The following is a 50230-nucleotide window of genomic DNA, read 5'->3' on the forward strand; positions in this document are numbered from 1 at the left end:
CTTCTTTGGTTTTCCAAGTACCTCGGGGGAGGCCCGAAGGGCCGGGGGCAGAGCCCCCCGCCCCGCCGCCCCATGCCTGACGGACAGTTGATGCCCACCCGCAGACAGATCTTCGAGACCCGCCAGCGCCGACGCGCCAACCTGATCGCCGCCGGATCGACCCTGGCGGTTGTCCTGGCCATCGTCGTGTTTGTTCCGATGGCTCCCGGCTGGGACCGGGTCCAACGCAGCTTTTTCAACGGCGAGGTCTTTGCCAAGACCTTTCCGGGCCTGCTCGAGGCCTTCCTCCTGGACATCGCGATCTTTGCCTGGTGCGCCCCTCTGATCGCGGCGCTGGGGCTGGCGGTGGCCATCGCGCGTGACCTGCGTACGCCCGCGCTCTACCCGGTGAAACTGGCCGCGATCCTCTACACGGATATCTTTCGCGGCCTGCCGGTGATCCTGGTCATCTACCTGATCGGCTTCGGCATTCCGGGACTGGGCCTGCCGCGCCCGTGGAACTCGCCCTATATCTGGGGGTCGCTGGCGCTGATCCTCGTCTATTCCGCCTATGTCGCCGAAGTCGTCCGGTCGGGCATCGAGTCGATCCACGAAAGCCAGCGCGCGGCGGCGCTGTCGCTGGGCCTGTCGCCGTCTGATGCGATGCGCTTCGTGATCCTGCCGCAGGCGATCCGACGCGTGGTGCCCGCCAATATGAACCTCTTCATCGCGCTGCAAAAGGACGTGGCCCTGCTCAGCTTCATCGGCCCGGTCGAGATCTTCCGCCAGGCCGGTGTCTACAAGTCGCTGCTGGCCAATTTCACGCCCTATGTCGGCGCCGCGCTGATCTTTCTGGCGATCACCATCCCCGCGACCCGCTACGCCGACCACCTCATGAACCGCCAGCGCAAGGCCCGTAGCTGATGCCGACACTTTCCCTGAAAAACGTCCGCAAGAGCTTTGGCGGCAACGAGGTCCTGCGCGGCATCGACCTGGACATCACCACTGGCCAGATGATCTGCCTCATCGGCGCATCCGGGTCCGGTAAATCCACGCTGCTGCGCTGCCTGAACCTGCTGGAACCGATCGACGACGGCACCATCACGCTGGACGGGACGGACATCTCCGAACCCGGCTTCGACCCACAGCCGGTGCGCCAGCGCATCGGCATGGTCTTCCAGAGCTACAACCTGTTCCCGCACATGACGGCGATGGACAACGCCATGCTGGCGCCGCGCCGCATCCACGGTCACAACCGGGCCGCACTGGAACCGCGTATCGCCGAGCTGTTCACCCGTTTTGGCCTGGGCGACCGGATGCAGCACTATCCCGACCAGTTGTCCGGCGGACAGCAACAGCGGGTCGCCATCGTGCGGGCGCTGGCGATGCGCCCCGAAATCATGCTGTTCGACGAGATCACATCGGCACTGGACCCCGAGCTGGTGGGCGAGGTTCTGGATGTTCTTAGGCAACTGCGGGCCGAAGGCATGACGATGGTCCTGGCCACGCATGAGATGGGTTTTGCGCGTGAACTTGCGGACACGGTCTGCTTTCTCGACCAGGGCCGCATCCTCGAATCCGGGCCGCCCTCGCAGGTCTTTGGCGCACCGCAAGAGACCCGCACGCGGGCCTTCCTGTCCCGCGTATTGTAGCCACCGGGCGCCCCACCCCCGCCTAGCCCCTCTCAAATACCGGAATTTGCCCGACTTTTTGCAGGGTCGGGTTTTCCTTCGTTGACGCAACGGCCCCTTCTGAACAAACTGAAATCATCTTGATGACAAACCTTTTTTCGAAGGATGGATACCGTGCGTACCGCCGCTGCAATGGCCACACTGATCACCTCGCTGGGACTGGCGGCCTTTTTGCCCGTTCAAACCCGGGCGCAGGAGTTCGTCGGTTTCGACCGGACGAGCTTTGGCAGTGTCGTTCTGCGCCGAAACCAGACGGCAGGCGGCGGCAGCGACATCAACCTCGAACTTGCCATCGGCGACTACAACAACGAGCCGATCCTGAACTATTCCCCCAACAGCGTCTTTTCCAAGATGGGGCTGGCCGTGGGCCGTCTGGACATCCTCACCGATACCGGCGTCTACCCCTGCACCGCCTTCATCGTCGACGACAAGCACATCCTGACCAATCATCACTGCGTGCCCGGCATCCTCGACAATGAACGGGCCGGCGCCACGCGGATCGACTCGATCCTTTTCGTGGCCGGCTATCGCCAGCCTGGCGTCGACGAAGGAACCCGCCGCTATACGGTCGTGCCGACGCCGGTCGAGACCTCCAAGGATCTCGATTACGCAGTGCTCGAGGTGATTGGCGATCCCTCGGCCGATTTCGGCACGCTGGATCTGGCCGCCGTCACCCCGCAGGACAACGATCCCTACTGGGTTATCGGCCACCCGATGGGAGAAGCCCAGCGCATCAGCCGCGAGAAGTGCCGCGCCAATGCGCCCGCCCTGTCGAACCGCCAGTTGCTGCACACCTGCGACACGCTGCCGGGCAACTCCGGCTCACCGGTGATCGACGCCTCGCTGCAAAAGGTCGTCGGCCTGCATCACGCCGGGTCGAACCGCGACGCGGTCAACTATGCCATCCCGATGGCCGACATCCTGGCCCAGTCCACGGTGCTCAAGGCCGCCGTCGTGCCCGGCGCCCCGGACCCCGTCACGCCACCGCCGGCCCCGGCGCCCGGCGAGGAGGGCAGCGGCCGGCCGCTGCCGCCGGAAGAGCTCGCCCCGGAACTGGCGCTGTGCGACGCGCTCTATGCCGAGGCCAAGGAATTCGACGAATGCTTTGCCTACGAGGCCTACCTGCAGGTCTGCGGCGACCACGGCTATTCGATCCTGGCCAAGTCCTATGTCGCGCGCCAATGCACCATTGCCGAGACACCCGAAGAACCGGTTCCCCCGGTGGTCGATACCCGCCCCGAAGAACCGCTGCTGTGGTGGTGCACTTCGCCCAACCTCAACACGACCGAGCGCACGATCTGCGGTGACCGGTACCTTGCCGGCCTCGACGAGGAAATGGAGCGCGCCTACAAGAACCCCGCGCGCCCGGTGAGTGCATCCGACCAGCAGAATTGGCGCATAAACACCCGCGATCGCTGCGGCGCAGACACGGATTGCATCTCGCGCGTGGTGATCGACCGTATCACCTTTCTCAAGACGCCGGAAAAGGTGGTGACGCCGCCGCCCAGCCGCACCTTCCCGATGTATGTCACCGGGACCGATCACCTGAACGTCCGTTCCGGGCCGGGCACGCAATACGGCGTCGTCAACCGGATCGACTTTGGCGACAAGGTGACCGTGCTGAACCAGAACGGCGGCTGGAACAACGTGCGCCTGTCGAACGGCCAGGACGGCTGGGTCTCCAACCGCTACCTGGCTTCGGACAAGCCGCGACAGCGCCCGGTGACGCAATGTACCGCCACCGTGGTGAACCTGAACCACTACAACAGTCACACCCGCAACAACGGGAGCGGCTTCCTGAACATCCGGACGCAAGCCAGTACCCGCGGCCGGATCATCTCCGAGACATATCTCGGCGACACCCTCAGGGTGCTGAACCAGAGCGGCAACTGGGCCCAGGTCCGCTGCCTCTCGGGACAGTGCCAGAACCCCCACCGGGGCAGAGGCGGAGTGACCGGCTGGGCCTCGAAGAAATACCTCTCGATCCGGTGCCAATAATTCGAATTCCACCCCAATCCCTCTTTGAACAGGAGAAGATGTTATGCAACCCAACGACCTGATGAAGGTGAGCGTCATCGCCCTGACGACCGCTTTCGGCCTGCCCGCACTGGCGCAGGACCAGACCAAGCTGGTCGACCCGGAGGAGCTGGATTACCAGTTGCCCGCCGATGCGACCGCCCAGGAAAAGGCAGCATACGCGGTTCTGGACAAGTACTGCGCCGACTGCCACCAGCAAGGCGCGCTCGGCGACGGGCTGACCACGCCGAAGGCGGGTTTCGGCCACGTCCTCGACCTGCGCCGCCTGTCCCATGACCCCAAGTTCGTGGCCGTGGGCGAACCGTCCAAGTCCAAGCTGTACCAGGTCATCACCGGCGGCGCGCCGGCGATGCCGGACAACTGCTGGGACCCCAGCTGCGTGCCGAACGAGGCAGAGCTGCAGCAACTGCAGGACTGGATCGTCGCTCTGGGCGACACCGCGCCCGAGCCGCGCACCTACATCTCGCTTGCGGACATGTACGCGATGGCCCATGCCGACATGCAGAGCCTGCCGACCAACCGTCGTGACCGCGTCCGCTATATTTCGATGCGGCCGATGTGGAACGACCCGGACGTCACCGACGAGAACTACACCGCCTACCTGGCGGCGACGGTCAAACTGCTGAACGCGCTGAGCTGGAACCCCAACGTCTACAAGTTCGAAAAGGTCGACGAGCACGGCATCCTGCTGCGAGTCTTCCTGCCCGATCTCGATTGGACGCATGAAACCTGGGGCTACATGGAAGCGCAGTACCCCTACGGCATGGAAAGCGACACCGACCCCTACCTGGGCTCGCTGCAGCACCTGGCCGGGACCAAGATCCCGGTCATCCGCGCCGACTGGTTCGCCGCGACCGCTTCGGTTTCGCCCATGTACTATGACATGCTGGGCCTGCCCGACACGGTGCATGGGCTGGAAAAGCTGCTGAACATCGACATGAAGAAGAACATCCTGAACGAGCAGGTCATCCGCGCCGGCTTTCAGGACTCGGGCGTTTCGACGCACAACCGCCTGATCGAACGTCACCCGATGGGCACCGGCTTTTTCTGGACCTCCTATGACTTTGCCGGGTCGGCCAAGCGTCAGAGCTTCTTCGAGTTCCCGCTGGGTCCGACAGAGGCCTACGGCCCCGATCTTGCCTTCCTCCACGATGGCGGCGAGTCGATCTTTACACTGCCCAACGGCTTCCATGCCTATTACCTCAACACCGCCGAAGGCGATCGTCTGAACGTCGGCCCGACCTCGATCGTGCGCGACACCGACTATCCCGACGGCACCGGCGAGGTGGTCAACGGCATCTCGTGCATCTCGTGCCACTCCAAGGGCATGCGGTTCAACGACGACACCGTGCGTGACGTCGCCCTGAACAACCTGTCCCTGTCGGCCTCGGCGCGTCAGACCATCGACGCAATCTATCCCGGCAAGGATGTTGTGAACGAGTACTTCCAGCGCGACATGGAAGCCTTCCTGGACACCCTGGCCAGCGCAGGCATCGAACCCGACACCAAGGCCGCAGGCCTGGAGCCGGTGCGCGGCCTCTTCGTCTACCACGTCGACTACTTCATCGACTTCGACCAGGCGGCCAACGAACTTGGCCTGACCTCGGACGCGCTGCGCAGCCGGATGGCCTTTGCCGGGCACGAGATGGCCAGCCTGCTGACCCGTCTCGACACCTCGCCGATTGCGCGCGACGAATGGACGGCGGCCTACCCGGTCCTGCTTGAAAAACTGACGGACTACTACCCGTACAAGACCGACCATGTCGTGACGGCGGACCTGTCCTACTCGGTCAAGCAGGTGGTCAAGGACACCGACTACGAGCCGCCGGCCAAGAAGGTGAAAGTGATCAAGGACGATGGCTATGTGGACACCAAGGTCGTCAAGAAAGACGCCGACTACACGCCCACGGACAAGGACTATGTCGTGACCGGCAAGGAACCGATCAAGACGCATGACGACGCCAAGAAATACGGCGACGACTATGATCCGGTCCAGCATTCGGCCGCAGCCCAGAGCCACCTGACCGTCTACACCGACAAGCCCACCTACAAGGTCGGTGACGAACTGCGGGTCTTCATCGAACCGCGCCACGACTGCCGCCTGACGCTGATCTCGATCGACGACGATCACGACAGCTGCGTGCTGTACCCCTTCCCGGGCCTCGATGACATCGTCATCCCGGGCGGCACCCAGTACGTCTTCCCGCCGAAGGGCGCTCTGCGCACCTCCGAACCGGGGCTGGAGACAATCCTGGCGATCTGCAACGGTGGCGACGCGGCCATCAAGAAGGCGACCCGCGATACCTCCAAGGTGTCCTGCGCAGCCGGTCACAAGACCGTCTCCAAGGATCACTACGAGGGCATCGTCAAGGAAACCCTCATTCTTGACCTCGACGCAGACGCCAAGGACAAGAAGCACACCGCAAGCGGCGTAGACTACCGCGCCGTGTCCAAGCACAACCCCGACGTGACCAAGGCCCAGATCTCGGTCGTGGTCCGCGATTACTGAGGAGACGAGAGCGATGCGAAAGCTTTTCCTTGGCGTCGCTCTCTGCCTTGGCCTGCCCCCTGCGGCAGGCCTTGCGCAGAGTGGCGAAATCTTCATCCCGGGCGACGATCCCCTGGTAGATATCAAACCGCAGCCGAAAAGCGCGATGGCCAATTGCCTGCTAAACCCCGACGCAGCGACCTGCGCCGGTGTGGATATCGACCCGGACGGGATCGCGCTGGAAAGCGCGGGACCGGGGGTGGAGTATGAAACGCTGGTGCTGGACCTGGACAACAACAAGGTCACTGTCAGCAAGGCCCCCCCTCCGCCCACACCGACCTACACCGACACGGCGAAACCCAAGCCCCAGGAGCCCGTGACGGCGCGCTACGACGAGCCGAAACCTTTGAACTACGACGCTCCTGAACCGCCCAAGACGGGCAAGGTCGTGATCCCGTCAGTCGCTATCACAATCGAATTCGATTATGACAGCGACAAGGTCCGGCAGGACCAGAGCGGCAAGATCAACACGCTGATCGCCGCACTGAACGATCCCGCGCTGCAGGGCACCTCTTATGCGGTCGTGGGCCACACCGATGCCGTTGGCTCGGCAGGCTACAACTGCGATCTCAGCCTGCGCCGCGCGGCCTCGGTGACGCGTATCCTGGAAGGGGCCTATGTGGGCGTGCCGCTCTACCCGGTCGGCTGGGGGGAATATGTCCTCAAGAACGAGGCCTACCCCGACGCGCCGGAAAACCGCCGCGTGACCTTCATGCGCCTGCCCAACACGCCCGGCGCCGTCCTGCAGACCGCAACCACGGTCTGCCAGTACTGACACCGCGGGCCCCGCCCGTCACCGGGCGGGGCCTATGTCCTAAACCGTTCTCCTGTCCCAGGTGGGCCGCAAATAGCACGGTTTGACACTTGCCTGACCCGGAATGGCACAGCTACCTTGTCATGGGCGCGCCGCCTCTGGGCATTACCTTCCGGGCAAGGACAGAATTTCGAATGGACTCCAATCACGACACGGGCGGGCCGCAGCGGGCCCCGCTGGCCAATTTCCTCACCTATCGCTTTGCCAGGGTGCAGTCCAAGCTCAACGCGCAGGCCTCGCGCATCCTGCGGGAACACTCGGGCGTGACCATCACCCAATGGCGCATCATCGCCGTGATCGGCGACGGAGGGCCCTGCACCTCGGCGCAGTTGTCGCGGATGACCGCGATGGACAAGGGTCTGATCAGCCGCAACGTCAAGTCTTTGAACGCCGAGGGCTACCTGAGCGTGACCCGCGACCAGACAGACAACCGCGCGCTGTACCTCGACCTGACGGAGAAGGGGCGCAAGGTTTTTGAGCGCACGATGCCCAGGATGCAGGCCCGCCAGAAGGCCCTGCGCGCCTACCTGGACAAAAGCCAGATCGATCTGCTGATGCAAACCTTCGACACGCTGGAAAAGGCCGCCGAGGACCCGAACGTCTGAACAAGCCTAGAGGGTCACCCGGCAACAGCCCCGCCGGGCACTGTCGGCGATGGCGTGGATCACACGTTCGAACACCAAGGCGTCCTGCATCGACGGATAGGCCTGCCCACCGTCGCGGATGGCCGTTAGCAGGTCCGCCGCCTCGATGGTCTTGAGGTCGCCAAAGCCCAGCTGATGCCCAGGCGCTGGCACAAAGGCGCCAAAGGGCGGATGTTCCGGGCCGGACAGGATCGTGCGGAATCCCTGTTCCGACTTGGGCCCCTCGTTCAGGTAGATCTGCAATTCGTTCATCCGCTCCTGTGCAAAGCAGATCATCCCCCTGGTGCCGTGGATCTCCCAATCGAGCTTGTTCTTGCGGCCCCAGGCCGACCGAGAACTGGAGATCGACCCATGCGCGCCATTGGCAAATCGCAAGAGGGCCGTCGCCGTATCCTCGTTCTCGACCGCACCCCGGCCCGATCCGTCGGGCAAGGGGCGCGTGTCGTGGATGATCTGCGTGTCGGCGACAAGGCTCTCGATCGGTCCGGCAAGGCCAACCACCATCGACACCAGGTGACAGCCCAGGTCGCCCAGCGTGCCAAGGCCCGCGTCCTGCAGCCGCGCACGCCAGGTCCAGGGCAGATCGGGGTCAGCCTGGTAATCTTCGTCCACCCAGCCGCGCACATGCACGACACGGCCGATACGCCCCTCCTCGATCAGCTTTTTCGCGTGCAGAAAGGCCGGGTTCCGGATGTAATTGTAGCCTACCATCGTGACGGCCCCGGCCTCATGCGCCGCCTGCGCCATCTCTTCGGCCTCGGCCAGGGTCAGCGCCATCGGCTTTTCGCACCAGACATGTTTGCCCGCCCTGAGCGCGGTGCAGGCCATTTCGTGATGCAGGTTGTTCGGCGTGGTGATTGAGACCACGTCGACCGCCGGATCGGTGACAAGCGCGCGCCAATCCCCTGTCGCGCGGGCAAAGCCGAACTGGTCCGCCATCTCTGCGGCTCGGTCCTGGGGCGTATCGCAGAGCATCTCCAGACGCACTTCGGGCAGGTCGCGCCCGAGAACCGCCCGCGCGGCGCCCCAGGCCAATGCATGGGTCTTGCCCATGAAGCCCGTCCCGATCAGCCCGATCCCCAATCCTGCCATGCTGCCCTCCCGTTTTGCACCTCAGCCCTAGCCGCGTGACGCGATTCTTCCCAGAGAGATTGCAACCGGGGGATTGGATTTCTTGCAAAAACCCTCATGATGCGCGCGCACAATTCATCAATCGTCAGGACATGACATGGCCAAACGTCCGACCATCACCGATCTGGCCCGCGAGGCGGGGGTCAGCGTCGCCACCGTTGACCGCGTGCTGAACGGGCGGGCCAAGGTGCGCGAGGAGACCGCTCGCCGCGTCTACGAGGCCGCCCAGCGCATCGGTTACCATGCCGCCGCGCTGATCGGGCAGCGGATGTTCGCGGACCTGCCGGAGGTGCGATTCGGCTTTGTCTTTCCCAAGGCGCGGCAGCCGTTCTGGCAGGACGTCGCGCGCGAGATGGAGGCGGCTGTGGCGCGGGCGCCGGGCATTCGCGGGTCGTTCGCGGTGGAATTCGCGCCTTCGCAAAGCCCCGGCGACATCGCGGGCTTGCTGACCGGCCTGGCCGACCGCTGCGATGCGCTGGCGGCCTCGGCGGTCAACCACGTCCAGATCACCGATACCGTTGCCCAGTTGCAGGCGCAGGGGGTGCCCTGTTTCGCCATGCTCAACGATTTCGCGCAGGGCGTGCGGCAGGGCTATATCGGGTTGAACAACATGAAGGCAGGCCGCATCGCTGCCCACATGATGTTCCGCACCGTGGGCAGCCCGGGCAAGCTGGCGGTCTTCGTCGGCGGCTACCGCTGGCACGGGCACGAGCTGCGCGAGACGGGTTTTCGAAGCTATTTCAGGGAGTTCGCGCCAGACTTCCGCATCCTCGACACGATGGTGAACCTGGAGACGCGGCAACTGACCTACGAAACCACGCTGGAACTGTTGCAGCGGCATCCGGATCTCAAAGGGCTGTACTGTTCGGGCGGCGGCATGGAGGGCGCGATTGCCGCCCTGCGCGAGGCGCGGGCGCCCGGCCAGGTGACGCTGATCCTGCACGAGCTGATCCCGGAATCGCGCGCCGCGCTGGCCGATCGTTATGCGGAGATGTCGATTGCCACGCCGCTGGAACAGCTCTGCAACGACACGGTGGCGCTGATGGTCGCCGCCGTTCAGCAGCAGGAAAGCCCCACCCCCGGACAGCATTTCCTACGCCCCGATCTGTACCTGCCCGAGTCGGTTTGACGATGTCGGCGCGGCCATCCGGCCATGTACGTTTTGTACAAAACGTACGGCGTTTTCTGCATTTTGTACAAAACCCTCAGACCGCCGGGCTCACCCGTCAGAATGCCCCGCCCCAGGTCGCAAGGACGCGTCGGACATACCGGTGCCTCCGGATCAAAACGGTCCAACACGACCTCGCCTGATACGCTTCATCTCATTTGGCAGAAAACCCTCTCGAAATACCTCTCATCTCCCCTCATGAATGAGAGGATTCGGATTGCGGGGAATTGACCGCGGGCCCCTCTCGGCTCAGGTTTGCGCCAACATGCGCCGCGCTGAGGAGAGCGGCGCGGATGTTTCGACGACCCGGAAAGGCGGATAGGCATGGGCAAGACCCTGGATGTGATCACCATTGGCCGGTCCTCGGTGGACCTCTATGGCGCGCAGATCGGCGGGCGGCTCGAAGATATGGCGAGCTTCAACAAGTATATCGGCGGCTCGCCCACCAATATCGCCGCCGGGACCGCGCGGCTGGGCCTGAAATCGGCTCTGATCACCCGCGTGGGCGATGAACACATGGGCCGGTTCATCACCGAGGAGCTGCGGAAAGAAGGCGTCGACACGCGCGGCGTCGTCACCGATCCTGAACGCCTGACCGCACTGGTGCTGCTGGGCATCCGCGACCAGGAACAGTTCCCGCTGATCTTCTACCGCGACAACTGCGCCGACATGGCACTGTGCGAGGATGACATAGACGAGGGGTTCATCACGCAGGCGCGGGCAGTCGTCGCCACGGGCACGCACCTGTCACATTCGCGCACCGAAGCGGCGGTGCTCAAGGCGCTGAACATCGCGCGCGGGAACGGGATGCAGACGGCGCTGGACATCGACTATCGCCCGAACCTCTGGGGGCTGTCCGGGCACGGTGACGGCGAAAACCGCTTTATCGCCTCGGACGCGGTCACGGCCAAGCTGCAAAGAACGCTGCATCTGTTCGACCTGATCGTCGGCACCGAGGAAGAGTTCCATATCGCCGGCGGCACCACGGACACGATCCAGGCGCTGCGCAATGTCCGCAAGGTGTCGGGCGCGACACTGGTCTGCAAGCGCGGCCCGATGGGCGCCGTCGCCTTCACCGGAGAGATCGCGGACACCCTGGACGAAGGGCAGAGTGGCCCGGGCTTTCCCATCGAGGTCTTCAACGTGCTGGGCGCCGGTGACGGTTTCATGTCCGGCCTGCTGAAAGGCTGGCTGACCGACCGGGACTGGCCCACCGCACTGACCTATGCCAACGCCTGCGGCGCCTTCGCCGTCTCGCGCCACGGCTGCACCCCCGCCTATCCCTCCTGGGCCGAGCTGGAGTTTTTCCTGCAGCGCGGGGTCAAGGAAAAGGCCCTGCGCAAGGACGCCGAGCTGGAACAGGTGCATTGGGCCACAAACCGCAAGGGCGACTGGTCGACCATGCGGGTCTTTGCCTTTGACCACCGGATGCAGATGGAAGCGCTGGACGGCGCCACGCCCGAGAAGATCGGTGCCTTCAAGGAATTGTGCCTGCAGGCCTGCAAGCAAGTGGCGGACGGGCGGCCCGGCTACGGCCTGCTGGTGGACAGCCGCCTGGGGCGCGATGCGCTTTACAAGGCTGCCGGAACGGGTCTGTGGATCGGGCGCCCGGTGGAATGGCCCGGATCGCGCCCGCTGACGCTGGAACCCGAGATCGGGCCGGATTTCGGCGGGCTGAACGAATGGCCGCTGGACCACGTCGTCAAGGTGCTGTGTTTTTACCACCCCGACGACACGCCCGAGATGCGCGCCGACCACGAAGCGACCGTGACCCGCCTGTTCCATGCCGCGCGGCGCAACCGGCTGGAATTCCTGCTGGAGGTGATCCCGTCGAAGGCCGGGCCGGTCGATGACGACACCACGGCAAAGGTGATCCGGCGGTTCTACGAATTGGGCGTCTATCCAGACTGGTGGAAGCTGGAACCGATGACCTCGGACGCGGCATGGCAAAAGACCGTGCAGGCAATCGAGGAGAACGATCCCAACACCCGTGGTATCGTGGTGTTGGGCCTTGGGGCCGGGGAGGCTGCGCTGAAGGAAAGTTTCGAGGTCGCGGCGCGTTTCCCGCTGGTCAAGGGCTTTGCCGTGGGCCGCACGATCTTTGCCGATGCGGCGCAGGCCTGGATGACGGGCGCCATGAGCGACGCGGACGCGGTGGCGCAGATGACGGACAATTTCGCACGCCTCTGCGGCCACTGGGATGCCGCACGCGGGGAGGACTGAGACATGACGACGATCCGACTGACCGCCGCGCAGGCGATGGTGCGCTATCTTTCGGCGCAGATGACCGAGGATGGTGAGAGGTTCCTGGCCGGGTGCTGGGGCATTTTCGGCCACGGCAATGTCGCCGGGCTGGGCGAGGCGCTGTACCAGGCGCAGGAAGAACTGCCCACCTTTCGCGGCCATAACGAACAGACGATGGCCCATAGCGCGATTGCCTTTGCCAAGCAGAGCGGGCGGCAGCGGGCGATGATGGTCACATCGTCGATCGGGCCGGGGGCGACCAACATGGTCACCGCCGCCGCGCTGGCGCATGTGAACCGCCTGCCGGTGCTGCTGGTGCCGGGCGACGTCTTTGCCAACCGCGCCCCGGACCCGGTGCTGCAACAGGTCGAGGATTTCGAGGACGGCACCGTGTCGGCGAACGACTGTTTCCGCCCGGTCTCGCGTTATTTCGACCGGATCACCCGGCCCGAACAGCTGCTGACGGCCCTGCCCCGCGCGATGGCCACGATGACGGACCCGGCGCAATGCGGGCCGGTCACGCTGGCCTTTTGCCAGGACGTGCAGGCCGAGGCCCATGACTATCCAACCAGCTTCTTCGAGCCGCGCGTCTGGTATCGCCGCCGCATCCGCCCCGATCACCACGAATTGCACCGGGTTGTTGAAAAGATCCGCGCGGCCAAGCGCCCTGTGATCGTCGCCGGGGGCGGTGTTCACTACGCCGATGCCTGCGGCGACCTGCAGGGCTTTGCCGAGGCGCATAACATCCCCGTGGTCGAGACGCAGGCGGGCAAGTCGGCGCTGGCCTGGGATCATCCGCTGAACCTTGGCCCCGTGGGCGTCACGGGGGCCACGTCGGCCAATGCCATCTGCGCCGAGGCGGATCTTGTGCTGGGCGTGGGCACCCGGTTCCAGGATTTCACCACCGGCTCCTGGACGGTGTTCAAGAACCCGGCGGCCACTCTGGTGAGCCTGAACGTCAACGCCTATGACGCGGTGAAACACGGCGCGCTGCCCTTGTTGTCGGACGCGAAGACCGGGTTGACGGAACTGGCGCTGGAGCTGACCTCCTACCGGGCCGAGGATGTCCCGGCGGAGCTGAAGCAGGACTGGTTTGCCGCCGTCGATCCGCTGACGGATGCGCCCGCCGATGGGAACGAATTGCCCACGGACCAGCAGGTGATCGGTGCGGTCCAGCGCGCCAGCGGGCCGGACACGGTGGTGATGTGCGCCGCCGGCACCATGCCGGGCGAACTGCACAAATTGTGGAAGGCCCCGCGCCCCGGCGCCTACCACATGGAATACGGGTTCTCCTGCATGGGCTACGAGATCGCCGGCGCAATGGGGATCAAGATGGCCCAGCCCGGGCGCGACGTGGTCTGCATGCTGGGCGACGGCAGCTACATGATGGCCAACTCCGAGCTGGCAACGGCGGTGGCGATGGGGATCAAGATCACCCTGGTCGTGACCGACAACCGCGGCTTCGGCTGCATCAACCGGCTGCAGATGGGCACCGGCGGGGCCGAGTTCAACAATCTTTTCGACCACTCCAGCGTGGCGCAGAGCAACATAGATTTCGCCGCCCATGCCGCCAGCATGGGGGCGGCGGCGGTCCATGTGCAGACCATCGCCGAACTGGAAGAGGCGCTGAAACGCGCCGCAGACGCAACCGGCCCCTTTGTCGTGGTAATCGACACCGACCCCTACCCCAGCACGCCGCATGGCGGACACTGGTGGGACGTGGCGGTGCCCGAGGTCTCGGCCCGCGAGGAAGTGACCAAGGCCCGCAAGGGCTATGAGGCACAGCTCAAGGAACGCATCTGACATGGGCCGTGACATCCGCCCCCTAGGAAAGGCATGCCAATGATCCGCTACGGCACCAACCCCATCGCCTGGGCCAATGACGACGACCAGACGCTTGGCGCCCATATCCCGACCGACCAGATCCTCTCCGAGGCCACCGAGATCGGGTTCGCCGGGATCGAGGGCGGGCACCGCTGGCCCGCCGATCCGCAGGCGCTCAAGGAGCTGCTGGGCCGTCACGGGCTGGTGCTGCCCTCGGCCTGGTACTCGCTCGAACTGTGCGCGCGCTCCGTCGAAGAGGAAAAACAGGCGATCCAGCCGCATCTGGACATACTGAAGGTGAACGGCTGTTCGGTCTGTATCGCCGCCGAATGTTCCAACACCGTGCATGGCTCGCAGGTAACGCCGGTGTCGCAACGCCCGCGGCTGTCAGCCGAGGAAATGGCCACCTATGGCGCCAGGCTGGAAGAGATCGCGCAGTTCACCGCCGAGCAGGGCCTGACGCTGGTCTATCACCACCACATGGGCACCATCGTCGAGAGCCCTGAGGACATCGACGCACTGATGGCCGCCACCGGCCCGGCCACGCATCTGCTGTTCGACACCGGGCATTGCTATTTCGGCGGCGGCGACCCGGCCGAAGTGCTGGCCCGCCACGCCCCCCGCGTGCGCCATTTCCACGCCAAGAACGTCCGCGACGACATCATGAACCAGGTCCGGGGCGAAGACCTGACCTTTCTCGAAGGTGTCCGCAGGGGCGTCTTTACCGTGCCCGGCGATGCCGAGGGCGCGATCGACTTTGCCCCCTGCCTGCAGATCCTGGCCGACACGGGCTACGAGGGCTGGCTGGTGATCGAGGCCGAACAGGACCCCGAGGTGCGCGACCCGGTGAAATACCAGACCCTTGGCCTGACCACGCTGCGGGACACCGCCCGCGCCACCGGGCTGGACAGGGGGTAGGCCATGTTCGACGTCCAGCACCCCTTCTTCATCCCGCTCTGGCGCCGCATCGTTGTGGTGGCCGCCTGTATCGGCTGGGCGCTGCTGGAACTCAGCTGGGGCAATCCCGGCTGGTCAATCCTGTTCGGCGCCATCGGGGCCTATTGCGCGCACCAGTTCTTTGTCGCCTTCGACATCGAGGCGATCCGGAAGAAGTACACCGACGAAGGAGGATCGTCATGAAAGACACGGCTTATTTCGACGTCACGTCCTGTGATCTTGCGGAGTTCGCCCGGCTGACCGGGCAAAGCCTCTCTGCCTCGGACCTGCGATTTGCCTCGGCGGTGGAACAGAACGTGCCGGTCTATGAGGTGGCCTCCCTGCAGGCGACGCTGGGCGATCCCGCCCACCGGGCCGAACTGCTGGCGGAATGGGGCTTTGTCCTGGGCCAGTCGACGGGTGTCCTGGCCCTGAAAGGCGCCTATGCGGATACCGCGCCCGTCGACGCGGCAACCGCCGTCTTCAACCGGATCATCGCCCGCGAAAGCGAGGCCGGACTGGGCGCGGGCGACCATTTTGCCAAGGCCGGGTCGAACGCCCGGATCTGGAATTCGCTGCAGAAACACTGTCTCGAGGATCCCGAGGGCTTTGCGCTCTACTACGGCAACCCGGCGATCGCGGCCGTCTGCGAGGCCTGGCTCGGCCCCTTCTACCAGATGACCGCGCAGGTGAACCTGGTCCGCCCCGGCGGACAAGCCCAATCAGCGCACCGCGACTATCACCTGGGCTTCCAGACCGCCGAGGTGGCGGCGCGGTTCCCGGCCCATGTGCATGACCTTTCGGCGGTGATGACCCTGCAAGGGGCGGTGGCCCATTGCGACATGCCCATTGAGAGCGGCCCGACCAAGCTGCTGCCTTTCTCGCAGCTGTTCCGCCCCGGCTACATGGCCTACCGGCGCGAGGATTTCCGCGAATTCTTCGAGGAGAACTACATCCAGTTGCCGCTGGCCAAGGGCGACGCGGTGTTTTTCAACCCGGCACTGTTCCACGCGGCGGGAGAGAACCGCAGCGCCGACATCGAACGCATGGCGAACCTGCTGCAGGTCTCCTCGGCCTTTGGCCGCGCGATGGAGACGGTGGACCGGACGGCCATGAGCCGCAGGCTGTACCCTGCGATCCAGGCGCTGCGCGCCGCCGGGCGCCTGGGGGACGAGGCGCTGGCCGCCGCCGTGGCCGCCGCCGCCGAGGGCTATTCCTTTCCCACCAACCTCGACAGCGACCCGCCGCTGGGCGGACTGGCCCCTGAAACCCAGAATGCCCTGTTCCACCGCGCCCTGTCCGAAGACCTCTCGCCCGAGGCATTCGCGCAGGCACTTGCGGACCAGGACGCGCGCCGCCACCCCTGACCCCGGGAAGGACAAGATGACCCAGCTGCTTCGCAAACCCGCCGGCACCACCGGCAAGGTCCACGAGATCACCGTGGACAAGGCCCGCACCTCCGAAAGCCCCGATTGGGGATACGTCGGGTTCGACCTCTGGCGGCTGCATGCCGACGACCGCGCCGAGGGCCGCACCGGCGACCGCGAGGTGATCCTGGTGCTGGTCGAGGGCAAGGCGCACATCAGCGGCGGCGGCCAGGATTTCGGCGAACTGGGCGCACGCATGAGCGTCTTTGACCGTATCCCGCCGCACGCGGTCTACCTGCCCGCCGGTGCGGACTGGACCGCGACGGCCACCACGGAGTGCACGCTTGCGGTCTGCTCGGCGCCCGCCAGCGCCGACTACCCGGCGGCGCAAATCGGCCCCGAGGGCATCGACCTGGTGGAACGCGGGCGTGGCACCAACACGCGCTACATCCACCCCATCGCGATGGAGGAACGGGATGTTGCCTCCTCGCTGCTGGTGACAGAGGTCTACACGCCGTCGGGCCACTGGTCCTCCTACCCGCCGCACCGCCACGACGAGGACAACTTCCCCGAGATGACCTATCTTGAGGAAACCTACTACCACCGGCTGAACCCGGCGCAGGGGTATGGCCACCAGCGGGTCTTTACCGAGGACAGATCGCTGGATGTCACGGTGTCGGTCAGCGATCACGACGTGATGCTGGTGCCCAGGGGCCATCACCCCTGCGGCGCGCCCTATGGCTACGAGATGTACTACCTCAACGTCATGGCCGGTCCGATGCGCAAGTGGCGGTTCCGGAACCATCCCGATCACGACTGGATCGCCCGGCGCGACGCCTGACGCGCCCGGTATCAGGGGTGTTTTGGGGTATTTGCACCAAGAAGAAACCAGGAGCGCGCGCCTGCTGTTTCTTCTTGGTGCAAATACCCCGGGGGTCAGAGGGGGCAGCGCCCCCTCGTCCGACGGCGCAGCCGGGCCCCGCATGTGGATTTGGGCGCAGGGCTGGGTCGCGCCGCCCGCGCTGCGTGTAGGGTGGGTTGTTCCAACCCACCCCGTCAGGGCAGGAGCTTGCCCGGGTTCAAGATTCCCTCCGGGTCCAGCGCCGTCTTGATCGCCCGCATCATGTCCAGCGCGACGGCATCCTTGCGCCGCGCCATCGAGGCCCGCTTGGCCAGGCCGATGCCGTGTTCGGCGGAAAACGACCCGCCAAGACCCAGGACCACGTCCTCCACCGCCTCCATCACCGCGTCCTTATGGCCCGCGTCGCCGATCCAGACCGGGTAGTGCACGTTGCCATCGCCCAGGTGAGAGACGACGACAGGCTGCGCCTCCGGGTCGATCTCGGCCAGCCGCGCGCCGGCCCGCTCCAGGAAGGTCTCGACCTTGTCCAGCGGCACAGAGATGTCGTTGTTGACCAGCGGGGCGTGCGAGAGCGAGACCTCCGCCGCCGCCTCGCGCAGGGCCCACATGGCCTCGCGCTGCGCGTCGCTTTGCGCAACCGCGGCGTCCAGCACCACCGCGCCCTCTTCGAGCATCTCGCCCAGGACCTCTTCGAGGTAGGCCGCGATCGGCACCTGCCCGTCGGGGCCCGGCTCGGCGTCGCGCGGGGCGGTGGCGCCCAGTTCGACAAGGATGGTCACGTCGTATTCCCCGTCGAGGACCGGCCGCGCCTCGGGGTGCATCGCTGCGTATTGCTGTATGTAGAAACGCGACATGAACTCGAAGGCCTCGACCGCGCCTCCGGTCACGTCCCTCAGGCGATTCAACACTTCCAGCGCGCCCGAGAGCGTCTCTGTCGCCACCATCGCGGTGGCAAAGGCGCGCGGCTTTGGCACCAGTTTCAATACCGCGCGGGTGATCACGCCCAGCGTGCCTTCCGATCCGATCAGCAGGTGGCGCAGGTCGTAGCCGGTGTTGTTCTTGTGCAGTTCCGACATCAGATCGACCACGCGGCCATCGGCCAGCACCGCCTCCAGCCCCAGCACCAGGTCACGCGTGTTGCCATAGCGCAGGACGTTGGACCCGCCCGCGTTGGTGGCGAGGATGCCGCCGATCCGGGCCGATCCCTTGGCGCCGAAAGTCATCGGGAAACTCAAACCCTCGGCCGCCGCGGCGGCGTGCAGGTCGCTGAGGATCACGCCCGCCTCGACCACGGCCAGCCGGGCCGGGGCGCGGATTTCCTCGATCCTCGTCATCCGGTCGAGCGAGAGCATCACGGCCCCGTCGCCCGAAGTGCCGCCGGCAAGCCCGGTGTGCCCCGAGACCGTCACCACCGGCACCCGTTCCGCATGAGCCGCGCGCAGGACGGCGGCGACCTCTGCGGTGCTGCGGGGGCGCGCCACGCAGAGCGGTGTCCAGCTGTATTGCCCGGTCCAGTCGCGCGACCAGGCGGCCATGTCCTCACCGGTCAGGACGCCGGATTCGTCCAGTTCGCCGCGCAGGTGATCCACGAGGCTCATTGCGGGACCTCGAATGTCAGCGAGGCCCAGAGGCTTTCCCATGCCGGATCCTTCTCTTCCTCGATCTCCAGTTCCCGCATGACCACGGCATCGACCAGGTAGAAATGCCCCGGCTTCACCTCGACCCGGGCGCGTCCCTCGTCGTCGGTGCGGTATAGACGGATCGTCACCGTGCCCTCGGGGTCCCGTTCGAACAGTTCCAATTGCACGTCCACGCGCGGTTCGCCCTGGTAGAGGACGCGCACCGGCAACCCGTCAGAGAGGTCGTCGGTGTAGGGGTTCGCCTCGGCCACGATCTCGGTCAACAGGCCCACTTCTCGGTCGGCGCCCGCACCATCGCCCAGCGCCACCAGGCTCTTGGCATGGCGGGAATAGCGTTCGCGCACCCGGTCCTGCCCCAGTCCGCGATCCAGGTGCCTGTCAAGCGCCCAGGCGAAATCCTTGTGCTCGACGAAGGTGACGAATTTTTCCCACTCGGTATAGGTCAGGCTGTAGTCGCGGGTGACATGCACGATGGTCGCCAGCCCCGTGCCCTCGGGCACCATGTTCAGCGCCGGCTTGTCGCCAAGCCGCCCCTCGACCGGTTCGACCCCTTCGGAGGTGACGATGTCGAAACGGGTGAAGTTTCGGGGGTTGTAGCTGTAGGTCGCGCCCTTCAGTTCCGTGCCGACGAGGGTCTGTGCCAGCACCGGCGCCTCGTCGGGGATCACGAAGCCCTCGGGCTCGATCCAGAATTCATGAGCCGACAGCGGCCCGGCCAGCAGGGCCAGGACCCAGGTCAATCGCAACATGCGGCGCTCCTTTATGCCTTTTGCGGCAATCTAGCGCCATGTCACCTCAACGCAACGGGATCAGGCCGCGCCGCGCAGCCTTGTTTCCATTTCTCCGGCCAATTCGGCCACGCGCTTGCGGAACCGCTTGTCCATGCCGCCACGGGCCAGCTTCATCGACTGCAAGAGAAGCCGGGCCGACAGGCTGCGCGCCGCCATGACCGTGGTGACATTGATCCGCGACCGCGAGGGCGACAGGGCCACCACATCCAGCGTCAGCGTCATGTCCAGCCCGCCTGACACGGTATCAAAGACCATCCGCTCTGGCGGCTGGTAGTCGGCCAGGGTGATGGCGGCCTCGCGCCGTTTGCCACGGAACCGGAAGGTCACGTCCCAGGCCATCCCGGCGCCCGGGCCGTCCCCGGTGCGTGTCACGTCAAGGCCGCGGCGCATGGCCTGGCGTTCGATGCTGTCGAAATCCGCCATCATGGCAAAGACCCGGTCCTGCGGGGCCTCGATATCTTCGCGTGCCGTGAGTTCCATCTGCCTGCTCTCGCCTCATCCTGTCCGGCTGTTTTCCGGCACCCTACCGCAACCTGCGCCTCAGTCCAGCCTATCCGCCATCCAGTTAAGCAACATGAAATGCGCGATGGCGCCCTTGCGGGCGGGCAACAGCCCCTCGCGCAGGCCCGCCGCCGCCTCGGCCACCTCTTCGCGCGTGACCCATATCGCGTCTTCCAGCTCGGCCGGGTCCACGGTGATCTCGTCGCTTGTCGCCTCGCCGTGACAGCCGAACATCAGCGAGGCGGGAAAAGCCCAGGGCTGGCTGGCCAGGTAGCGGACCGGGCCGACGCGGATGCCGGCCTCTTCCCAGACCTCGCGCCGCACGGCGGCCTCGATCGTCTCGCCCGGTTCGACGAAACCGGCGAGGCAGGAATACATCCCTTCGGGCCAGCCCGGCGAGCGGCCCAGCAAACAGCGGTTGCCCCGGGTGATGAGCATGATGACCACCGGGTCGGTGCGCGGGAAATGCTGCCCGCCGCAGGCCGGGCAGATGCGGGTCCAACCCGCCTGGTGCATCTCGGATTCGGCGCCGCAGCGCGAACAGAACCGGTGGCTTCCGTGCCAGCCGTGCACCGCCTTGGCGGTCGCCGCCAGTTCCGCGTCACGGGGCGTGAGACGCGTCATGATGCGGCGCAGCTCGGCAAAGCGGGCCTCGGGGCAACTGGGGTGGCTGTATTCGCTGGGATCGAGGAAACTCGCCTGCGCCTCGGCATCGAAATCCGGCGGGGTCCAGCCCGATATATCATGCGAAAAGACCGCCGCCCCCTCTTCGCGCCCCAGGAGGATGGGAGGGCCGCCCGCCTCCCCCAGGATCGGGTGGTCCAGAGGCAGGCGCACGGCCTCCATCATGCCCTCGCCCGCGACCAGCGGCTTGCCGCGCCAGATCGGGATCGTGCGCGCCCGCGCATCCTGCATCGCGGCGGCCAATGCGCCGATGTCGCCCCGGATCTCTGCCGCGCGATCCAGCCCCGATCCCCCGAATGTCACCTCTTCCGCGTGCCGCATCCCGTCCCCCGTTCCAGCGCCCCGCACATTTGCCCGCCCCGGACCGGGATGCAAACCCAAAGCCCGCGCGATTTCCCCAAGGTCAAGCCGCCACGGCGCCCGGGAATCGTGTTAGCGTCACATCACTGTTGGAATTTCCGGGTCAATACCATCACGCAGCCAAACTTTGGGGAAAACCATGTCACAGTCCTTTGATGCACGTCTCACGCGGCGCCAGTTCCTTGCCGGCACCACCGCCGGGGCCGCCCTGATCACCTTGCACCCCTATTCGGCCCATGCGGCGGCCAATCAGGCGCACCTGCGGATCATGGAAACGACGGACATTCACGTCCACGTCCATCCCTATGACTATTACGCCGACAAGCCGCGCGACACCGTGGGCCTGTCGCGCACCGCCTCGATCATCGAGGGCATCCGCGCCGAGGCGACCAACACGATGCTCCTGGACAACGGCGATTTCCTGCAGGGCAACCCGATGGGCGATTACATCGCCTATGAACGCGGCATGAAAGAGGGGGACATGCACCCGATCGTGACCGCGATGAACACGCTGGGATTCGACGCGGCCACCATCGGCAACCACGAGTTCAACTACGGCCTCGACTTCCTGATGAAATCAATGGCGGGCGCCGATTTCCCGGTTGTCCTGGCCAACATCGCCAAGACGACAGGCGCCACCGCGCGCGAGGACGAGACGCTGTTCAAGCCCTACGTCATCCTCGACCGGATGCTGACCGACGGTGCCGGCGACACGCATCCGATCAAGGTGGGCGTCATCGGCTTTACCCCGCCGCAAGTGATGAACTGGGACCGCAAGCACCTTGAGGGCAACGTAACCGCCCGAGACATCGTCGAGACGGCGAAATCCTACGTCCCCGAGATGCTGGAACAGGGGGCGGAAATCATCGTGGCCCTGTCGCATTCCGGGATCGGGTCGGCCGACCACAGCGACGGCATGGAAAACGCCTCTGTGCCGCTGGCCGGGGTCGAAGGCATCGATGCGGTGATGACCGGGCATTCGCACCTCGTCTTCCCCTCGCCCACCTATGCCGACTATGCCGCCGTCGACGCGGACAAGGGCACGATCCACGGCAAACCCGCCGTCATGGGGGGGTTCTGGGGCTCGCACATGGGGCTGATCGACCTGCTGCTGGAACGTGACGGCAATACCTGGCGCGTGGTCAACACCATGTCCGAGGCGCGCCCGATCTCGAAACGCAACGAGGACCGTTCGATCACCGCGCTGGTCGAGGATTACCAGCCGGTGATCGACGCCACGCAGGAAGACCACGAGGAAACCTTGGCCTATGTCCGCCGCGCGGTGGGCCAGACCTCGGCGCCCTTGCACAGCTATTTCGCGCTGGTCGCCGATGATCCCTCGGTCCAGATCGTCTCGATCGCGCAGAAATGGTACATCGAACAGATGATGCAGGGGACCGAGTATGAGGGCCTGCCGATCCTGTCCGCCGCCGCGCCATTCAAGGCCGGTGGTCGTGGCGGGCCGGACTATTACACCGACGTGGCGCCCGGCGCCGTTGCGATCAAGAACGTGGCCGACCTGTACCTTTATCCCAACACCGTGCGCGCGGTGAAGGTGACGGGCGCACAGGTCAAGGATTGGCTGGAACGCTCTGCGGGCATGTTCAACCAGGTCGATCCGGGCACGCAGGACGCACCGCTGCTGAACTCCTCTTTCCCGTCCTACAACTTTGACGTGATCGACGGGGTGACCTACCAGATCGACCTGTCTCAACCTTCGAAGTTCGGCCCAAAGGGCGAATTGGAAAACCCGGATGCCAACCGCATCGTGAACCTGATGTTCGAGGGCAAGCCCGTGACGGCGGACATGGAATTCGTCATCGCCACCAACAACTACCGCGCCTCGGGCGGCGGATCGTTCCCCGGCGCCAAGGGCGACACCATCATCTTCGAAGCGCCGGACACCAACCGCGACGTGATCGTGCGCTATATCGTCGAGCAGGGCACCATCAACCCGTCCGCCGATGCCAACTGGTCTTTCAAGCCGATGGAGGGCACCACCGTCCTGTTCGAGACCGGCCCCAAGGCGCGCGACTATGCCGAAGACGTCAAGGGCGTCACCATCGAGGACGCAGGCGAAGGCGCCGACGGTTTCGCGCTTTTCCGAATTTCGCTGTAAGACCGCGACACGAAACGTTGTGGCGGGCGGCTTTCGGGCCGCCCGTTTTCCGTCTAGGCCTTGGCCAAAATCTGCGAACCGGAAAACCGATGCCCTATGATGCCGTGATCTTCGACCTGGACGGAACGCTGGTCGACACCGAAAGCCTTGCCTTTGTCACCGGGCGCCGGGTGCTGGCCCGCCACGGCGCCGACCTGACAGAGGCGATCTTTCTGCAACTGGTCGGCACCGCCAACGACACCGGGCGCGCGATCCTCGAACGGCATTTCGGCGCGCTGGATTTCGACGCGATCCATGCCGACTGGCTGGAAGAGGACCGCCGCCAGACCGCGCAGGGCATCCCCCTGAAAGCCGGTGCGACCGACCTGCTGGACCAGCTTGCGGCGCGGGCGGTGCCCGTGGCCATCGCCACCTCGTCGCGTCGTGCCTCTGCCCTGCACAAGCTGGCGCAATCGGACCTGGCGCGGCGCTTTGACGTGGTCGTGACGCGCGATTGCGTGACCCGGCCCAAACCGGCGCCCGAGCCCTACCTGCTGGCCGCCAGCCGGCTGGGAGCAGAGCCGCGCCGCTGCCTTGTGTTCGAGGACAGCAACACCGGCGCCGAGGCCGGCTTTGCCGCCGGCATGACCGTCGTACAGGTGCCCGACCTCGTGCCGCCCTCTGGCGGGCATGCGCATCACCTGGCCGACGACCTGCTGCGGGGGGCGGCACTGGCGGGCCTCATCTGACGCGCTTGCGCAGGGGCCCGCGCTCGCCTACTCCATCAGGCATCGAGGTCAGACAATGGAATTGCCATGTATCGTTTTCTTCTCGGCATGATCGTCATGGCGCTGATCGGTGCCCTGGTCACCAAGCCCGGCCCCGAGGCCGCAGAGGCAGAGGTGCGCCGTCAGATCCAGCTGTCTGTTGCGAACGAAGGGCTCGACGGCAAGTCCGGCCTCGACGCGGCGGCCTTGCTGCTGTGCCGCGCCGACAATCGCGCCTGCACCGATCTGCTGATGTCCGGCATCGACCTGACCTACGAGGACCGCTACGTCTACGCCCGGATCGACCTGCGTGGCTACAAGATGACGGCCACCTGCTACGGTCTTTACACCCGGTTCTTCTGCCCCGGCGGGCTGATCCGCGAATAAGTCCGCAGGGGACCTTGTCGGCCATTGCACGCGGGACATAGGGCGCATAGCTCTGGCCGCAGAGGATGCAAACCCGATGAGGCCCGTGATGAGTTTTTCGTTTCCAACAGGCAGGACATGCGCGGCACTGACCGCGGCGGTCACGCTGACATTTGCCACCGCCGGCGCGGCTTTCGCCGGTGACCATGCCGCGGGCGTGCGGACACTTTCGGTGCCCTCGGCGGAACGCGGGACAGAGCTGGACGTCACGGTCTGGTATCCCGCGGCAAGCGGCGGCACCCCGGTGACACTGGGCGAAAACATCTTTTTCCAGGGCACCGCCGCCATGCAGGACGCCCCGGTTGCGCCCGGGCAACATCCGGTGATCGTTCTGTCGCATGGCGCGGGCCTGGGCGGGCGCCCCTCGGCGGCCAGTTGGCTGGCCACGCCGCTGGCAGAAGCAGGGTACATCGTCGCCGCCCCCACCCATCCCGGCAACACCGGGCCGGACCGCTCGGCGGAACAGACAATGAAGCTGTGGCAGCGGCCCGCAGACCTGTCGCGCGCACTGGACGCGCTGGAGATGGCGCCGGACCTGACGTCCCATGCCGACCCGGACAGGGTCGGCGCCCTGGGCCTGTCGATGGGCGGCAACAGCGCCCTTGGGCTGGCCGGTGCGCGGATCGACCCGGACCTGCTGGCGGGATACTGCGACGACGCGGACCGCAATCCCTCGCTTTGCAGTTGGGTCCGGATGAGCGGCGTGGACCTGCACGCGATGGACATGACCGTCGCGGGACGCGACAACTCGGACGATCGGATCGGATTTGTCATGGCGATCGACCCGGCCCCGGCGGATGTCTTTGCAGCGGAGAGCCTGGCAGAGGTGACGATGCCGGTCGCGCTGGTGAACCTGGGCCAGGAGGCCGGGATTTCCGCGACGATACGCGCCGCACCGCTGGCACAGGGCATTCCCGGGGCCGATTACACGGTGATCGAGGGCGCAACCCACGCCGCCATGTTCCCCGAATGCAAACCCAAGGCCGCCGAAATCGCGCGGGAAGAAGGGATCGAAGACCCGATCTGCCCCGATGGCACCGGGCGCCCCCGCGCCGACCTGCACGCGCAGATGATCGACATGGTCGCATCCGCCTTTGCCGAGGCTTTCGACACAGCGGAGTGAGGCCGTTACAGGCGGGCTTGGTAGAGCTTCACTTTCAGCCCGCCGAAACTCACCGGCGGGCCTGCGTCCAGGTTCAGGCCCGTGGCTTTGGCCAGCCCGCCGTCAGAGGTCACCATGCCCAGCCGCCAGCCCGCAAAGCGGTCCTGCAGGACGGCGCCAAGCGTGCCGTATAGCGCAAACAGCAGCTTACGGTTGCCGATCCGCGCGCCGTAGGGCGGGTTCACCATGACCAGCCCCGGCGGCCCCTCTGGCCGTTGCAGATCGCTGATCGCCGCGCGGGTGAAGGTGCAGAGATGCGCCACCCCGGCCCGTTCGGCATTGGCCTGGCTCATCCGGATCGCCCCGTCATCGCGGTCCGATCCATAGAAACGCGCGCCGACCTCGCTCCGCACCGGCTGCGGCGCTTCGGGCACCTCGACCGCCAGCCGGTCGAAGGCGTAGCTCCGCGCCCGCCCGGGTGCCAGCCCGGCGGCAATCTCTGCCGCCTCGATGACAAAGGTGCCGGACCCGCACATCGGGTCCACCACCGGCCCTGTCCCGTCATAGCCGCAGGCGCGAAGGAAAAGCGCCGCTAGCGTCTCGCGCATCGGGGCCTTGCCCACCTGCTGTTTGAGGCCCCGCCGGTGCAGCGGTTCGCCCGAGGTATCGACGGAAAACACCGCCATGTCGTCCTCGATCCGCAGCATGATGCGCACCGCCTCGTCCGAGGCTTCTTTCAGGACCGGCGCGCCCACCGTCTCGGCGATGGCGCCTTCGACGCGCTGCCGCGCCGCGCGGTCGTGGTAGATCCTGGAATTGCGGCAGGTCACTTCGACCCGCACCGGCACATCAGGGCGCAGCACGGCCGCCCAGTCCAGTTTCCGCGCCCGCTTGTCCAGCTGCGCAAGATGCATCGCCCGGAAACTGGCAAAGCGCGCCAGTACGCGCCCCGCGCCGCGCAGCTCGCGGTTGGCCCGCGCCACCTCAGCCCAGCCGCCCGCGAATGTCACGCCGCCCGGCACCTGCGCAGGCTGCGCGAAACCCGCCGCGCGCACCTCGTCCAGCAAGAGCGGTTCCAGCCCCGGCGGCACGCTTGCGAAAATCTCGAATATCTCGTCCATCCCGCCCTCATAAACGCCCCGCTCGGCAAACGGGAGAGTGCATCGCACCCCATTGCAAAATCCGCGCCGGCGTCTTAGATAGACGGTCGAGAGGTTGTGCGGGCAAGCGCCTCGCCAACCCGGTCAGGTCCGGAAGGAAGCAGCCGTAACGAGCCCCGCTTGGGTCGTTGCAATCTCTCACCTCAATCGGCCCGGTGCGCAAGCGCCGGGCCGTTGCCTTTCCGGCCCAACCGTTTGCAAACCGATCAGCCCGACCGGGCGTGCCGCACAAAGGGCACTGGCTCACGCTCTGCCTGCAGAGACCAGTTGCGTTGCCAGGATTCGAGAAAGGCGCCCCGCTGGACCGATTGCAGACGGGCCTCGGCCTCGTCCGGGGCCTCTCCCGCCTCGATCATCAGGCGCAGGGCCATCATGCCCGACCGGCCCTTGCCGTCACGGCTGTGCAGCATGACGCGCCCGCCGCCCAGCAGCGCCTTGCGAACCTGCGTGCTGACCTTTGGCCAGTCCTCTTCGACGGTGGCATTGGGCGCCTCGCCGCGCTTGATCGGCATGTGCACCCAGCGCGTGCCCTTGTCCTGTACGTCCTGGCCAAGGGTCTTGGCCCCAGCCTCCAGCATCTCGACATGGCTGACGAGGGAAATCACCATCGCCGGGCGCCAGCTGGACAGGTGTTCCAGATCGCCGCGATAGTCACCCCCGGTTCCGGGCAGCTGGGAAAAGGCAAGGATGCCGCCCCCCACGGGCAGGACATGCAGAACCACAGGCCCGGCGGTGCCGGCTGCTTTCTGCTCATCCTCGACCATGCAATGTCTCCCCAATCGGCAGCGACGGCGCCGGCGACCGCCCCCACGGCCGCGGATTTCCGCCAACGGGGATAATACACGCATGTCCAGACCGGCCTAGCGATTCGGGCCGCAGACAGTCCGCAATCCCCACCAGAGTCGGGCACTTGCGGCCAGTTTTTCACGTTGTGCGTTCAGAATGCCACGCAAAGGCCCGCGCCCGAAGGCGCGGACCGGCTCAGACCACCTGCCCGGGATGCGACTCGGCCCAGTCCTCGAGAAAGGCGCGAATGTCCTCTCGACCGGCAAAGCCGATCTCGCGACGAGGCAGGGCAACGCCGTGATGCAGGGCCCGTTCCAGGCATCCGATGTGATCCCGGCCGGCGCGATCGGGCGCGTTTTCGGCCCCGTGCAGGATCGTGCTCAACAGCGTGCCACCATAGCCGTTGACATGGGACAGGTCCGGCTTCAGCCGCAGGAAGAACCCCATGACCTCGGGCAGGCCTTCCCAGCCCGCCGCCTGCACGGGCGTCACGCCCATTCCGTCCGGCAGGTCCCAGGGCAGACCCAGCGCCACCAGCCTTTCCAGCACCGGCAACCTGTCCGGCAGGTGCAACGTCTCACGCAGGATGTTGGCATAGGCCGGGGCCAGGCGTGCCGGGTCGATGTACTCGCCCGGGCTGTCCTGCCCCTCGGCGGCGCGGGCCAGCAGGGCTTCCTCGCGGCTGAGCGGGGTCGCGGCACCGCGCGCCTCGATCGCCTCCGCGACAGCATGGTTGCCATGCACCCGGGCATAGGCATAGGCCGTGGCCCCCTGCCAGGTGCGCGCCGGGTCGGCGCCCGCCCCCAGCAGCAGGTCCACCATGCGCCGGTCACAGCCCCGCCGGGCCGCCTGGTGCAGGGCGGGCACCACCCAGGGCGCCTCTCCGCCGACCTCGTCCGGATTGAAGTCATCCGGCCGCGCACCGTGCGCCAGCAGCATCTCGACCGCCGCGTGATCGTGGAAATCCATCGCCCGGAGCAGCGCGTTGGTACCATGCGGATCGGCACCCGCCTCCAGCAGCATCCGCAGTCCTTCGTGATGGCCCAGTTCTGTGGCGTGGTAAAGCGACTCGTTGTCGTTGGGGTTGGCGCCGTGGTCCAGCAGCCAGCGGCCCAGCACCATGTTGTCCGCGTGGCCGATGGCACCGTAGAGGGCCGAGAGCAGGTGCTCCTCTCCCTCGGCGGCCGGGTAGCCATCATTCACGTCGGCCCCATGCGCCAGCAACAGGTCGGCCACCGCCAGCATGTCGCCCTCAAGCTCGGGGTGGGCCTTGAACCAGCGCGAAAAGGCCAGGTGCAGGATCGGCGTCCGAGGCCCGAGGGGCCGCGTGGCCAGGCCGGGATCGCGCGCCAGCGCGGCGGCCACCGCCTCGCGCCGGTAAAGCGCGCATTCCAGGCCAAAGACACCATCCGCCAGGTCCGGCGTATCGGCCAGAAGCGCCTCAACCGCAGGGGGCTGGCCGTGAAACAGCGCGATCTTCAGCCGTTGCAGTTTCGCGGCGCGGTCCAGCCCCGTGGTTTCGGCGGCGAGTTTCAGACGCGGCCAGCTGGGAAAACCGTTTTCCTGCGCAATGACGTGCAGGAAATCGGCCCGGCGCAGGGTGTCGGGTGCGCGCCGTGGCGGGTGCTGTTGCAGGCGCTGCAGGGCCCAGACCTCGTGCGCTATATAGGCACGGTGCAGGCGCTTGGCCTCAAGGCGCAGGGAATCGAGGGAAAGCTCGGTCATGATCGGGTTCCTCCGTCACTGCCCGCGATCCGCCATGTCGGGCCAGAGAAAACCGTATGATCGGTGGTCTTCCATATGGGCCGGCGCAGGTGCTTTCCGCGGATCAGGAGGCCCCCGGCAAGCGGCCCTGCCCCTGATGTGCCGCGTCGCCGCGCGGAAATCAAGCCTTGTCTGCGCGCTTGCCGTCAGAGGGCGGTGGACGGCCCGGCGCGCAGCGCTTACCTTGGCCGCAACACCAGACAGGACCCCCATGACCGACGCCCCCGCCTACCAGGTGCTCGCCCGCAAGTACCGCCCCGAGACCTTTGCCGATCTCGTCGGGCAGGACGCGATGGTGCGCACGCTGAAAAACGCCTTTGCCGCCGACCGGATCGCCCAGGCCTTCATCATGACCGGCATCCGCGGCACCGGGAAGACCACGACCGCGCGGATCATCGCCAAGGGCATGAACTGCATCGGCGAGGACGGCAACGGCGGGCCGACGACGGACCCCTGCGGCAAGTGCGAACACTGCGTCGCGATCATGGAAGGCCGCCACGTCGACATCCTCGAGATGGACGCCGCCAGCCGGACCGGCGTGAACGACATCCGCGAGATCATCGACAGCGTGCACTACCGGGCGGCCAGCGCACGCTACAAGATCTACATCATCGACGAGGTGCATATGCTGTCCAAGAGCGCGTTCAACGCGCTCTTGAAGACGCTGGAGGAACCGCCCAGCCATGTGAAATTCATCTTTGCCACGACAGAGATCCGGCAGGTGCCGGTCACGGTCCTGTCGCGCTGCCAGCGTTTCGACCTGCGCCGGATCGAGCCAGAGGACATGATCGGCCTCTTGCGCCGCATCGCCAAGGCCGAAGCGGCAGAGATCACCGACGAGGCGCTGGCGCTGATCACCCGCGCCGCCGAAGGGTCCGCGCGGGACGCGACCTCGCTGCTGGACCAGGCGATTTCGCATGGCGCCGGGGAAACCACAGCCGAACAGGTGCGCGCCATGCTGGGCCTGGCCGACCGGGGCCGGGTCATGGACCTGTTCGAGCGCATCATGCGCGGTGACGCGGCAGGCGCGCTCGAGGAACTGTCGGCGCAATATGCCGATGGTGCCGACCCGCTGGCGGTGCTGCGCGACCTGGCCGAGCTGACGCACTGGATTTCGGTGGTCAAGATCACGCCCGAGGCCGCGGACGATCCCACCGTGTCCCCCGACGAACGCGGGCGCGGGCAGGCCTTTGCCGATGGCCTGGGGATGCGGGCGCTGGCGCGGGCCTGGCAGATGCTGCTGAAGGCCATCGAGGAGGTCTCGAACGCGCCTTCGGCGATGATGGCCGCCGAGATGGCTGTGATCCGCCTGACCCATGTGGCCGAGGGCCCCTCGCCCGAGGAACTGATGCGCAAGCTGCAGGACAGCCCGCCGCCGCCCGCGCCGAACGGCGATCCCGGCGGCGCGCCTGCCGGCCCCTCCGGCGGCATGACCCACGCGCCACAGGCCCATGCGCCACGCGCCGGCGGCGGCGGTCATTCCGGCGGGACCGTCACGGCTCTTGCCACCGAGGCCGCCGAGGCGCTGGCCCGCTACCCCACCTTCGACCATGTGCTCGAGCTGATCCGCGCCAACCGCGACGTCAAGCTGCTGGTCGAGGTCGAGGGATCGGTGCGCCTTGCCGCCTATCAGCCGGGCCGGATCGAGTTCACCCCCACCGACGACGCCGCCCCCGACCTGGCGCAACGGCTGGGCGCGGCCTTGCAACGCTGGACCGGCAATCGCTGGGCGGTGATCCTGGTCAACGGCTGCGAGACACCCACGGTGGTCGAGAAACGCGACGCCGCCGAACTGGCGCTGAAGGCCAAGGCGCAGGAACACCCGCTTGTGCAGGCCGCGCTGGCCGCCTTTCCGAAAGCGACGATCACCCATATCCGAACCGCGCAGGAAGCCGCGACTGAGGCGCTGGAAGAGGCTCTGCCCGAGGTCGAGGACGAATGGGATCCTTTCGAGGAATAAGGCCGGTCACCAAGCGCCCGCTGCGGCGCCAATTCGCCGCTCACGCGGCCTGACCGCGCGCCTGCGGCTTGTTCATTGCCGCCGTGGCTGCGATATGTAGACCAAGCATCCTTCACACCGCGCCATCCGGTCGGCGGTCCATCTAATCGGGAGACAGAACATGCTGAAAGGTTTGGGCGGACTTGGCGACATGGCCAAGATGATGAAACAGGCGCAGGAAATGCAGGGCAAGATGGCCCAGATGCAGGAAGACCTGGCCAGCATGACCGTTACTGGCGAATCCGGCGCCGGGCTGGTCAAGGCGACCGCCACCGCCAAGGGCGAGCTGACGGGCCTTGAAATCGACCCCTCGATCTTTGTCCCGTCCGAAAAGGAAGTGGCCGAGGACCTGATCCTGGCCGCGATCAAGGACGCGCAGGCCCGCGCCAGCGAGCGCGCACAGTCCGAGATGCAGAAGCTGACCCAGGAAATGGGCCTGCCGGCCGACATGAAGCTGCCGTTCTGATCCATGCCGGGGCGGGGTCGGGATCTGCTGCGCGGCGGGATCGCCTGCCTTGGCCTGCTTGTCGCCGCGGCCCCGGTCGTGGCGCAGGACTGGGCCACGCGCGAGCTCTGCTTTCCGCCCCGGATCGAGATTCACGACGAGGTCTTTGCCCCCGAGGGCCGGGCGGAACTGGAGGCGCGCGCCGCCGCCATCCCCCATGCCACCGGGCGGTTCTGGCGCATCACGGCGCCGGATGGCGGCGTCTCCCATCTCTGGGGGACGATGCACAGCAGCCACCGCAGCGTGCTGGACCTGCCCGCCGCCGTGCGCGAGGCACTGGCCAGCGCCGACCGGCTGGGGCTGGAAATCGACCCGACCTTTCCGGACCGCGAAAGCCATGACGCCTACATGCGCGGCGACGATGTCTATCGCAGGGATGGATCGGTCACGGCCTACCGCGATCTAGAGTTGCCGGAGCGGTTCGAAGAACACCTTGTCACGCGCCTGCGTGCCCTCGGCTGGTCCCCCGACGCTCTGCCGGAACTGAAGCTGGGCACCCTTGCCGAACTGCTGCTTTACGATCCGTGCGAGGATTTCTCTGCCGGGGTCTTGCCCTCTCAGGACAGTTATCTGCAGACGCTCGCCCATATCGGGGGCATCCCCGTCCTGCCGCTGGAGGACAGCGACCGGCTGTCGGCCAAGCTGAACACCCCCGGAAACGAGGATCTGGCCCGCGCGATCATCGGCACCTACGCCGTCTACCTGATGCCCGGCGCCACCCCCGAGGCGCGCGCCACCGCGCTGGCGCTTTACCGGACCGGGCGGGTCGGGCTGATGATGGCCTGGGACGAGGCGCAGGTGACAGCAGCCTTGGGCAACGAGGGTCCCGCGCTTTATGCCCGGATGACCGAATACCTGGTGGATGAGCGCAACGAGGACTTCGTGAACGCCGCCCGCGACGCGCTGCGCGAAGGCGGCGTTTTCATCGGGGTCGGCAATTTCCACCTGCCCGGCGAAAACGGCATGATCGAACTGCTGCGCGCCGAGGGGTTTGACGTGACCCGTATCCCGCTGCCGGGCGAGGCCCCCTGACATGGCCCGTGACGCCAACCCGATCGAGCACCTGATCGACCTCATGGCCCGCTTGCCCGGGCTTGGCCCCCGCTCTGCCCGTCGCGCGGTCCTGCACCTGATCCGCAAGCGGGCGATCCTGCTGGCGCCGCTGGCCAAGGCAATGGCGGACGTGGCCGAACGCGCCCGCGAATGCCTGAACTGCGGCAATGTCGGCACTTCGGACATCTGTCCCATCTGCGCCGACGAAGGGCGCGCCAACGGGCTGCTCTGCGTGGTCGAGGAGGTCGCCGATCTCTGGGCAATGGAACGCGGCGGCACCTTCAAGGGGCGCTATCACGTCCTTGGCGGTACTCTGTCTGCGCTGGACGGCGTCGGACCAGAGGACCTGCGCATCCCGCAACTGCTGCAACGGATCGGGGCCGAGGGCGTGACAGAGGTGATCCTGGCGCTGAACGCCACCATCGACGGTCAGACCACCGCCCATTATATCGCCGACCAGCTGGAAGACCGGGGCGTCCAGCTCAGCTCGCTGGCGCAGGGCGTGCCCATCGGCGGCGAACTGGATTACCTCGACGATGGCACCATCACCGCCGCGCTGAACGCGCGCAAACGGCTGTGACCGAAACCCGGAGTTGCCCGTTTGCCGCACCGGCACGCGGGGCCGCCGGCTTCACGCCCCCGCACATGAAACTGTTACAATCGCGGCGTAGCCGCGCCGGACAGGAGGCCTTGGCCTCCGCGATTATCACCAAGTGACTCCAGGATTCTCCATGAACCGCGTTTCCCCCCTTGCCTTTGCCGCCGCGCTGATGGCCCTTCTGCCTGCGGGCGCCTTTGCCCAGTCGGCCTGCCTGCCCTCCGATCCCGCGGACGGCGACGACGTGATCTGCGCCGGCAGCGGCCTGGGGATCGAGGATGACGGCTTCGATGACGGCACCATCACCATCACACCGACCGGAGTGATCGACGGCGGCGACCGGGGGCTGCGGGTGGATGACGGCGTGACCATCGTCAACGACGGTTTCGTACGCGGGCCGGGAGATCACGGCATCCAGGGCGACAACGATGTCCTTGTCACCAACAACGGCACGGTGATCGGTGTCGGTGGCGACGGCATCAACATCGACGACAATGGCGTGGTGATCAACAACGGCGTGATCACCAGCCTTGACGACGACGGCGTGCAGCTGGAGGAACGCCCGCTGGTCATCAACAACGGCACGATCACCGCACCGGACGAGGGCATCAACGTCAACGTCGATTACGCGCAGGTCGCCAACACCGGCACCGTGATCGCTGGCGACGACGGCGTGAACGCGGGCAACTTCGCGGACATCTTCAACTCCGGGCTGATCCAGTCGACCGGAGACCAGGATGCCATCGACCTGGACAGCGGCAAGATCACCAACCACGGAAGGCTGATCAGCCTCGGCGCCGAGGACGGGATCGATTTCGACGCCCCCGCCGCCGGCCCCTCCTTTGTCCGCAACACCGGCCATATCGAGGGCAATATCGCCATCAACACCGATGCCGCCGACCTCGCCGTCCAGGAAATCGTAAACTCCGGCACGCTGATCGGGCGCGGCGGTGTCGCGGTGAACCTGGGCGGCGGCGACGATATCCTGCGCCTGCTGGACGGCAGCGTGGTTTCCGGTGCCATCGAGATGGGCGCGGGCCGTGACACGCTGGCCGTCATGACCCGCCGGTCGCAGGTGCTGACCTTCGGCACTACCGTGCCCGAAACGATCACCGTTCGGGGCGGCGGCTTTGTCCTGCTGAATGCCGCGCCCGCGCCCGGGGCGAAACCTGCGGCCGTGGTCACCGCGCCGACGCTGATCGTCGTGGACGAGGCGCCGGTCTCGTCCCCGGACCGTCTTTCGCGGGAACTGGGCATGGGGATCGGCGGCAGCGTGCTGGACTTCCAGGTGGCCCGGGGGCCCTGGCTGGGCACCTTCGCCAACGCGGGCACCATCGCGCCGGACAGCTCCCAGGGGGCCGACTACGCCAGCCGTGGTATCGCGGTGGGCTTTGGCACCGGCTGGCAGGGGATCTCTCCCTTCGTGGGCTACGGGCAGGGCGCTAGCGACCTCGACGACGGGGTTACCGAAACGCGGATCAGATCGTATTTCGTGGGTCTTGGCCTGACCGGAGAGCGCGGGCGGTTCAGCTATGACGCCGCGCTCTATGCCGGGCGGACCCACAACAAGATCAACAGCCCCGACAGCCATACCGGCAGCGCCGATTTCGACGGCCAGCTGCTGGGGATCAGCCTGCGCGGCGGGGGCCTTTTGTGGCAGAACCCGACCGCAGGCTACGGCATCGACCTGGTGATGCAGGGCGACTACCTGCGCCACAAGACAGAGCGCCACGACCTGTCCGGCCTGGCCGGCGGCAAGATCAGCGAACGGACGACAACCACCACCGCGCTGCGCGTCGAAATGGGCCTGCCGATGCAGGTGAACGACATGTCGATGCGCCCTTACCTGGCCCTGACCAGCTTCGGCGGCACTCCCGACGACATCACCTTTTCGGTCGGCGGCGCCAGCACCACCTTCGACGCGGACGACGTCAGCGGCGGCAATGCCCTGGCCCTGGGGGCCAGCTTTGCGACCGGCGGCAACGGGTTGAAAGGCCGCTTCGAGGTCTCGCGCGACGCGGACGACAATACCTCCTGGGGGATCAAGCTGGGCATGCAGTTCTGAGGCACGTCCGCAGGCCCCCGGGGGTAATCGAAGGGGGCAAACGAAAAAGGCGCCCCGGCGGGGGCGCCTGTCAGTGGGACGGCGGACGGGGCGATCTGGCCCGGAGGGCCAGAAGCGGCGCCCCGCCGGACCTCAGCGGTCCTCGTCTTCGTCGTCCTCGTCCTTGCCGCCACCGGGCAGGTTGAAGAAGCTGTCGGCGTCGAGGTAATCGTTGTCGCTCTTGCTGTCTTCCTCGTCGTCCTCCTCGCCGCGCGGATCGGACAGGCTGAAGGTCTCGAGTCCCTCGATGGCCGAAGGCAGGCGCGGTTCCGGCTCCATCTCCAGGCTCTGCTCGGTCGAGACCAGCTTGCGGCGCTCGTCGTCCGTCATGACCTTGGCCAGGTCCTTGGCCGCCTTGGCCACCGCCGCGTCCAGCTCGGACTGCTTGCACAGGCCCAGGGCGACCGGATCGATGGGCTGCATGTTCTGGATGTTCCAGTGGGTGCGCTCGCGGATCGACTGAATCGTCGGCTTGGTCGTGCCGACCAGCTTGGCGATCTGGCTGTCGGCCAGTTCCGGGTGGAATTTCACCAGCCAGAGAATCGCGTTCGGGCGGTCCTGCCGCTTGGACAGCGGGGTATAGCGGGGGCCTCGACGCTTTTCCTCGTCGCGGGCGGCCGGGTTGTGCTTCAGCTTCAGCTTGTGCAGCGGGTTGTTCTCGGCCTTGTCGATCTCGCTCTGTTCCAGCTGGTTGTTGGCAACCGGGTCAAAGCCCTTGACGCCCGTGGCCACGTCGCCATCGGCGATGCCCTGGATCTCAAGCTCGTGGAATCCGGTGAAATCGGCGATCTGCTTGAAGGTCATCGTGGTGTTGTCCACCAGCCAGACGGCGGTCGCCTTGGGGTGCAGCAGCTTGGACATTTCAATACTCCTTGGTCTTGCGGGACCCGCTGGCATGCCTCCTGCGCGGCCCGAGGCCGGTCGGGGGCCAAGGGCGGCTCCGGCGGGCGGAGCGGGTTACCGTTGTCGGGAAACTCGGCGTCTATATAGTGATCTCGCAGTCAAAGGGGAAGTGAAAATGCGATTGATGAGTGTTCTGCTGCTGGCCGCCCTGTCCATCGGCAGCGGTTTGCGTGCAGACGGCGACCGGGCGGGAGAGTTCGACTACTACGTCATGGCGCTCAGCTGGTCCCCGAACTGGTGCGTGCTTGAGGGCGACGCCCGCAACGCCGAGCAATGCGAGAGCGACGCCGGCTGGCTGCTGCACGGGCTCTGGCCGCAATATCACCGCGGCTGGCCCGACTACTGCCCGACGGTGGAACGCGCCCCCTCGCGCCGCATGACCGGCGAGATGACCGACATCATGGGCTCTGGCGGGCTGGCCTGGCACCAGTGGAAGAAACACGGCGTCTGTTCCGGCCTTTCGGCGGCGCAATACTACGCGCTTTCGCGTGAGGCCTATGGCAAGATCACCCGCCCCGAGGCCTTTCGCAAGCTGGACAAATCCGTGACCCTGCCCGCCTCGCTGGTCGAAGAGGCCTTCATCAAGGCCAATCCGCAGCTGGAGCCGGACATGATCACCGTCACCTGCCGGGATGGCCACATCCAGGAGGTGCGCATCTGCCTGTCCAAGGGGCTGGACCCGGTGCCCTGCGGCCGGGACGTGGTACGGGACTGCCGGATGACGGACGCGCGGTTCGAACCCCTGCGCTGAGGCGCGCCCCGGCTCTCTGACGCAGGTCAAGGACGTGTCCCGGAATCGGTGCATGACTTTACATGCGCCGCACCCGGCGCCCCCTTGCGACAGGAGTTCATGACATGACACGTTTACTGGCCCTAACCGCCGCAGCCCTGCTGGCCACCGTCGCCCCGCAGGCCCGGGCCGGGGATTGCACCGGATGGGTCGTCGGCCTGCGCCCGATCAGCCAATACAACCACGCCACCGGAAACGGGTTCCTGGCGGTGCGCACCGGCCCCGGCTCGCGCTACCAACAGATCGGCGAGCTGTACCTGGGCGATGAAATCGCGGTCTGGAACCGATCGGGCAGTTGGTACCAGGTGCAATGCATGTCGGGCCGTTGCCTGAATCCGCTCTGGGGCGCGGCCAACCCGAACGGCTGGGTCTATGGCCAGTATCTCAACATTGGCGGCGTCTGCCCCTGATCGCGGGACGGGTCAGTCCTGCGCGCCAAAGCGATAGCCAAAGCGCGCGATGTCCTCGGCACAGACCTCGGCCACGATCGCGCGGGTTTCGGCGTCGTAGTACCCGGCATGGTCCGTTCGTCGGTCCGAGCGGTTCTCGTGCGGCACCTCGGGCCGGAACCCAAGATGCGCGACCAGCGGCGCCATGTTCGCATCGAGCTGTTCCAGGCGCAGGAAATGCCCGTGTTCGCGCCCCCCGGCGTCGCGCATGTACCTTGCGTAGGGCCAGGCGCGCAGCGTGGCCTGCGTATGCCCCTGGCGCAGGAAACCCGCGAAATCATGCGCCTTGGCCAGGGTCACGGCGGGATGGTCGAACGCCTGTTCGCGCAGCCAGTGATAATAGCTGACCACCCGGTCCCAGGGGTTGCGGACGAGGCAGAAACAGAACATCCCCGCGATCTCCTCGGCGGTCAGCGCACCGTCGAGATCCGCAAGGGTCGAATGTTTCCAGATCCGCCCCTGCGCGCGTTCCGCCAATGCCTTGGCCCGGGGCCGCCGCCGCCGCGCCTTGGGCGTGTCTCCGATGAGGATGTCGTCCCGATGCGCGCGCGCCTCCAGCGCCAGCGCCATCGAGGTGCCGCCGGTCTTGGGGATATGGACAAAGATGTACTGGCGACCGGGCGACAGGATCATTGCGTCAGGTTAGACTAGGACCCGATCCGGAGGAAAGGCGATAGCGCGGCACCCTCCGGACGATCACCGTGGCGAAATGCTCCTCCGAACGGGGCTTTTCTTGCGCAACTTTCTTGCGCATAGTCCGCCCGAAACCTGGCAACGGAGGATCTCATGGGCTGGCTTGCTGACGAAACCGGACTGGGCAAAAACACGGCGAATTTCGTTCCGCTGACCCCGCTGAGCTTTCTGCGTCGCGCGGGCACGATCTGGCCGGATCACCTGGCCGTGGTCTACGGCCCACACCGCAAGACCTATGCCCAGTACATCAACCGCGTCACGCGGCTGGCCTCTGCCCTGGCGCAATCCGGCGTCCGCCCCGGCGACGTGGTGGCGACCATGCTGCCCAACATCCCCGCCCAGGCCGAGGCGCATTTCGGCGTGCCCGCCTGTGGCGCCATCCTGAACGCGATCAACACCCGGCTGGACGTGACCACCGTGGCCTATATCCTCGACCACGGCGGCGCCAAGGTCGTGCTGTGTGATCCCCAGTTCCTCCCCATCCTGGCCGAGGCGACCGAGATCATGGAAGGTGAACCGCCCATGATCGTCGAGGTCGCCGACGACCACGCGGGCGTGCACGGCCACGGCCATTACACCGACTACGAGGCCTTCCTTGAAACCGGCGACCCCGAGTTCGACTGGATTATGCCGGAGGACGAATGGGAGAGCATCGCGCTCAACTATACCTCGGGCACCACCGGGCGGCCCAAGGGCGTGGTCTATCACCACCGCGGCGCCTACCTGAACGCGATGGGGCAGATCCTGTCCTGGCGCATGGTGCTGCACCCGGTTTACCTGACCATCGTGCCGCTTTTCCATTGCAACGGCTGGTGCCACACTTGGATGATGCCCGCGCTGGGCGGCACCATCGTCTGCTGCCGCGAGATCCGCGCCAAGGCGATCTATGACGCCATCGCGGACGAGGGCGCGACCCATTTCGGCGGTGCGCCGATCGTCCTGAACACGCTCATCAACGCACCCGAGTCCGAGCGGCGCGACTTCGACCATGTGGTCGAGGTCTTTACCGCCGGCGCCCCGCCCGCCCCCGCCACCCTGGCCAAGATCGAGCCGATGGGGTTCAACGTGACGCAGGTCTACGGGCTGACCGAAACCTACGGTCCGGCCACGGAATGCACCTGGAAAGCCGAGTGGGAGCCGACAAGGGGCGACGAACGCGCCGCCATAAAGGCCCGGCAGGGGGTCGCCATGCCCTTCATGGAGGACATCACCGTCCATGACGAGGCCGGGACGGACGTCACACGGGACGGCGAAACCAAGGGTGAGATCAAGTTCCGCGGCAACGGCGTGATGAAGGGCTATTACAAGAACCCCAAGGCAACGTCGGAAAGCTTTGCCGGCGGCTATTTCCATTCTGGCGACATCGCCGTGATGCACCCGGATAACTACTTGCAGATCGCCGACCGGGCCAAGGACATCATCATCTCGGGCGGCGAGAACATCTCGTCCGTCGAGGTCGAGGGCGTCCTGATGGGCCATGACGCGGTGCTGCTGTGCGCCGTGGTCGCCAAGCCGGACGAAAAATGGGGCGAGGTGCCCTGCGCCTTCGTCGAGCTGAAAGACGGGCACGAGGTCACCGAGGCCGACCTGGTCGCCTATGCCCGCGAGCGGCTGGCAGGGTTCAAGACGCCCAAGGCCGTGGTCTTCCAGGAGCTGCCCAAGACCTCGACCGGCAAGATCCAGAAATTCGCCCTGCGCGAGGCGGCCAAATCGTTGGGGTGACCTGGCATCATCTTTGTCACACCCTCAAATGCTGTAGCGAAATATTATCTTCCCATCGGCCAGGGCATGTCGTGTCCTCGGATAAGACTGCCTTTGCCGCCCCTTGGCGGATGGACGAGTGTTGACGTCATTGCCTGCCTGACGCCCGTCCCAGAGCAGATGGACGCCTAACAGACCTACCTCGCAACCGCCTTGCCGCTGCTGGAAAAGGTGGGCGGCAAGCTATCGCAGCAGTCCCGGTGGGCGTTATGGTGGTGGGCGAACACCCCGACATCGCGGCGGTCCATGCCCTGTTCGACAGCGACGAGTACCAGCAGTTGATCCCGGTGCGGGACCGGGCCTTCAGCACCAACAGCGTCTCCATCATCAGCTGATCGTCCCGCCTGCTGCGCAGGCCAGATTGCCCAGCCCCGCGCCCCGTGCTAGCGTCGCGAAAACGCGAGGCAGAGCAGGCCCCGATGACCGCCCTGAAACAGTTTTCCCGTCTCGAAGCGACCGGCCTCTGGCGTCCGTCGCCGGACGAGCAGCGACGCGAGGTGATCGTGTCCCTGGGCGAGGCGACCCTGACGCTTTCGGACATCAACGGCACCGCGCTGGCGCATTGGTCCCTGGGGGCGGTCAACCGGGCCAACGGCAAGGATATTCCGGCCATCTACCATCCCGACAACGCGCCCGAGGAAACGCTGGAACTGGACGGCTCCGAGAGCGAGATGATCAACGGGATCGACCGGCTGCTGCGTGCCATCGACCGGCGCCGTCCGCGCCCCGGCAAGCTGCGGTTCCTGCTGACGGGCGGCACCCTCGCCGCGATCGCGGCGGCGGCCATCTTCTGGGTGCCGGATGCGCTGGAACGCTACGCGGTGACCGTGGTGCCGCCGGTCAAGCGGGTCGAGATCGGCAACAACCTCTTGCAGCATATCGAGAGGGTCGCGGGCAAACCCTGCGCCACGCGGGACGCGCAGCAACCGCTGGACCGGCTGGCCAACCGCCTGCTCACCCGCGGGCGGATCGTGATCCTGCCCGGCGGCGCGCGGGTCAGCGCGCATCTGCCCGGCGGGATCGTCCTGCTGAACCACGGGGTCGTCGAGGATTTCGAGGACCCCGACGTCGCGGCGGGCTTTGTGCTGGCCGAGGCCGTGCGGGCCTCGGAAACCGATCCGCTGGCCGCGCTGCTGGATCACGCGGGACTGGTGGCCAGCCTGCGGCTCTTGACGACGGGCGCCCTGCCCGATGGCGCGCTGTCGTCCTATGCAGAACACCTCATGGCCGAAACGCCTGCCTTGCCGCCGGTCGATCCCCTGATCGCCGCCTTTGACCGCGCCGAGATCCGCAGCACGCCCTTTGCCTATGCGCTGGACATCACCGGAGAGCGGACGCTTGCGCTGATCGAGGCGGACCCCCGCGCCGGCGACGGCAGCCGGCAGGTGCTCAGCGATGCGGACTGGGTGCGCCTGCAGGGAATCTGCGGCGCCTGAGAGCCTGACAAGGCGACCCAAAGGAAAACGCCCGCCTGCCGAGGGCACGCGGGCGTCGAAGGATCGCGATGGATCGCGTTCAGCGGATGTAGGCCTGGGTATACCCGGTGCCGTGGACCCGGCGCAGCGCCATCTTCAGCTCATCGAAAGAGGCATAAGGCCCAACCCGCAGCAACGACAGGTCCTGCCCGTTGCGGCTGACATTCGCCATGCGCACGCTGAGACCCGAGGATTGCAGCCGATGCGCCGCATACCGGGCCTTGTCCGACGTGGTAAAGGCCCCGACCTCGATCCAGCGGCCCACCTTGACCTCCGGTTCCCCAGTCGACTTGGGCGCCTTGCCGCTGGAGGCGACGATGGCGGTCAGCGGCAGCGGCGACTTGGCCCGGCCAGCGATGACCGGCGGCTCGACCTCGTGGCGGCGGGCCTGGACGACCAGCTTGCGCGGAACGGTGTTGGTCCAGACCTTCTGAGTGTCCTGATGGCCCTTGACGGTCTGCCAGGCGCGGTAGGGGTTCAGCCGGTCATCACTCCAGGCGGGGCGATAGCCCGTCGGGACATGCGCGACCTGGGTGTCCTGCTCCTCGAGGACATGTCTGGGCACGATGCGCGTTTCCGGCGGCAGGCTCAGGCTGCTGCCGTCCCAGCTGTTCTTGTTGTAGTAGACGTTCTTGCCCGGCGCGGGCGCCTCGCCACGGCGGATGATGGTGGCATGGGGCGCCGTCTGCGGGCCGCAGCTGGCGCGCAGCTTCATCCCGTTCACGACGCGGAAGGTCTCGCCGTTGACGCATGCATATTCGCCCGGTGCGGCCTGGGGCGCGGGGGCCTTTGCAACCGGTGCGGCGGCTTTGGGCACGCGGCGGACGACGCGCGGCTGTTGTGCCGCCATCGGCTTGGCGGCGCGGACGGTGGCGCGCGGCTTGGCGGCGGGGGCCGTGGTCGTCGTGCGCACCGGGGCCGGGGCAGCGGCAGGCGGTGTCGCCGTGATCTGGACCGGCTTGGTCGTGGTGGGCGCCGGCGCGGCAGGCGCGGCCACCTTTTGCGATCCGAAGGTCGGTGTCTGGCCGCAGATCTGCTCACGCTGGCGCGAGACGCGCGGCACCCAGGTCACCGCCCCGTCATAGCCGGCGCGCACATAGACACAGCCCCGGTTATCGACGAACTGGCGCCCCGTGTAAGAGGCCGGCGGAAAGTTGGCCGGGACGTCCCGGGCGGAGGTTTGCGCCGCCGCTGGCAGAGAGAAAATTCCGAATCCGGAAACGGCAAGCGCAAAAATAGAGAGCGTTTTCAAGGTCATGTCTGTCCCCACAGATGATACCCAACAGAGTACCGCGTCAAAACATGACCTGTAAAGCCTTGAAAACCTTAGGCTGCCCGAGTTGTCCACAGAAGGGTCTGCCGAAAACGGGAGGTTTTCCCGGTGTCTTTCATGGCTGGCGGGGCGCCTGTTCCAAGAGTTGCGCCCGCCCTGCCGCCTGCGCCTTTATTTGGTGCCGAACATCCGGTCGCCCGCGTCACCGAGACCCGGCACGATATAGCCTTTTTCGTTCAGCCGCTCGTCCAGCGCGGCGGTGACGACCGGCACGTCCGGATGCGCCTCTGCCATGCGCTGCACGCCCTCGGGCGCCGCCAGCAGGCAGAGAAAGCGGATGTCAGTGGCGCCTCCCTGTTTCACCAGGTCGACGGCAGCGGCCGAGGAATTGCCGGTGGCCAGCATCGGGTCCACCACGATCGCGAGGCGAGAGTTCATCTGCGTTGGCAGCTTGTTGTAATATTGGACCGGCTGCAGCGTCTCCTCGTCGCGGTAGAGCCCGACAAAGCCGACCCGCGCCGCCGGGACCAGTTCCAGAATGCCGTCCAGCAGGCCATTGCCCGCCCGCAGGATCGAGATCAGCGCCAGTTTCTTGCCCTCGATCACCGGCGCGTCCATCTCGCACAGGGGCGTCTCGATGCGTCGCTCCGACAGGGGCAGATCACGCGTGATCTCATAGGCCAGAAGCAGGCTGATTTCCCGCAACAGCCGCCGGAAGCTGGCGGTCGAGGTGTCCTTTTCGCGCATCAGGGTCAGCTTGTGCTGAACCAGCGGGTGTTTGACGATCGTAAGGGTCTCGCTCATGCCTGCTCCAGTTTCTTCAGGACCGCCTCTTTCGTGGCCGCGTCGCAGAATGCGGCATCAAGGGCGGTGCGGTTGATCTCTGCGAATATCTCTTCGTCCCAACCAAAGGCGCGCGCAAGGCCAAGGTACTCTTGCCGCATGCTGGTATGGAAGAATGGCGGATCATCGGTCGAAACGGTGACTTTCACGCCCCGTTTGCGCAGCATGTCGATGGGATGTGCCCTGAGCGCGGGATAGACCCCAAGGAAGACATTGGACCCCGGACAGACCTCCAGCGTGATCCCGCGCTCGGCCAGCATGTCGACCACGGCCAGGTCGGGTGCGGCGCGCACGCCGTGGCCGATACGCTCGACCCGCAGGTCCTCGACCGCCTCGCGCACTTCCTGCGGACCGTTCCATTCGCCCGCGTGGCTGGTCAGCCGCAGCCCCGCTTCGCGCGCCATGTCGAAACTGTAGGCAAAGTCGCGTTGCTTGCCCTGTTTCTCGTCCCCCGCCATGCCAAAGCCCACCAGCCAGTCGCCGGCGGTTTCCGCCGCACACAGCGCCGCGCGCTTGGCCTTTTCCGGGCCGAAATGGCGGATGCAGGTGACCACGCCGCGCAGGGTCACGCCCATGTCGCGTTCCGCCGCCTCTGCCGCCTCGCGGATCGCCTGCAGGTATTCGCGCCAGGCGCCGAGATCGCCGCCACCGCAGAAATCCGGGCTGAGAAAGGTTTCCGAATAGACCACGCCGTTCTTCGCGCTTTCCTCCAGCACGGCGGTGCAGAGGCGGGCGAAATCCTCGGGGGTTTTCAGGACAGAGGTCGCCGCCTCGTAGACCTCGAGGAAATGCCAGAAATCGCGGTAGGCGTACGACCCGTCCTCATTGAAGATCCGCGCGATGTCGACCTTCTTCTGCTTGGCCAGCCCACGGATGAAGGCGGGCGGCGCACCGCCCTCGAAATGCAGGTGCAGTTCGACCTTGGGCAGGCGCGCGATACGGTCCAGCTGTTCCTCGTCCGTGATCGGGCGGCGCTCGTCTTCGTCTTTCACAGGAAACTCCTTCCCGGCCCTTGGGCCGGCACATCCAGATGCGCGGCGATACTGGCCGCCACATCCGCAAACCCAACCTGCCCGATGCCGCCGTCGCCCCGACCGGCGATCAGCACCGGCACCCGTTCGCGGGTGTGATCCGTGCCGGTCCATGTCGGGTCGTTGCCGTGGTCGGCGGTGATCAGCATCAGATCGCCCTCGCGCAGGCGCCGCAGCAGGCGGGCCAGTTCCGCGTCGAACCATTCCAGGTGCCGCGCATAGCCCGAGACATTGCGGCGGTGGCCGTACAGACTGTCGAACTCGACGAAATTGGCAAAGGTGAGCGAGCCCTCCTCGGCCTCGTCCACCAGGTCCGACAGGTGCCGCATCAGGCTGGCATCATCGCCCTTGCGGACCTCGTCGATGCCGCTCATGGAAAAGATGTCACCGATCTTGCCCACCGCGTAGACCCGGCGGCCCGCCTCCTGCACCCAGTTGGTCAGGATCGGTTGCGGCGGCTTGATCGCATAGTCATGCCGGTTGCCGGTGCGGGTGAAACTGCCGGGTTCACCGACAAAGGGCCGCGCGATCACCCGGCCCACCTTCATCGCGTGCAGGGTCGGCGCCAGATCGGCACAGAGCGTCAGCAGCCGGTCGAGGCCAAAGTGCTCCTCATGCGCGGCGATCTGGAAAACGCTGTCGGCGGAGGTGTAGCAGATCGGTTTGCCGGTGCGGATGTGCTCTTCGCCGAACTGGTCCAGCATGACGGTGCCGGAGCCGTGGCAATTGGCCAGCACACCATCGGTGCCGGCAAGGCGGCAGACCTCGTCGGTCAGATCTTTCGGAAAGGCGGGCACCCTGTCGGGGAAATAATGCCAGTCCCAGGGCACCGGCAGGCCGGCCAATTCCCAGTGGCCAGAGGGCGTGTCCTTGCCCTTCGAGACTTCCGTGGCCGCCCCCCATAGGCCGGTCACGGGTTGATCCCCGGCGCGGGCGCCACCAGAGGCCAGGTCGGCGGCCTGGTACAGGCCAAGCCCGGCCAGGGTGGGCAGGTGCAGCGGCCCGCTGCGCCCTTCCTCTGCCGCGCCCCGCGCGCAGGCGTCAAAGATATGGCCCAACGTATCGGCGCCGGTATCGGGCACGCCGTCGTTGAAATAGCTGGCCGCATCCGGCGCACCGCCGATGCCGACCGAATCCATGACCACCAGAAAGGCCCGCATCAGCTCACCCGTTCCAGAACCAGAGGCGTCGCGGCGGGCGCGGTCTCGCCCAGCGTGATCGCCTCCAGAACCGCCTGCGCCGCTGCCGCCGCCTGTCCCTCGCGCGCCGCGTGCACGCGGCACAGCGGCTGCCCCCGGCGGACCCTGTCCCCCAGGCGCACCATGTCCGACAGGCCCACCGCCGGGTCCACCATGTCCGTCTCGACCCGGCGCCCGCCGCCCAGGTCGACCACGGCGAGGCCCAGCGCCTCGCCGTCCATCTCTGTCACCACGCCATCGGCGGGGGCGGGCACCTCCAGGATCACCGTCGCCTCGGGCAGAAACCGCCGCCAGTCCTCGACAAAGGACAGCGGCCCGCCAAGGGCATAGACCATGCGGCCAAACCGTTCCGCCGCCGCGCCACTGGTGATGGCCTTGCGCAGCTTGGCCTCGCCTCCCTCGATCCCGGCAGTGGTCAGCAGCTCAGCCCCCAGCGCAATGCTGAGGTCCAAAAGCGGCCCCGTCGCCTCGCCCGTCAGCACCGCCATCGAAACATCGACCTCCAGCGCGTTGCCCAGCGCGGGGGCCAGCGGTTGCGACATGTCGGTGATAAGCGCGGTCGTGGGGCACCCGGCGGCATTGGCGGTGCTCACCAATGCCTCGGCCAGCGCGCGCGCCTCGTCGGGGGACTTCATGAAGGCGCCGGAGCCGGTCTTGACGTCCAGCACCAGCGACTGCAGCCCGGCGGCCAGTTTCTTGGACAGGATAGAGGCGGTGATCAGGTCGAGGCTCTCGACCGTCGCCGTCACGTCGCGGATCGCGTACAGCCGCTTGTCCGCGGGCGCGATGTCGGCAGAGGCGCTGACGATGGCACAGCCGACATCACCCACCACGTGCCGCAACATGGCCTCGTCCACGCCGACCGAATAGCCGGGGATCGCTTCCAGCTTGTCCAGCGTGCCGCCGGTATGGCCCAGCCCCCGGCCGGAAATCATCGGCACATAGACCCCGCAGGCGGCCAGCGCGGGCGCCAGCACCAGCGACACGCAATCGCCCACACCGCCGGTCGAATGCTTGTCCACCACCGGCGCGTCCAGGTCCCAGTCCAGCACATGGCCCGAATCCCGCATCGCCAGCGTCAGCGCCACGCGCCCGGCCTCGGACAGGCCGCGCAGGCAGACACCCATGGCGAAGGCCCCGCCCTGGGCCGCGCTGACCGTGCCATCTGCCAGCCCTTGCGCGAACCAGGCCAGGTCGCGCGGCGACGGGTCCTCGCCCCGCCGCAACTCGGTAATGACCCGCCTTGCGTCCATCACGCGCGGTCCATGTGGCTGTTGGCAAAGGCACCGGGCAGCAGATCGGCCACGGTCACCTTTTCTTCGACCCCGTCCAGCGTGGCCAGCGTCACGGGCGTGTGCCCCTTGGCAAACTCGAACAGTTTCTGCCGGCAGCCACCGCAGGGGGGCACCGGGTGCGCGCTGTCGGCGATGACATAGGCTTCGGCGATCTCGGTCTCGCCCGCCGCCACCATCGCCGCGATTGCCCCCGCCTCGGCGCAGGTGCCTTCGGGGTAGGCGACGTTCTCGACGTTGCATCCGACATAGACCGCCCCCGAGGGCGTGCGCAGCGCGGCCCCCACCTTGAAATTGGAATAGGGCGTATAGGCGTTTTCGCGCACGGCGCGGGCCGCATCGGCAAGGGACATGAAACCTCCGGGACTTCGGGCCTTCATCGTGAAACTGGCGCGCCGCGATTGCAAGCGTGAACGCCGGGTCGCCCTGGTCGGAATATCCGCCATTCCCGGCACCGGTCCTCTCTCGCGATTTACAAAATTAGCCGAAAACTGTACCGCCAAAGAGGAGTCTTCACCCGGCGTTCACGATTGTTTACCGTTGAACTACCCCTGTCCGAAAGGCCTGCCCATGACCGAATCCAGCAACGAAACCTTGCGCCAGGCGGCCCTGTTCTACCACGAGAACCCAAAGCCCGGGAAACTCGAGGTCCGCGCGACCAAGCCGCTGGCCAATGGCCGCGACCTCTCCCGAGCCTATTCCCCCGGCGTCGCCGAGGCCTGCTTGGAGATCAAGGCCGACGAGGCCGCCGCCGCCCGCTACACCACCCGTGGCAACCTGGTGGCCGTGGTCTCGAACGGCACCGCCGTCCTGGGGCTGGGCAATATCGGCGCGCTGGCGTCGAAGCCGGTGATGGAAGGCAAGGCCGTCCTGTTCAAGAAATTCGCCGACATCGACTGTTTCGACATCGAGGTGAACGAACCCGACCCCGAGAAGCTGGCCGAGATCGTCTGCGCGCTGGAGCCCACCTTCGGCGCAATCAACCTCGAGGACATCAAGGCGCCCGACTGTTTCATCGTCGAAAAACTCTGCCGCGAGCGGATGAACATCCCCGTTTTCCACGATGACCAGCACGGCACCGCCATCGTCGTTGGCGCCGCGGCCACCAACGCGCTACACGTCGCGGGCAAGGCCTGGGGCGACATCAAGGTCGTCAGCACCGGCGGCGGCGCGGCGGGCATCGCCTGCCTCAACATGCTGCTGAAACTGGGCGTCAAGCGCGAGAACGTCTGGCTTTGCGACATTCACGGGCTGGTCTACGAAGGCCGGGCAGAGGACATGAACCCGCAAAAGGCCGCCTTTGCCCAGGCCTCCGACAAGCGCACGCTGGACGAGGTGATCGACGGCGCCGACCTCTTCCTGGGTCTCTCCGGTCCCGGCGTCCTGAAACCCGAACTGGTCAGGCGCATGTCGCGGCGCCCGATCATCTTTGCTCTGGCCAACCCCACGCCCGAGATCATGCCAGACCTCGCCCGCGAGGCGGCCCCGGATGCGATCATCGCCACCGGGCGCAGCGACTTCCCCAACCAGGTCAACAACGTCCTCTGTTTCCCCTTCATCTTCCGCGGTGCGCTGGACGTCGGCGCAACAGAGATCAACGACGCCATGCAGGTCGCCTGTGTCGAGGGCATCGCGGCGCTGGCCCGTGCCACGACGTCGGCAGAGGCCGCCGCCGCCTACCGGGGCGAGCAGCTGACCTTCGGCGCCGACTACCTGATCCCCAAGCCCTTCGATCCGCGCCTCTCCGGCGTCGTCTCGACCGCAGTGGCCCGCGCGGCGATGGAAAGCGGCGTCGCCATGCGCCCGCTCGAGGACATCGAGGCCTACAAGCAGCGCCTTGACGCAAGCGTCTACAAGTCCGCCCTGCTGATGCGCCCGGTCTTCCAGGCCGCCGCCACCGCCAGCCGCCGCATCGTCTTTGCCGAGGGCGAAGACGAACGGGTCCTGCGCGCCGCCCAGGCGATCCTCGAGGAAACCACCGAAACCCCGATCCTGATCGGCCGCCCCGAGGTGATCGAGACCCGATGTGAGCGCATGGGCCTCGAAATCCGCCCGGACCGCGATTTCAACATCGTGAACCCGGAGAACGACCCGCGCTACCGCGACTACTGGGAAACCTACCACCAGATCATGGCGCGGCGCGGCGTCACGCCGGACCTCGCCCGCGCGATCATGCGCACCAACACCACCGCCATCGGCGCCATCATGGTGCAGCGCGACGAGGCCGACAGCATGATCTGCGGCACCTTCGGCGAATACCGCTGGCACCTGAACTATGTCCGCCAGATCCTCGGCTCGGCCAAGCTGCACCCGCATGGCGCGCTGTCGCTGATGATCCTCGAAGACGGGCCACTCTTCATCGCCGACACCCACGTGCGGTTGCTGCCCACGCCGGAGGAACTGGCCCAGACCGCCATCGGCGCGGCACGGCACGTCCGGCGCTTCGGGATCGAGCCCAACATCGCCCTCTGCTCGCAATCGCAGTTCGGCAACCAGGCCGAAGGCTCGGGCCAGCGGCTGCGCGCGGCGCTCGAGATCCTCGACGATCGCGGCTGCGACTTCTGCTACGAGGGCGAGATGAACGTGGACGCCGCGCTCGACCCCGAGCTGCGCGCGCGCCTCTTCCCCGGCAACCGGATGCAGGGCGCGGCCAACGTGCTGATCTTCGGCCATGCGGATGCCGCCTCGGCCACGCGCAACATCCTCAAGATGAAGGGCGGCGGGCTGGAGGTCGGGCCGATCCTGATGGGCATGGGCAACCGCGCCCATATCGTGACACCCTCGATCACCGCGCGGGGCCTGCTGAACATGGCCGCCATCGCAGGTACGCCGGTCGATCACTACAGCTGAGCCGGCGGCGCGGGCCCGAACCCGCGCGATGGGGGCTCTGCCCCCGTCGCCTCCGGCGCCTCCCCCGAGGTATTTTTCAAACCAAAGA

Annotated in this window: 44 protein-coding genes and 1 other RNA gene; 29 read left to right on the forward strand and 16 right to left on the reverse strand. The window is 66.6% G+C overall.

The genetic code is table 11. The annotated features are described in order from the left end of the window. Positions 1–90: 90 nt before the first annotated feature. The 6 genes from PVW46_RS11765 to PVW46_RS11790 all read left to right on the forward strand — a co-directional run bounded on the left by PVW46_RS11765 (position 91) and on the right by PVW46_RS11790 (position 7674). Positions 91–903, forward strand: coding sequence for an amino acid ABC transporter permease (locus tag PVW46_RS11765; protein ID WP_082024508.1), 813 nt, complete (start codon positions 91–93; stop codon positions 901–903). Continuing rightward, positions 903–1631, forward strand: coding sequence for an amino acid ABC transporter ATP-binding protein (locus tag PVW46_RS11770; RefSeq protein WP_043135916.1), 729 nt, complete (start codon positions 903–905; stop codon positions 1629–1631). Before PVW46_RS11765 ends, PVW46_RS11770 begins: the two co-directional genes overlap by 1 nt. A gap of 171 nt (positions 1632–1802) precedes the next feature. Next, positions 1803–3668 carry an SH3 domain-containing protein gene (locus PVW46_RS11775; RefSeq protein ID WP_069209320.1) on the forward strand — a complete coding sequence of 622 codons (1866 nt, stop codon included), beginning with the start codon at positions 1803–1805 and terminating at the stop codon, positions 3666–3668. Positions 3669–3711: 43 nt separating this feature from the next. After that, positions 3712–6216 carry a DUF4384 domain-containing protein gene (locus tag PVW46_RS11780; protein WP_069209321.1) on the forward strand — a complete coding sequence of 835 codons (2505 nt, stop codon included), beginning with the start codon at positions 3712–3714 and terminating at the stop codon, positions 6214–6216. Positions 6217–6229: 13 nt separating this feature from the next. Continuing rightward, positions 6230–7030 (forward strand): OmpA family protein, encoded by an 801-nt coding sequence (locus PVW46_RS11785; protein ID WP_069209322.1) that lies wholly within the window; start codon positions 6230–6232, stop codon positions 7028–7030. A 173-nt stretch (positions 7031–7203) separates the two neighbouring features. Beyond that, a complete protein-coding gene (locus PVW46_RS11790) occupies positions 7204–7674 on the forward strand; it encodes a MarR family winged helix-turn-helix transcriptional regulator (protein WP_069209323.1) in 471 nt (156 codons plus the stop codon). Between the two features lie 6 nt (positions 7675–7680). On the opposite strand, the gene PVW46_RS11795 is transcribed toward PVW46_RS11790, so the two are convergent. Further along, positions 7681–8805 carry a Gfo/Idh/MocA family protein gene (locus tag PVW46_RS11795; protein WP_069209324.1) on the reverse strand — a complete coding sequence of 375 codons (1125 nt, stop codon included), beginning with the start codon at positions 8803–8805 and terminating at the stop codon, positions 7681–7683. Between the two features lie 136 nt (positions 8806–8941). On the opposite strand from PVW46_RS11795, the gene PVW46_RS11800 reads away from it, so the two are divergent. From PVW46_RS11800 to iolB, 7 genes are all read left to right on the forward strand, one after another. Beyond that, positions 8942–9973: a LacI family DNA-binding transcriptional regulator gene (locus PVW46_RS11800; RefSeq protein ID WP_069209325.1), complete on the forward strand. Its 1032-nt coding sequence runs from the start codon at positions 8942–8944 to the stop codon at positions 9971–9973. Between the two features lie 363 nt (positions 9974–10336). Then, positions 10337–12235: a bifunctional 5-dehydro-2-deoxygluconokinase/5-dehydro-2-deoxyphosphogluconate aldolase gene (locus PVW46_RS11805; RefSeq protein ID WP_069209326.1), complete on the forward strand. Its 1899-nt coding sequence runs from the start codon at positions 10337–10339 to the stop codon at positions 12233–12235. 3 nt (positions 12236–12238) lie between these two features. Beyond that, a complete protein-coding gene (gene iolD, locus PVW46_RS11810) occupies positions 12239–14059 on the forward strand; it encodes a 3D-(3,5/4)-trihydroxycyclohexane-1,2-dione acylhydrolase (decyclizing) (RefSeq protein ID WP_069209327.1) in 1821 nt (606 codons plus the stop codon). A gap of 39 nt (positions 14060–14098) precedes the next feature. Continuing rightward, the gene (iolE, locus tag PVW46_RS11815; protein WP_069209328.1) at positions 14099–14998 is read left to right on the forward strand and encodes a myo-inosose-2 dehydratase; all 900 of its coding nucleotides are present in this window, start codon (positions 14099–14101) and stop codon (positions 14996–14998) included. Between the two features lie 3 nt (positions 14999–15001). Beyond that, positions 15002–15220 carry a hypothetical protein gene (locus PVW46_RS11820; protein WP_043135897.1) on the forward strand — a complete coding sequence of 73 codons (219 nt, stop codon included), beginning with the start codon at positions 15002–15004 and terminating at the stop codon, positions 15218–15220. Continuing rightward, on the forward strand, positions 15217–16383 hold the full coding sequence (locus PVW46_RS11825) for a phytanoyl-CoA dioxygenase family protein (RefSeq protein ID WP_069209329.1): 1167 nt from the start codon (positions 15217–15219) through the stop codon (positions 16381–16383). Before PVW46_RS11820 ends, PVW46_RS11825 begins: the two co-directional genes overlap by 4 nt. A 16-nt stretch (positions 16384–16399) precedes the next feature. After that, on the forward strand, positions 16400–17224 hold the full coding sequence (gene iolB, locus PVW46_RS11830) for a 5-deoxy-glucuronate isomerase (protein ID WP_069209330.1): 825 nt from the start codon (positions 16400–16402) through the stop codon (positions 17222–17224). Between the two features lie 215 nt (positions 17225–17439). On the opposite strand, the gene PVW46_RS11835 is transcribed toward iolB, so the two are convergent. The 4 genes from PVW46_RS11835 to nudC are packed head-to-tail and all read right to left on the reverse strand — an operon-like array spanning position 17440 to position 21182. After that, positions 17440–18885 (reverse strand): FAD-binding oxidoreductase, encoded by a 1446-nt coding sequence (locus PVW46_RS11835; RefSeq protein ID WP_274576024.1) that lies wholly within the window; start codon positions 18883–18885, stop codon positions 17440–17442. Beyond that, entirely contained in the window at positions 18840–19634 is a 795-nt protein-coding gene (locus PVW46_RS11840) for a DUF4198 domain-containing protein (protein ID WP_069209332.1), read from the reverse strand. The genes PVW46_RS11835 and PVW46_RS11840 overlap by 46 nt, the downstream gene beginning before the upstream one ends. Positions 19635–19694: 60 nt before the next feature. Continuing rightward, complete coding sequence (locus PVW46_RS11845) at positions 19695–20156, reverse strand: SRPBCC family protein (RefSeq protein WP_043135889.1); 462 nt, start codon at positions 20154–20156, stop codon at positions 19695–19697. 60 nt (positions 20157–20216) lie between these two features. Further along, complete coding sequence (gene nudC, locus PVW46_RS11850; protein WP_043135887.1) at positions 20217–21182, reverse strand: NAD(+) diphosphatase; 966 nt, start codon at positions 21180–21182, stop codon at positions 20217–20219. A 178-nt stretch (positions 21183–21360) separates the two neighbouring features. Between nudC and PVW46_RS11855 the strand changes: the two genes are divergently transcribed. From PVW46_RS11855 to PVW46_RS11870, 4 genes are all read left to right on the forward strand, one after another. Then, positions 21361–23340 carry a bifunctional 2',3'-cyclic-nucleotide 2'-phosphodiesterase/3'-nucleotidase gene (locus PVW46_RS11855; RefSeq protein ID WP_274576026.1) on the forward strand — a complete coding sequence of 660 codons (1980 nt, stop codon included), beginning with the start codon at positions 21361–21363 and terminating at the stop codon, positions 23338–23340. 89 nt (positions 23341–23429) lie between these two features. Next, positions 23430–24068 carry an HAD family hydrolase gene (locus tag PVW46_RS11860; protein ID WP_043135883.1) on the forward strand — a complete coding sequence of 213 codons (639 nt, stop codon included), beginning with the start codon at positions 23430–23432 and terminating at the stop codon, positions 24066–24068. Between the two features lie 66 nt (positions 24069–24134). Next, complete coding sequence (locus tag PVW46_RS11865; protein ID WP_043135879.1) at positions 24135–24473, forward strand: hypothetical protein; 339 nt, start codon at positions 24135–24137, stop codon at positions 24471–24473. An 88-nt stretch (positions 24474–24561) separates the two neighbouring features. Continuing rightward, positions 24562–25635, forward strand: coding sequence for an alpha/beta hydrolase family protein (locus PVW46_RS11870; RefSeq protein ID WP_069209366.1), 1074 nt, complete (start codon positions 24562–24564; stop codon positions 25633–25635). Positions 25636–25640: 5 nt separating this feature from the next. Here the strand turns inward: PVW46_RS11870 and PVW46_RS11875 are convergent, their stop codons facing one another. Further along, entirely contained in the window at positions 25641–26735 is a 1095-nt protein-coding gene (locus PVW46_RS11875) for a THUMP domain-containing class I SAM-dependent RNA methyltransferase (protein ID WP_043135877.1), read from the reverse strand. A gap of 85 nt (positions 26736–26820) precedes the next feature. On the opposite strand from PVW46_RS11875, the gene ffs reads away from it, so the two are divergent. Continuing rightward, an RNA gene (ffs, locus tag PVW46_RS11880) (signal recognition particle sRNA small type) lies at positions 26821–26920 on the forward strand. 60 nt (positions 26921–26980) lie between these two features. Here the strand turns inward: ffs and PVW46_RS11885 are convergent. Further along, positions 26981–27538 carry a protein-tyrosine phosphatase family protein gene (locus tag PVW46_RS11885; RefSeq protein ID WP_052244194.1) on the reverse strand — a complete coding sequence of 186 codons (558 nt, stop codon included), beginning with the start codon at positions 27536–27538 and terminating at the stop codon, positions 26981–26983. A 217-nt stretch (positions 27539–27755) separates the two neighbouring features. After that, positions 27756–29285 (reverse strand): ankyrin repeat domain-containing protein, encoded by a 1530-nt coding sequence (locus tag PVW46_RS11890; protein WP_069209334.1) that lies wholly within the window; start codon positions 29283–29285, stop codon positions 27756–27758. Positions 29286–29535: 250 nt separating this feature from the next. Between PVW46_RS11890 and PVW46_RS11895 the strand changes: the two genes are divergently transcribed. From PVW46_RS11895 to PVW46_RS11915, 5 genes are all read left to right on the forward strand, one after another. Beyond that, positions 29536–31284, forward strand: a complete 1749-nt coding sequence (locus PVW46_RS11895; RefSeq protein ID WP_069209335.1) for a DNA polymerase III subunit gamma/tau — start codon at positions 29536–29538, stop codon at positions 31282–31284. A gap of 160 nt (positions 31285–31444) precedes the next feature. Next, on the forward strand, positions 31445–31789 hold the full coding sequence (locus PVW46_RS11900) for a YbaB/EbfC family nucleoid-associated protein (protein ID WP_043135868.1): 345 nt from the start codon (positions 31445–31447) through the stop codon (positions 31787–31789). 3 nt (positions 31790–31792) lie between these two features. Beyond that, entirely contained in the window at positions 31793–32860 is a 1068-nt protein-coding gene (locus PVW46_RS11905) for a TraB/GumN family protein (RefSeq protein ID WP_069209336.1), read from the forward strand. A 1-nt stretch (position 32861) separates the two neighbouring features. Then, complete coding sequence (recR, locus tag PVW46_RS11910; protein ID WP_043135864.1) at positions 32862–33461, forward strand: recombination mediator RecR; 600 nt, start codon at positions 32862–32864, stop codon at positions 33459–33461. Positions 33462–33612: 151 nt separating this feature from the next. Continuing rightward, positions 33613–35544 (forward strand): non-ribosomal peptide synthetase, encoded by a 1932-nt coding sequence (locus PVW46_RS11915; RefSeq protein ID WP_069209337.1) that lies wholly within the window; start codon positions 33613–33615, stop codon positions 35542–35544. A 132-nt stretch (positions 35545–35676) separates the two neighbouring features. On the opposite strand, the gene PVW46_RS11920 is transcribed toward PVW46_RS11915, so the two are convergent. After that, entirely contained in the window at positions 35677–36444 is a 768-nt protein-coding gene (locus PVW46_RS11920; protein WP_043135855.1) for a DUF1013 domain-containing protein, read from the reverse strand. A 157-nt stretch (positions 36445–36601) separates the two neighbouring features. Here PVW46_RS11920 and PVW46_RS11925 point away from each other — a divergent pair, with 157 nt between their 5' ends. Together PVW46_RS11925 and PVW46_RS11930 are read left to right on the forward strand one after the other, a co-directional pair. After that, positions 36602–37237 (forward strand): ribonuclease T2 family protein, encoded by a 636-nt coding sequence (locus tag PVW46_RS11925; RefSeq protein ID WP_069209338.1) that lies wholly within the window; start codon positions 36602–36604, stop codon positions 37235–37237. A 104-nt stretch (positions 37238–37341) separates the two neighbouring features. Then, positions 37342–37686, forward strand: coding sequence for an SH3 domain-containing protein (locus tag PVW46_RS11930; protein ID WP_052244193.1), 345 nt, complete (start codon positions 37342–37344; stop codon positions 37684–37686). Positions 37687–37698: 12 nt separating this feature from the next. On the opposite strand, the gene PVW46_RS11935 is transcribed toward PVW46_RS11930, so the two are convergent. Beyond that, a complete protein-coding gene (locus PVW46_RS11935) occupies positions 37699–38358 on the reverse strand; it encodes a sulfotransferase family 2 domain-containing protein (protein WP_043135849.1) in 660 nt (219 codons plus the stop codon). Between the two features lie 153 nt (positions 38359–38511). On the opposite strand from PVW46_RS11935, the gene PVW46_RS11940 reads away from it, so the two are divergent. The 3 genes from PVW46_RS11940 (at position 38512) to PVW46_RS11950 (ending at position 41615) form a co-directional block, all read left to right on the forward strand. Then, positions 38512–40140, forward strand: a complete 1629-nt coding sequence (locus PVW46_RS11940) for an AMP-binding protein (protein ID WP_069209339.1) — start codon at positions 38512–38514, stop codon at positions 40138–40140. Positions 40141–40388: 248 nt separating this feature from the next. Beyond that, the gene (locus tag PVW46_RS11945; protein WP_083242263.1) at positions 40389–40514 is read left to right on the forward strand and encodes a DUF1330 domain-containing protein; all 126 of its coding nucleotides are present in this window, start codon (positions 40389–40391) and stop codon (positions 40512–40514) included. 84 nt (positions 40515–40598) lie between these two features. Further along, positions 40599–41615 carry a hypothetical protein gene (locus tag PVW46_RS11950; protein WP_069209340.1) on the forward strand — a complete coding sequence of 339 codons (1017 nt, stop codon included), beginning with the start codon at positions 40599–40601 and terminating at the stop codon, positions 41613–41615. A gap of 79 nt (positions 41616–41694) precedes the next feature. Here PVW46_RS11950 and PVW46_RS11955 read toward each other — a convergent pair whose 3' ends face one another. The 6 genes from PVW46_RS11955 to PVW46_RS11980 all read right to left on the reverse strand — a co-directional run bounded on the left by PVW46_RS11955 (position 41695) and on the right by PVW46_RS11980 (position 47645). After that, positions 41695–42912, reverse strand: a complete 1218-nt coding sequence (locus tag PVW46_RS11955) for an SPOR domain-containing protein (protein WP_139132287.1) — start codon at positions 42910–42912, stop codon at positions 41695–41697. 186 nt (positions 42913–43098) lie between these two features. After that, positions 43099–43731, reverse strand: a complete 633-nt coding sequence (gene upp / locus PVW46_RS11960) for a uracil phosphoribosyltransferase (RefSeq protein WP_069209341.1) — start codon at positions 43729–43731, stop codon at positions 43099–43101. Next, positions 43728–44762 carry an adenosine deaminase gene (locus tag PVW46_RS11965; RefSeq protein WP_082024503.1) on the reverse strand — a complete coding sequence of 345 codons (1035 nt, stop codon included), beginning with the start codon at positions 44760–44762 and terminating at the stop codon, positions 43728–43730. Before PVW46_RS11965 ends, upp begins: the two co-directional genes overlap by 4 nt. After that, positions 44759–45964: a phosphopentomutase gene (locus tag PVW46_RS11970; RefSeq protein ID WP_274576035.1), complete on the reverse strand. Its 1206-nt coding sequence runs from the start codon at positions 45962–45964 to the stop codon at positions 44759–44761. Before PVW46_RS11970 ends, PVW46_RS11965 begins: the two co-directional genes overlap by 4 nt. Next, on the reverse strand, positions 45961–47253 hold the full coding sequence (locus tag PVW46_RS11975; RefSeq protein ID WP_069209343.1) for a thymidine phosphorylase: 1293 nt from the start codon (positions 47251–47253) through the stop codon (positions 45961–45963). Before PVW46_RS11975 ends, PVW46_RS11970 begins: the two co-directional genes overlap by 4 nt. Beyond that, entirely contained in the window at positions 47253–47645 is a 393-nt protein-coding gene (locus PVW46_RS11980) for a cytidine deaminase (protein WP_043135829.1), read from the reverse strand. The genes PVW46_RS11975 and PVW46_RS11980 overlap by 1 nt, the downstream gene beginning before the upstream one ends. Positions 47646–47862: 217 nt before the next feature. Between PVW46_RS11980 and PVW46_RS11985 the strand changes: the two genes are divergently transcribed. Continuing rightward, a complete protein-coding gene (locus PVW46_RS11985) occupies positions 47863–50142 on the forward strand; it encodes an NADP-dependent malic enzyme (RefSeq protein WP_069209344.1) in 2280 nt (759 codons plus the stop codon). Positions 50143–50230 lie beyond the last annotated feature (88 nt).

The sequence above is a fragment of the Mameliella sp. AT18 genome, assembly GCF_028807275.1.
GTDB classification, from domain to species: domain Bacteria; phylum Pseudomonadota; class Alphaproteobacteria; order Rhodobacterales; family Rhodobacteraceae; genus Antarctobacter; species Antarctobacter albus.

Coding starts and splice junctions, on each gene's coding strand:
- PVW46_RS11805 (WP_069209326.1), top strand. CDS start 10,337: ATGGGCAAGACCCTGGATGTGATCACCATTGGCCGGTCCTCGGTGGAC.
- PVW46_RS11835 (WP_274576024.1), bottom strand. CDS start 18,885: ATGGGAAAGCCTCTGGGCCTCGCTGACATTCGAGGTCCCGCAATGAGC.
- PVW46_RS11945 (WP_083242263.1), top strand. CDS start 40,389: ATGGTGGTGGGCGAACACCCCGACATCGCGGCGGTCCATGCCCTGTTC.
- PVW46_RS11820 (WP_043135897.1), top strand. CDS start 15,002: ATGTTCGACGTCCAGCACCCCTTCTTCATCCCGCTCTGGCGCCGCATC.
- PVW46_RS11875 (WP_043135877.1), bottom strand. CDS start 26,735: ATGGACGAGATATTCGAGATTTTCGCAAGCGTGCCGCCGGGGCTGGAA.
- PVW46_RS11905 (WP_069209336.1), top strand. CDS start 31,793: ATGCCGGGGCGGGGTCGGGATCTGCTGCGCGGCGGGATCGCCTGCCTT.
- PVW46_RS11840 (WP_069209332.1), bottom strand. CDS start 19,634: ATGTTGCGATTGACCTGGGTCCTGGCCCTGCTGGCCGGGCCGCTGTCG.
- PVW46_RS11770 (WP_043135916.1), top strand. CDS start 903: ATGCCGACACTTTCCCTGAAAAACGTCCGCAAGAGCTTTGGCGGCAAC.
- PVW46_RS11900 (WP_043135868.1), top strand. CDS start 31,445: ATGCTGAAAGGTTTGGGCGGACTTGGCGACATGGCCAAGATGATGAAA.
- iolD (WP_069209327.1), top strand. CDS start 12,239: ATGACGACGATCCGACTGACCGCCGCGCAGGCGATGGTGCGCTATCTT.
- PVW46_RS11895 (WP_069209335.1), top strand. CDS start 29,536: ATGACCGACGCCCCCGCCTACCAGGTGCTCGCCCGCAAGTACCGCCCC.
- PVW46_RS11780 (WP_069209321.1), top strand. CDS start 3,712: ATGCAACCCAACGACCTGATGAAGGTGAGCGTCATCGCCCTGACGACC.
- PVW46_RS11930 (WP_052244193.1), top strand. CDS start 37,342: ATGACACGTTTACTGGCCCTAACCGCCGCAGCCCTGCTGGCCACCGTC.
- PVW46_RS11870 (WP_069209366.1), top strand. CDS start 24,562: ATGAGTTTTTCGTTTCCAACAGGCAGGACATGCGCGGCACTGACCGCG.
- nudC (WP_043135887.1), bottom strand. CDS start 21,182: ATGCGGCACGCGGAAGAGGTGACATTCGGGGGATCGGGGCTGGATCGC.
- PVW46_RS11925 (WP_069209338.1), top strand. CDS start 36,602: ATGCGATTGATGAGTGTTCTGCTGCTGGCCGCCCTGTCCATCGGCAGC.
- upp (WP_069209341.1), bottom strand. CDS start 43,731: ATGAGCGAGACCCTTACGATCGTCAAACACCCGCTGGTTCAGCACAAG.
- PVW46_RS11800 (WP_069209325.1), top strand. CDS start 8,942: ATGGCCAAACGTCCGACCATCACCGATCTGGCCCGCGAGGCGGGGGTC.
- PVW46_RS11865 (WP_043135879.1), top strand. CDS start 24,135: ATGTATCGTTTTCTTCTCGGCATGATCGTCATGGCGCTGATCGGTGCC.
- PVW46_RS11885 (WP_052244194.1), bottom strand. CDS start 27,538: ATGGTCGAGGATGAGCAGAAAGCAGCCGGCACCGCCGGGCCTGTGGTT.
- PVW46_RS11935 (WP_043135849.1), bottom strand. CDS start 38,358: ATGATCCTGTCGCCCGGTCGCCAGTACATCTTTGTCCATATCCCCAAG.
- PVW46_RS11825 (WP_069209329.1), top strand. CDS start 15,217: ATGAAAGACACGGCTTATTTCGACGTCACGTCCTGTGATCTTGCGGAG.
- PVW46_RS11860 (WP_043135883.1), top strand. CDS start 23,430: ATGCCCTATGATGCCGTGATCTTCGACCTGGACGGAACGCTGGTCGAC.
- PVW46_RS11915 (WP_069209337.1), top strand. CDS start 33,613: ATGAACCGCGTTTCCCCCCTTGCCTTTGCCGCCGCGCTGATGGCCCTT.
- PVW46_RS11775 (WP_069209320.1), top strand. CDS start 1,803: ATGGCCACACTGATCACCTCGCTGGGACTGGCGGCCTTTTTGCCCGTT.
- PVW46_RS11765 (WP_082024508.1), top strand. CDS start 91: ATGCCCACCCGCAGACAGATCTTCGAGACCCGCCAGCGCCGACGCGCC.
- PVW46_RS11980 (WP_043135829.1), bottom strand. CDS start 47,645: ATGTCCCTTGCCGATGCGGCCCGCGCCGTGCGCGAAAACGCCTATACG.
- iolE (WP_069209328.1), top strand. CDS start 14,099: ATGATCCGCTACGGCACCAACCCCATCGCCTGGGCCAATGACGACGAC.
- recR (WP_043135864.1), top strand. CDS start 32,862: ATGGCCCGTGACGCCAACCCGATCGAGCACCTGATCGACCTCATGGCC.
- PVW46_RS11790 (WP_069209323.1), top strand. CDS start 7,204: ATGGACTCCAATCACGACACGGGCGGGCCGCAGCGGGCCCCGCTGGCC.
- PVW46_RS11955 (WP_139132287.1), bottom strand. CDS start 42,912: ATGACCTTGAAAACGCTCTCTATTTTTGCGCTTGCCGTTTCCGGATTC.
- PVW46_RS11950 (WP_069209340.1), top strand. CDS start 40,599: ATGACCGCCCTGAAACAGTTTTCCCGTCTCGAAGCGACCGGCCTCTGG.
- PVW46_RS11920 (WP_043135855.1), bottom strand. CDS start 36,444: ATGTCCAAGCTGCTGCACCCCAAGGCGACCGCCGTCTGGCTGGTGGAC.
- PVW46_RS11975 (WP_069209343.1), bottom strand. CDS start 47,253: ATGGACGCAAGGCGGGTCATTACCGAGTTGCGGCGGGGCGAGGACCCG.
- PVW46_RS11890 (WP_069209334.1), bottom strand. CDS start 29,285: ATGACCGAGCTTTCCCTCGATTCCCTGCGCCTTGAGGCCAAGCGCCTG.
- PVW46_RS11985 (WP_069209344.1), top strand. CDS start 47,863: ATGACCGAATCCAGCAACGAAACCTTGCGCCAGGCGGCCCTGTTCTAC.
- PVW46_RS11855 (WP_274576026.1), top strand. CDS start 21,361: ATGTCACAGTCCTTTGATGCACGTCTCACGCGGCGCCAGTTCCTTGCC.
- PVW46_RS11845 (WP_043135889.1), bottom strand. CDS start 20,156: ATGGAACTCACGGCACGCGAAGATATCGAGGCCCCGCAGGACCGGGTC.
- PVW46_RS11785 (WP_069209322.1), top strand. CDS start 6,230: ATGCGAAAGCTTTTCCTTGGCGTCGCTCTCTGCCTTGGCCTGCCCCCT.
- iolB (WP_069209330.1), top strand. CDS start 16,400: ATGACCCAGCTGCTTCGCAAACCCGCCGGCACCACCGGCAAGGTCCAC.
- PVW46_RS11940 (WP_069209339.1), top strand. CDS start 38,512: ATGGGCTGGCTTGCTGACGAAACCGGACTGGGCAAAAACACGGCGAAT.
- PVW46_RS11795 (WP_069209324.1), bottom strand. CDS start 8,805: ATGGCAGGATTGGGGATCGGGCTGATCGGGACGGGCTTCATGGGCAAG.